Raw genomic sequence first — 56819 nt, 5'->3', positions numbered from 1 at the left:
GTGAGAATCTTTGGACTAGAAAGTATACAGTACTGGATAAAACGCGGGAACAATTAATCAAGGACCTGGAAATTCAGGCAGCTTATTATCCTTTTATAGATGCTGCAAAACAGCGTATACAAGATACAGGGAAATATGGACCGGTGCATGATGCAGCAGACCGATTCCTTCAATATTTAGAGGAAGAATATATGTCTATAGAAAATGCAAGCAACTGAATAATCAAGCTGAAGGCGTTTCTATAAAGAAACGTCTTTTTACAAAAAAGAAACGTCTTTTTACAAAAATAAGCTCAAAACAAAACGCTGTCTATGTATACAGAACATAAACAGCGTCTTATCTTGAATCAAACATATTCACTTTTTTGTTCTTTCCTTTCTTACTAATAACCATTCGCTGCTTTGAATCAATTGATTGCTTTCAATTAATGTCTTGCACGGATTCGATCAGTTTATTCTTTTGCTTTGATTTTCCCGCATGCCCACATGCTGCGAAAATAGGTTTCACGGGCTATTTTCATCTGCATCATGATCTTAGCATGCTTCGCTCACCGTCGTCATTGGAATCATCCCCTTAGTCAGATTCACGTTTCCCCGCATATCCACACACCTCAAAATCAGTTTTCACGGGCTGATTTTTTACTGGATGTGATTCTGATATGCTTCGCTTACCGTCGTCATTGGAATCACGCCTTCCTATGAGTGAGTAAATTCATCTTAACAAAATCTTTACAATAATTAAAGATTCAGAATAATCTGTTTTAAGGCAAATAAAGCGTTTACAACGTGTAAATCTCTCGTATTCTCTGTTTTTCTCAGTTTCTCATTGAATTTCATATATTTATTTTTTCTGCGGTGATTAAATATGCATTGCTAATATGAACAAGGGTTGATAAAATTAATTTAAAATTCAGAAAATATGGAGGTTTTCCATGCCAACAGAAGCTGAGGTACGACCTTTTACGGAAAGTGATATTGGAAAAACAGCTTTATCTGAAAGCTTTAAAATTGATCTTCGCACCTATACAGAGGAAGAAAAAGGCGAGCTTTTTGCAACAAATCTGGTTCGGGACTGGTCGATGCTGACGTGGAAGGATGTTGGAAAACCTTACGAAGTCAAAACATATGCAAAAGATCGAAAGGACTGGGAAAAAGAAAATCAAAAGTCCATGCCTGTTCATACATCATGGCAGTATTTTAATAAATCCTTCCATGAATGGTTTGTTAAAGATGTCCCAGAAGAAATGAATGCATTTAATGAAGAACTGAAGAAAAATTTTGCTGCATTCCGTCCTGCTGTAGTTAAAGAAGTTCTCGGCAAATCAATGAAGCTCAGGCTTTGGAATTATATTCACCGCATTGAAGATGGCATCTGGGATCCGCGGGGGAAAAGAGCGCTGTTTGAGGGACTGCATGTTTCAAAGCCAAGAATTCTATTTTTAGGTGCTGCCGAAGGCTATGAAGCGATGCAGCTTGCTGCCATGTATCCAGGCGGTGAAATTGTCATGGTGGACTATGATGTTTTTTGCCGAGACGGCCGGTTTGCCGAATTTCCTGAGCATTATCCTTTTTTAGGTGAAAACCCTGTGACTGGTGCACCAAAAGTATGGTATAAGAACGATTTTAATATCACGTACCTTGTTGAAGATATTCGAAATCTTCCATTCGGAAAAGAATTTGACATCGTCATAAGCGTTGGCATGATTGAACATTTTCCTGATGAGCAAAAACCTGAGTCCATTGATTGGCACAGAAAGTTCTTAAAAGATGGGGGATATGCGATCTTAACTACACCGAGGGCTCAGTTGAAATCCAAATTATATTATCAGATCATGGCTGATGTTATGAATCATACCTACAGAGAATTAATGACGATTCAGCAAATGGGAATGTACATTTATGAAAACGGTTTCGATATTTTAAGGCATGGTTTTATTAAAGTTCATAACGGAATTATTGCCAGACCTCGTTAAAAAAGGAGAAAAATAAGTGGAATACTTAGAAAAGGCTGTGACATCAGCTTTTTTTTTAGCGACCATTTTAAAGATGCATCTGAGAAATATATTTATTCTGACAATAAGGCATGACCTTTTCTTTTACAGCATGTATCTATAAGATAAGAGATGAGTTGAAATATGCCTTAAGGTGTGATGCTTATTTTCTTTCTTTTTGCCGTAATAGGCCTTATGATTGGCATTTTATCCGGATTTTTCGGTGTCGGCGGCGGATTTATATTAACCCCTGTCTTGCTGCTGATGAATACAGAACCAATTACTGCGATAACAATCAGTTTATTATATACAATCGGAACATCGTTTTCGGGGATGATTGCTCATCTTAAATTGAAAAACCTGAGATGGAAAGAAGCTGTAATTATGGGTCTAAGCGGTGTGGCAGCAACTCAGGCAGCCAATCCTTTTGTCTATTACTTAAATAATAATGGATATGATAAAACCGTTATTCCCGTTACTTTTATTCTCCTTTTGAGTTATTTTGCCTGGAGCTTGCTGTTCAGAAAGAAAAAAAAGAGCATCGTGGTAAAACCAATTAAAAAATGGTCGATTGTCCTTTTAGTACTTACAGGAGCAATTGGTGGATTTATCTCAACTATGCTTGGTGTCGGCGGAGGATTTATCATCGTGCCGCTCTTAATTTCGTTATCCGGTTTTAATCCTAAAGACGCAATCGGGACAAGCCTTCTCAGTGTATTATTTATTGTCAGCAGTGGCTTTATCACTTATTTCATAAAATCTCCCATAGATTTATCGACAGGCGCTTTTTTGATAGCGGGAGGCCTTGCAGGTGCTCAGGCCGGAGCTTATATGACAGTCAATTACGAACATGCAGAGATGAAATTGCTTCTTGCCATGCTGTATTGTTTTACAGCTATGAGCGTAGGCATGAAATTGATTGGCTTTGAAGTTTTGGGCATGATTATTCTGTTTTTATTTTTAGGTTTACTTAATATGAAAATGGCAGTTTCTTTTATAACTCGCCGAAATAAAATCCGTTCCTATTGAGCGGATTTTTTATAAAAGCCAAACCAAGAACGTACGTATTTTCGCCTAAACTCCGAAATACGAACGTTCTTGGTTTTCTAGTCAAACCTTTTCCCCACCACAACCCCATCAACAGCTAGTCTTTTTACATTTTTATAATCATATTTATTGTGTATGCCCCATACATACAGAGTCAATTTTGCCCGTTTGGCCTGCTGATAAAAATAATAATTCAGGCACCGTTTGTGCAGTGTGATAAAATCAATCTTTGCTCCCAGCTCATTTAGCTGATGATAGGTAATATGAGAAGAGATAACAAGTCCTTTTTTGATTTGGGGCAGGAATGTATTCAGAAGCATGATGCTTTTAAGCTCAGTTGATTGGATGGAGAGCATAGAAAATTCATGAGGAGAGTATGTGTCCAATATTTTATCTGTCAGGACTTTTTCGATGCCTGGATATATAGAGGGGCGTTTTAAATCAATGAGCAGATGATAGCGATCTTTAAATTTCATAAAAACTTCATCTAACGTAGGGATTTTTTCGCCTGCAAACGATTCGTCATACCATTCACCAACATCGAGAGTTTTTAGTTCCTTCAATGTTAGATCTGAAATTTTTTTGTCAAGGCCTGCGGTTCTTTTCAGGGTAATGTCGTGAATGACAACCAAATGTTTGTCCTTGCTCATTTGAACATCAAGCTCAATCATATTAAATCCTTCAAGGGCAGCATGATTAAACGAAGACATCGTATTTTCAGGAGCGATGGAGGAAAGTCCGCGGTGTGCAATAAAAAGCTCTTCATTAAAGGATGGCGGATCAGCCGCCAGAAAATAATGGGCAAGAAAGGTAAGCAAAAATACAATGACAACCAGATACTTCAGTTGAATCATCCTTTCTGACTGAATCAGAGTCTTATGTCCTATAATATGCCAATGATGGACAAAGCGTTTATGTGAATGTTTCTTCCTTAGTTTTGAAAAAATAAAAGGGTGACAATTTTTCAGAAGGAGGAACTAGTATGGCACACAAACATCAAAATAGTGCAGAACAGAAAGCGAAAAAACAGCCTGCAAAGCATCAGGAAGAGTTTTCAAGCGAGATTGCTCATAAAGCAAAACCGGCTCCTGGGCACAAAGAGCAAAAAAAACATAAAAAAATATAAAGATGGCAGGGGGGAGGAGATTCAATGAAAAAAATAGCTCTTTTTCTTTTTCTTTTTATCTTTTTAGCTGTACTTTATCAAATGGAAGGCATACAGCAGATGGATAATGCAGTTGTAAAAGGTGCAGAGGATTTTCGGACTGAGCCTTTTAATTTCTTTTTTCTCACTGTCAGTGATATTGGGTCAATCAAAGTGGAATTTCCCATTATGATCTTCGCATCAATTGTTCTTTTGCTTTTTAGAAAGTTTTTGCCTGCCATATTTTTGTGGGGAACTTTCTATTCCATTCGCTTTATCAATGATGAGCTAAAGGATTTATTTCATAGGGAAAGACCGTCCTTTGATGCACTTATCGATGCAGCGCATTACAGTTTTCCAAGCGGACATGCAATGAATTCAACTGCTTTTTATGGATTTCTTTGTTATTTGGTGCTTTCGTTCACATCATCAAAGCAAAGAAGCAGAAAATGGTGGATCGGAATAACAGTTATTTTGATAGGCTTAATCGGCATGAGCAGAATCTATCTGGGCGTGCATTACTTAGTAGATGTTCTGGCCGGATTTTCAGCTGGTATGGTTTGGCTGCTCGTCATTATAAAAGGATACGAAATGATAAAATCGACAAAACTAGACTATCTTAGATGAAGGAAATTTGCCTTTTGCCCTCTAATACATAATGTATCGACTTTGAAGGGGGAATCGTAAAATGGGGTTAAGTCTTTTTGCGGTAAAAAAGAGGTGCCAGAATTACGACATCACCATCTTCCAAACACCTAAATATGGTGAAGAAAAAGGCTATGAACAAGTATACCGTCTGAATATAAAGGCTTCAGGACATAATGAAGCTCTTCATTATGTTTTTTGTATGTTTAACGTTTCTGACCGAGTGCCGGATGATTATGAGGCGAGGTTTATATCAACTGGAGATATTCTTTTAATTGACGAAGTAAAACGTGGACAAACATACTACAAACTGTTATCTGGCGGCTGGGCGAAGATTAACAGGGTTCATGTCAGATAAAGAAAGGCAGCGATCTGACATCGCTGCCTTTTCTTATTTTATAAGTTATGGCCAGGCCCATTTTTTCGTTTGGCTGAAGTTTCTTCTTTGCCGTGAGCATTTTCTTCAGCTTCAATTGCTTCGGGCGGGATGTGGTTATTCTTTTTTTGCCCATTGATGCGATTGCGGTGTTTTTTGCCCAAAATTAACCCCTCCTTGTCCTCTATATTTTCTACATTCAGATCGATTTTCACTACAGTTAATAATTTTCATGTATAAGATACAGGTTAAATCGGAAAATGTAGAAGGAGAAAAGATTTTTGAATGCTGATTATGGTATATTGAAAAAGCACCTTTTTATACATATAACTGGAGGAATGAACGATGAGTGTTCACATTGGAGCAAAACCGAACGAAATTGCAGAATCCATTCTATTGCCTGGAGATCCGCTTAGAGCTAAATATATAGCAGAAACGTTTTTAGAAGATGCAGTATGCTATAACGAAGTACGCGGGATGCTTGGATTTACCGGAACTTATAAAGGCCATCGCATCTCTGTACAGGGTACAGGCATGGGTGTTCCATCAATTGCGATCTATGTAAATGAGCTTATGCAAAGCTATAATGTTCAAAAATTAATCCGTGTTGGAACGTGCGGTGCCATTCAGCAGGACGTTAAAGTAAGAGACGTAATTCTGGCGATGAGTGCGTCAACCGATTCACAAATGAACAGAATGACGTTCGGCGGTGTAGATTACGCGCCAACTGCTGATTTTGAATTGCTGAAGCACGCATATGATGCGGGAACTGAAAAAGGATTAAAACTGAAAGTCGGAAACGTCTTTACTGCAGATATGTTCTACAATGACAACTCTGAGCTTGAGAAATGGGCAAAATACGGTGTCCTTGCAATTGAAATGGAATCAGCAGCACTCTATACGCTTGCAGCTAAATTCGGACGTCAGGCATTATCCGTTCTGACAGTAAGCGATCACATTTTAACTGGCGAAGAAACAACATCTGAAGAACGTCAAACGACGTTTAATGAAATGATGGAAATTGCATTAGAGGCAGCAATTAAATAAAAAAGAGAAAACGCATGAAAATTTTTTCGTGCGTTTTCTCTTTTTTTCGACAAGATCTGGCACAATTGACAGATATAGTTTTTCTCATTTTAGGCAATAGTGATAAAATGAAAGCATGAAAGACATAAAGGCAGGTAGGGTGAACAAATTTTGAACTTAAAAAAAGCAACAGTAATGACTATGATTCCCATGACGTTTTTACTTTCGGCATGCACCGGAATGCAGCTGTCAAAGGATCTTAATCCATTTAAAGAAGGCCAATCTGAAACTCAGCAGGAAAAACAGAGTCCTGCGGAAGAAAAGCCAAAAGAAGATACCGCTCTTTTCCAATTAGAGGAGCAATTTTTCAACAAGATTCAAGAAGTCAATGGAAAGCCGACAATTACAAATCCCGAGAATCGAATGGTGCTCGTGAATAAGGAATATTCACTTCCTTCTGCATATGAGCCAGCTGACCTTGTTGCTCCAAAGGTGGCGTTTTCATTTGGAGATACAGATGTACCGCAGCGTTACATTCGTAAAGAAGCAGCCATTGCCCTTGAAAAAATGTTTGCACAGGCAACAAAAGAAGGGATTGAGCTATTTGCCGTATCCGGATACAGGTCGTATGAACGTCAAACCGGCATTTTAAATGTTGAGAAAGCACGTAAAGGCGATGAAGTGGCACTTGAAACAGTTGCTCTTCCTGGTCAAAGCGAGCATCAGACCGGCCTGGCTATGGATATTACAAGCAGAAGTGCCGATATGGATATAACCGAGAAATTCGGAGATACTCCAGAAGGAAAATGGGTTAAGGAAAATGCTCATAAATTCGGCTTTATTATCCGCTATCAAAAAGGAAAAGAAGATATTACACAGTTTGCATATGAGCCTTGGCATTTGCGCTATGTAGGAGTAAATGAAGCAGCGGAAATCTATGAAAACGATCTGACACTTGAAGAATTTTTTGATAAAGCGAAGAAAATGTAATGCGTCATCCTGATCTTGATCTGTTGAAACATGACCTGGATGTCATCTTCATCGGGTTTAATCCGAGTTTGTATTCAGCTGAAGTCATGCATCATTATGCAAGTAAAAGCAATCGTTTTTGGAGAATTCTTTCTCAAGCAGGAATAACGGACAGGCTTTATTCACCAAATGAAGATTTCAAGCTTCTTGAAAAAGGATTTGGTTTTACGAATATCGTCGACAGGCCAACGAAGTCTGCTGCGGAAATAACAGCTGAAGAATATCGTGAAGGCAAAAAAGTGCTTTTGAATAAGCTGACGTTTTATCAGCCGAAAATAGCCTGCTTCGTCGGGAAAGGTGTTTATTTATCCTATAGCGGAAAACAGAAAGCAGATTGGGGTCTGCAGCCCGATTCAGTAGCTTCAGGAGTTATGGAATTCACTGCCCCTTCTTCAAGCGGACTGGTGAGAATGAAGCAGGATGAAATTGTTGCCATCTATAAAGGTTTAGCTAATTTGATCAAAGAAAAGCAGTCTTTCATTTAATAGTGAAAAGACTGCTTTTTATGTTCATTCATTTACCTACCAGAACAGCAAACCGCCTAAAATCACGCCAGTTACAAACGCTAAGCCGATTCCATAAGGATAACCATAGCCATAGCCGCCGTAGCCGCCGTAAAATCCCATGCCGAAACCGCCGCGCCCGCGTCCTCCTAAAGGCTGTATATAGACCTTTTGCCGAGTTACATTTGTAATTCTGCCAACATGCTGATTTCCAAATCGGTCACTGATGCGGACAACTTTACCATGGTACTGACAGCAAAGGTTATAATAATTTTGCGACAAATTTTTTTCCTCCCTTCAACCTGCTTCTTCATAATCTATGAAAAATAAGGGAGAAGGGTTTGTACGAATACCCCGATACTCTTTATTTCACACATCTGAAAATGCGGAATTGAACAGCGAGATGATAGGCTTCACGGAGTTTTTCGTGCTCAGCAAGCATGTCAAAATAAACGGGCTCAAGATTATCTGACATATCAAACTCTGTTGTCGGTTCATCTTCTTCGATAATAAAGTCTTCTTCTGTGCGGACTTCAATTTTCTGAAAGCCTGCTGATTTTATTGCGGACTTCCACTCCTCTTCGTTAAATAGATGGTGAAACCCGTAAAATGACTGAATTTTTTCCTTTAGTTTGAGGTCAGGCTGATCTGTACCCGTCACTTCAATCGCAAGCAGAACACCGTTATCTTTCATTACCCGGTACAGTTCTCTCAATGACTGAACAGAATCTGTAAAGCTCAAAACAGACTCACAAAAAATGAAATCAAATTGTTTATCTTTGAATGGAAGGTTTTCGACTGATCCTTGTACAAGGCATTTATCCTCTTTTAATCTGTTTTTAGCTTTTATAAGCATAATGGGGTCAATATCTAAACCTGTCACATTGTAATTAAGCGATTTTAGAAATTGTAAGGTTTGGCCGGTTCCGCAGCCAGCGTCAAGAATGGATGCTGATTCAGGAATTATTTCAAGTTCGATGATCTCCTTTGTCAGCATAAAGCCGCCTGGATGGGCGCCGCCAACTCCAAGTTGTGCAAGTAAATCAAGATAGCCAGGCATTTGCATGAACTCCTTTCAAACTAAATTATGCGGATTTCCATCTTCCTGTGAAGTTGAATCTCCAATTTGTCCGAAAATCATTAAATGAAATTGAATTTTAATACACCGAGAATGGTTTCAGTTATATAGTAAATACTGTTTGAAGGACCTGGGATTCGCTGTGTTTTTAGTTGACGTTTTTGTTTTCGTTACTCATAATGATTACATAATGAGGGTGGTGTTAATTTGTTTAAAAATAACAATGTGAAATTTCTGTTTGCAATCCTTTTAACTGCCATCATTAGCGCAGGTATTACGTTTGCGGTCGTTCAGAAAGACAGCGGCCTGAGGCAGGCGCAGGGGAAAAGCGATGACCCCTTTGAAAAGCTTTATTCTACATACGACACGCTTAAAGGCGAATTTTATCAGGATACAAATCAGGAAAAACTTGTAGACGGTGCAATTAAAGGAATGCTTCAATCTTTGGATGATCCGTATTCAACTTATATGGATCAGGAGGAAGCAAAGGGCTTCAATGAGAATATTTCATCATCTTTTGAAGGAATCGGGGCTGAGGTTCAAGAGTCTGACGGGAAAATTATGATTGTTTCTCCTATTAAAGGTTCACCTGCTGAAAAGGCCGGACTTAAGCCAAAAGACAAAATTCTGAAAGTCGATGACAAAAGCGTTGAAGGAATGACAGTCAACGAAGCGGTTATGCTGATCCGCGGGGAAAAAGGTTCAAAGGTTCAGCTCGTTATAGAACGTGACGGTGTCGGAGAGCTCGATTTTAATCTGACAAGGGATACCATACCTTTAGAAACTGTTTATACTGAGGTTGAAAACGGAATTGGCAAGGTTCAGATTACAAAGTTTTCAGAAACGACCGGCAAAGAACTTGCTGATGCTTTAAATAAGCTGAATGATCAGGAAGTGAAGGGGCTTGTACTAGATTTAAGACAAAATCCTGGCGGTCTGCTTGATCAGGCGATTGCAATGAGTGATATTTTCGTCCCTAAAGGAAAAACCATCATGCAAATCGAAAACAAAGATGGCTCAAAAGAAGTTCAAAAATCTCAAAATGATTCTGCCGTGAATGTTCCAGTTGTCGTTGTTGTAGATAATGGAACAGCAAGTGCTGCAGAAATTATGGCCGGTGCTTTGAATCAATCTGCCGGTATTCCGATTGTCGGAGAAAAAACGTTTGGGAAAGGGACGATCCAAACAGCCAAAAGCTTTGAAGACGGATCCTCGATTAAATACACGATCGCGAAATGGCTGACGCCTGACGGATCATGGATTCATAAAAAAGGAATCGAACCGCAGCATAAAGCAACTCTTCCGGCATACGCAAATCTTCCATACTTAAATCCAGATAAAGAATTAAAGCAGGGAGATTCATCTGCTGAAGTGAAAGTAGCTCAGCAAATGCTTAAGGCATTAGGCTATAAAAATGTAAAAACTGATGGATTTTATGAAGAAACAACAAAAAATGCTGTTACACAATTTCAAGCAAAGTACAGCCTGAAATCTACTGGAACGATCAGTGGAGAAACAACGATTAAAATGCTTGAAACGCTGCAGGCACAGCTGAAGGAAAATGATACTCAGATGGAAGAAGCTATCAAAGTATTGAATGAACAAATGCAGTGAAAAAAATGATTTAAAAGCGCAGACTTTATTGTCTGCGCTTTTTTCCATAATAAGGAGTTTCTTCTTTAATCGGAAGGGTATAGTAATAATGATAAAGCAACAGCTTATGAGTTGACTTTCAAATTGGGACAACTTATAATTAATTTGAATTCGAGATATATGGATTGAAGATAGTTGTTCTCGAAAATTATCGTACATTACACGAGGAGAGATCGGAAATGTCAAATGTAAAATTAGCTGTCATTTACTACAGTTCTACAGGTACAAACCACAAGCTTGCGGCTTGGGCTGAAGCTGGAGCAAAAGAAGCTGGCGCTGAGGTAAAAGTGCTTAAAGTTCCTGAGCTTGCACCGCAAACAGCGATTGATTCTAATCCTGCATGGAAAGCGCACCTTGAAGCGACAAAAGATGTTCCTGAAGTTACATTAAATGACCTGGAATGGGCAGATGCCATCATTTTCAGTGTCCCGACTCGATTTGGTAATGTTCCTGCACAAATGAAGCAATTTCTTGATACAACCGGCGGACTCTGGTTTCAAGGAAAGCTTGCCAATAAAGTAGTCAGTGCCATGGCTTCTGCAAGCAATCCCCACGGAGGCCAGGAAGCAACAATCTTGAGCTTATACACAACGATGTATCACTGGGGAGCAATTGTTGCCGCACCTGGATATACCGACCAGTCTTTATTTGAAGCAGGAGGAAATCCGTACGGTACCTCTGTTACAGCAGATCAGGACGGTAATTTAAAAGAAAATGTTGAAGCAGCCGTGAAGCATCAGGCTAAACGAACTGTTACTGTTGCAGAATCCATTAAAAAAGGCATGCAATAACCCGAAAAAAGGTTAATGAAAATAAAAAAAGGGTTTGGCTTACATGCCAAACCTTTTGATTTCAAAATAGGAGCGAATAATCATGAAACACATTTTTGAAAAAGGCAAGAACCGCAATCGAACATTACTGCTGCTGCATGGAACTGGAGGGGATGAAAATGATCTCATTCCGCTCGCTAAACATATTGATGCAGATGCCAATATTTTAAGTGTAAGAGGAAACGTTCTCGAACATGGAATGCCCCGCTTTTTCAAAAGATTGGCAGAGGGCGTATTTGATGAAGAGGACCTGATTTTCCGAACAGGTGAATTAAATGACTTTTTAACAGAAGCTGCTGAAAAGTATTCTTTTGACCGTTCAGAACTTGTTGCAGTCGGCTATTCGAATGGTGCCAATATTGCAGGAAGCTTGCTTTTCCATTATGAAAACTCTTTGAAGGCGGCCATTCTTCATCATCCAATGGTACCGAGAAGAAATATTGAAATCCCATCACTAAGCGGAACACCGATTTTCATTGGTGCAGGCATGAATGACCCCATCTGCCTGCCTCAAGAAACGCGTGATCTCGCAGACATCCTGAAAGCAGCCAATGGGGAAGTAGTCATCCACTGGGAAAACCATGGTCATCAGCTGACTTCATCTGAGGTAGAGGCTGCAGCTGCTTGGTATGATTTAAATTTAAGATAAGTTATGCATCAAAAAGGAGTGCCGGGTCGGCACTCCTTTTTGATGAACTTGTTTATGCAGTTCCGTATCGCGGTGTCTGGCTCCATCGCCAGAACAGATCCGCCATAAGAGTCAAACCCGGACATTAAAGTCTGACGGGCACAACCCTGGAATTGGATACTCAATGATTGCGTATGATTCCTCTAAACAGGCACAATCCTGGATTTGGATACTCAAAGAGAACGAATGATTCCTCTAAACAGGGACAATCCTGGAATTGGATACTCATAGAGAGTGTATGATTCCTCTTAACAGGCACAATCCCGGATTTGGATACTCATAGAGAGTGTATGATTCCTCTAAACAGGCACAATCCTGGAATTGGATACTCATAGAGAGTGTATGATTCCTCTTAACAGACACAATCCCGGATTTGGATACTCAAAGAGAGCGAATGATTCCTTTTTACAGGCACAATCCTGGAATTGGATACTCATAGAGAGTGTATGATTCCTATATAGAGGCACAATCCTGGATTTGGATACTCATAGAGAGCGAATGATTCCTCTTAACAGGGACAATCCTGGAATTGGATACTCATAGAGAGTGTATGATTCCTCTAAACAGGGACAATCCTGAAATTGGATACTCATAGAGAGTGTATAATTCCTCTAAACAGGGACAATCCTGAAATTGAATACTCGTAGAGAGTGTATAATTCCTCTAAACAGGGACAATCCTGAAATTGGATACTCATAGAGAGTGTATGATTCCTCTAAACAGGCACAATCCTGGATTTGGATACTCAAAGAGAGTGTATGATTCCTCTAAACAGGCACAATCCTGGAATTGGATACTCAAAGAGAGCGTATGATTCCTCTAAACAGGCACAATCCCGGATTTGGATACTCAAAGAGAGCGAATGATTCCTTTTTACAGGCACAAACCTGGATTTGGATACTCAAAGAGAACGAATGATTCCTCTTAACTAATAGCAGGCGCTTTTGCGGTACAAAAGGGAAGTTGGTCTCTTCGATCACTTTTCAATTTACCAAACGTTAATTTCCCTCCAAAGGTTTTAATAAAACAAAAACCGGCAAAGATTTTCCTTTGCCGGTCTGCTAATTATAAAAATGTGCTCAATTCTTCGATGCTGATGCGTGAGCTTTGGTGTGCCGGTTTAGCTGCTTTTCCGATAGAGATAAGCATAACTGGTACATAGCGATCATCAATTTTAAATGTTTCAGACAGCTGCTGAGCATTGAAACCGCCTATTGCGCATGTATCAAAACCTTTAGCTTTTGCAGCAAGCATAAGCTGCATAGCTGCAAGTGAGGCATTACTGAAAGCTGCATCGCGGGCGTAAATCGGATTTTGATAAGCGCCATTGATTTGGCCTGCAAGTGTTTCTTTAATTTCTTCTTTCATAAAACCTGCTTCTACAAGAGGATTATAAACTTGATCTGTATTCTTATTTGCTTCAAGATCCCCTAAAATGGCAACTACTGCAGAGGCTTCAGTAATTTGGCTTTGGTTATAAGCAATAGGAAGAAGTCTTTCTTTAGACTCATTACTATGGAAAACCATGAAGTTCCAGTGCTGAAGGTTCCATGCAGATGGGGCCTTTCCAGTAATCTCAAGAATTTCTCTGAGTTCATCTTTGCTGATTTTTGCAGATGGGTCATATTTGCGCACAGAGCTGCGTTCAGACATAATAGACAAGATACTTTCTGATGTAGCTGTTGACATGTGTAAAACCTCCATTGTTGAATATCGTTTACAAATAAGTTATAATATACAAAAAGTTACAGGCTAACTTTTCGTAAGTTAGATTGATTTTTTTATCATAAAATGATTAAGATTATATGTCAAGAAAAAAGACGGTAAAGGAGATTCAGGATGGAATCAAATTTATGTCCCAAAATGGAAAAAGCATTCGGATTTTTAGGGAAAAGATGGACAGGTTTGATCATCAATGTCATGTTAGACGGACCTAAGCGATTTAAGGATTTAACAGATACCATTCCTAGTATTAGCCAAAAAATGCTTGTCGAACGATTGAAAGAATTGGAATCGGCGGGTATTGTACAGCGGGTTGTCATTCCTGAAACACCAGTAAAGGTCACATATCAGCTCACAGAAATGGGCCGTTCTTTAGAAAAAGTAATGAAAGAAGTGAAAGAATGGGCGGATCGTTATTGCTTTGAGGAGGATAAAAAAGAATGAACCGAACTGTCATCATCACAGGCGGTGCCAACGGGATAGGAGAAGAACTGGTCAAGCAGTATGCGGCTATAGGCGATAAGGTTATTTTTGCAGATATCGATGTGAAAAAGGGAAAAAGCATTGAAAGCAATTATGAAAATTCTCATTTCGTTGAAACGGATGTAAGAAATGTTCAAGACATTAAACAGTTCATTCAAGAAGCAGAACGTACAACCGGCAGGATCGATATTTTAATTAATAACGCGGGAGTGTCCAGATTTAAATCCCCATTTGAGCTTACATTGGAGGATTGGGACGATGTTATTAACACGAATTTAAGAAGCACGTTCTTTTGTTCAAAAGAGGCAGCGAAGGTGATGAGAAAGAATTCTGCCGGCGGTTTTATTGTAAATATCGCTTCTACACGGGCATCGATGTCAGAGCCGGGATCAGAGGCTTATGCCGCTACAAAAGGCGGAATTGTTGCACTGACCCATGCGCTTGCCGCTTCCTTTAGTGAAGAGCGGATCAAAGTGAACAGCATTTCACCTGGTTGGATTGAAACAAAGGATTATGAGAACCTGAGACAGGTCGATCATGATCAGCATCTATCAAAACGTGTAGGCACTCCTGCTGATATTGCCAAAGCCTGTTTTTATTTAACAGATCCTGAAAACGATTTTGTAACAGGGTCAAATATTGTCGTAGATGGCGGGATGACAAGAAAAATGATATATGAACATTAAAGACTGCCTGCCAATAGGCAGTCTTTTTTTGTAAAAATTTTATCATTCGTATTTAAAAAGAGGAGGATATGCGATAAGTATAATTAGATATTATAGATAGTCTCTAAGTACTCACTAACTGCTGTCGTTATCCTCCTTGCAGGCCAGGTTTTTACATAACGGAATTGAAGATTTGACAGATGCATCAATCTCGGTGGTCATTATGTGCGCAAAGTTTATCGCTGCCGGAATTAAAAATCGGGAAATCAGGGGGAAAAAGAAAATGAATGTGAATAAAGGGATTCATTTTCGATGGTGAGCGAAATACTCTAACTTTGATTTATGACTATATACTGCATGTTAACAATCATGATTATTTATGTCATGACCTGGAGGGGGATGGCGGCCTGCCGCTTGAATGGGGAAAGCGGTTTAAGGTCTCTAGTAAGAATACGCTTCTAGTTTCTCCTGAATTTTCCCAAAAAAGGAATCATCATTCAAGCGTTTGCATGGTATTTTCTGTTTCTGATATCTTCAAAATTTCGTTTGAATTCATATATCCGGGGTAAAGAACGAATAAATAACCTTGAAAGGAATGAGTTGAAATGCCTTGGACAAAACAAGATTACCCAAATTCAATGAAAAACCTTCCTGATGAAACCCGTGAAAAAGCAATTGAGATCGGAAATGCCTTGCTAGATGATGGATATGAAGAGGGGCGGGCCATTCCGATTGCCGTTTCACAGGCAGAAAAATGGGCAGACAATGACACGGTTAAAGATGAATATCTCTTGTTGTCAGATGAAGACGGATGGATGCTGAGAAAAGAGGGAAATAAACGTGCAAGTTATCGATTTGAGACAAAACAGGAGGCACTTGAAAAGGGAAGAGAGCTTGTGAAGAAAAATAATTGCACGCTTGTTGTCCATTTGAAAGACGGCTCAGTTGAAAGCAAAATAAATGAATAGAGGAATGCTTTTTCACTAAATTCATTTTTCTCAAGATATTCGCCCACTCCAAAACTTTTTAGGTGAATACCCTTATAAGGTAAGTGATTTATGGAGGAGGGGAATGCATGTACCCGCACTATGCAGCACGAGGCTACCGCAGCGCAGGAAATAGAGGACCTTTCTTTTTCGGATTTGGAGCTCCGTTTGTAGGAGGTTTATTGGGAGGATTTCTTGGAAGTGCCCTTTTTAACTATCCAAGACCTTATTATTATCCGCCGCCACCGCCGGCTCCATTTTATGGAGGCTACTCAGGACCTGGAGCAGGCGGTTATCCTGGTTATCCGGGAGGACCATATCAAGTAGGACCATATCAAGGAGGTCCGTATTAAAAAGAACAATATAAAAAGCATAATAGAAATGGACCAGAGCAGGCTCTCTGGTCCATTGTTTTGTAATAAATCTATTATTTGGATAGATAAATTTACAAATAGATGAATGATGGAAACAGGTAGATTAAATACAAATCGGTTTATAAATTACAGATTTCAGCACATAAGATGCCAAAATTCCACACAGTCTGTTAATTTTGAGTGATTTCAATCTCGGATATTTGCAGGTCCTCATTCTTATGAAATTTTATTTCAAGAATTCCATTCCGGTAAGATGCTTTTGTACCTTTACGCTTAACTAGGGAAGGAAGGACGAGTTTTTTCTGTTCACCCATTGAAGGGAAGTTCAAAATGAAAAGCTGATTGCTGCTGTGCTGTATTCGAAGATTTTCAAGCTGTTCTTCTGAAGTCTGCACTTTGACGAAGATGTGGTCGTTCGTTTCAAACAGCTCTGTACTGCCCTGATTTGCAGGAGTATGTTTGGTGTGATCCGCCATATTTCCTGCCATATTGCCCTGAAAAGGAAACTGCTGGGGAAAGCCCTCGCCGAAAACATTTCCCATGACATTTTGAATATAGTCTTCAACATTTTTAGGGTTCATATTTTTAAAATGATCAGACATTTGTCCGGATTGATTAAATGGAAAGTTTTTTTTCCAGGGAAACATGATTTTCACGCCCTTTTTTGCATTTATAATTCACTATATGTATAAGGGTGGGTCTTGGTTAAGTTTTTTTTCTTGTAGAAAACCTTGTATCGGGATTATAATGAGCATGGAGTTTTGAAAAGGATGGTGCTGTAAAATGGAGCAAAGAAATCCAGATATATATCGCACAGGCCTGATGCACACAGCATTAGCCTATTTTTTATGGGGTATCCTTCCGGTTTATTGGAAGCTGATCGATCAAGTCGGGGCTGAAGAAATCCTGGCACACCGAGTGTTTTGGTCATTCCTTTTTATGATGAGCCTGATACAAATTAATAAACAGTGGGACCAGCTGCTGGAAGTTTGCAAAAGAATGCTGAAAAAACCTCTGCTCCTGGTTTCACTAATCCTGTCATCGGTTCTGATCAGCATTAACTGGTTCCTTTACATATGGGCTGTAAATAATGATCATATCCTGGAAACGAGCTTAGGGTATTATATTAATCCTTTAATCAGCGTTCTCCTTGGTATGGTGTTTTTAAAAGAACGGCTCAATAAATGGCAATATGCTTCATTTATCCTTGCTGCGGCGGGTGTTCTTTTCATGACGATGCAATATGGCAGGTTTCCATTTGTAGCGATCATTCTTGCAATGAGCTTTGGTTTTTACGGTTTAACCAAAAAAGTAACCAAATTAAATGCTTCAATTGGGCTTACACTGGAGACAATGATGGTCATGCCTGTTGCCCTGATTTATTTAGCAGTGATTGCAAATAAGGGAGAGTCAGCATTTTTTGAATGGAGTTTAGGAACGAATGCATTCTTAATCGGAGCGGGAATCGTAACGGCGGTTCCATTGCTGCTGTTTGCAAAAGGAGCACAGCATATTCCGTTATTTATGGTTGGAATTCTGCAATATATCGCACCAACCATCACCCTCTTACTTGGAGTTTTAATTTATAATGAATCGTTTACTAGTACAGAAATCATTACGTTTTCCTTAATTTGGAGTGCACTTGTGCTTTTCTCCTTTTCACACGTAAGAGGAATGAAGGAAAATGCATGGAAGCTGAAAAAAAAGAAAACGATGGAAATGTAAAACAGCCTGCCTTGTGTAAGGCTTTTTTCTTTCATTGAAATGATTTTTCAGTATACAATAAGAGAGTCAGGAAAGGGATGATGACAGGAGATGACGGAGAACCGCAAGCTTTTAGAGGTATACCGGAAGCTTTGGTCAAATCGGCAGCTTGAGGTCAGTGGTGATGACATGCAGACACTTCTCGGCGCCATTAAAATTGATCTGCAGGATGAAATGACGCATCCGCGCCTGCGGAAAAATACAGAGCAGAAGTTTTTTTCAGCAGTCAAACGGATTTCAATGTCCACACTCGGCAATCAGGAAAAGATGTCCTTGATTGACCTGCATATAAAAGTGTATGAAGAAATCAAACAATCTACATAAAAGGAGCAGGAAGATGGTCCCCATTACGAAAGATGATATTCAGAAACATTTAGACGTTCTGGTGAATAAGGAAGTTTATGTTCACCTGGAAACGACGACAGGCGCTTATTCTGCCCACATGAATGAAAATAATATGACAGTTGTGGCTTTTATCAGAAATGCAAAAGTTTCCTTTAACCAGGCAAAAATCACCGGACAGGGTCCTTACCGTGTCGGACTCAAAATAGATCACGGGTGGATTTATGCAGAAGGCCTTACAGACTGGGTGTACAATGAAAAGAATCAGCTGCTGATGGCAGGGCATGACCGCGAAGGAAAGCTTGCCATTGCGCTTCAAATCAGCGAGACTCCGTTTGCTGAGTAGAAAGGGAGAATGAAAATGAGAGAGCATGTATTAGTTGTTCTGCCTCACCCGGATGACGAGTCATTTGGAGTTGGGGGTTTAATGTCATTAAAACGTAAAGAAGGAATTCCTGTTACCTATGCTTGCGCAACACTTGGCCAGATGGGAAGAAACATGGGAAATCCTTTGTTTGCCAATCGGGAGATCCTGCCCGAAATCCGTAAAAAAGAACTAAGAGATGCATGTGATGCCCTTGATGTTCAGGATTTAAGAATGCTTGGTCTGCGTGACAAAACACTTGAATTTGAAGACATCGACCGTTTTGCAGATATTATTGAAGAAATCATTCAAGAAGTGAAGCCTACCCTTGTTGTCACGTTTTACCCTGGACATGGCGTTCATCCTGATCATGATGCTACCGGTGCTGCAACCATTCGCGCATTAAGCAGAATGCCGTCTGAAGACCGCCCTGAGACTTACTGTGTTGCCATCACAAGAAACCGGGAAGAGGTGCTTGGCGAGCACGATGTCACAATTGATATCTCAAGCGTAGCCGAAATGAAATTAAATGCATTGCGCGCTCATCGCAGCCAGACAGAAGGAATGCTTAAGCAAATGGAAGAAAAGTTCAAAAACAAAGACCCAGAAGTCATGCATTGGGTGGAGCAGGAGATTTTCTGGACTTATAATTGGAATGACTGATCAACGAGAAGCTGTTGCGATCATAAAAAACGAGTGAGAAGTCACTCGTTTTTTTATGCCTGAAATACGCTATAAAAAAGATGACCTCTGTATATTTGAGATCATCTTTCTTAATATTATAGGTTTATCCTTTTTGTTTTTCACTAAGCGTATAAACCTTATTTTGAATAAACCACAGCCTTGAAGACAGCGCTAATGCGGCAGCGGCAAGGCCCGCTATCAAGCCAATCCAGTATCCGAAAGCCATAAAAGACGTATTGTTTGCAAGCAAATATCCTGTTGGAAGTCCTATAACCCAGTAAGAAACAAGCGCCATCAACAAGGTGACATTTACATCTTTATAGCCACGCAGCGCTCCTTGAATAGGGGCGGCAATTGCATCTGAGAGCTGAAAGAAAATCGCATAAATCAAAAACTGTGCCGAGAGTTTTATTACAATGTCTTCATTCGTATAGATCGCTGCAATTTCATTTCTTAAGAAATAGATAACCGCTGCGGTAATAAGCGACAGGATAACAGCCATGACAATCCCTAAATAACTGTACTGCTTTGCATCCCTGTATCGTTTCGCTCCAACTTCAAATCCGACGACAATCGTTAGCGCCATTGAAATACTCAGCGGAAGCATATACAGAAGAGAGGCAAAGTTAATGGCGATTTGATGGGAGGCAATCGTGACCGTATCGTAATTGCTCATTAATAAGGTAACGGCTGCAAAAATGCTGGTTTCAAAGAATATTGCGATTCCTATAGGGATTCCGATTTTTAATAGACTAAGCCAGGCTTTTGCTGAAGCGCTGTACAATTTCTTAAAAATACCATAGTCCACAAAAGGCTGCTTTTTCACTATGACAAAAGCGGAGATCAGAAAAATACACCAGTATGTAATAGTTGAAGCAACACCAGATCCTACACCGCCAAGAGCAGGAAAACCGAACTTCCCAAAAATAAATAAATAATTAAATACAACATTGATGGGCAGAGATAATAATGTGATGAACATTGATATTCTCGTAAATCCAAGAGCATCAATAAAACAGCGCAAAACATTATATGCAAAGAGAGGCAAAATTCCAAAAGCCAAAGCAGCCAGATAAAATTTAGCCGTCTCTCTGACATGGTCCTCCAGTGACATTGAATTTAATATTGGATCAATGACAAAAATACCGATAACTCCCACTATAATTGACAACAATACAGAAAGGTACAAGCCTTGAATAACTGTATAAGGGATTTTCTCCTTCTGTTTTGCACCAACATACTGTGAAACAATCGGAGTAACTGCAAGCAGGATACCGCTTAGTCCCGTATAGACAGGCACCCAGATACTTGATCCAATTGCTACACCTGCAAGATCTCCGGGGCTTACTTTTCCTGACATGGTCGTATCAAAAAAATTCATTGAATAAAGTGAGAGCTGTGTAATCAAAATCGGCAAAAGGATGAGAGAAAATTGCTTGCCTTTCTCCCAAAGAGTAAAGGTTTGTTTCATGTTAAATATCCTCGTTTTCTTAGAGTAACGAAAGAATTATAACATGAAAAATGGATCCCGTGACTATTTCGACTTCTCCTCAAGCTCTTTTTTCTCGGGCTTAAACATTTGATAATAAAAATAACTTAAAATCATTACACCTAATCCTGAAAAAAGGTATTGAAAAATTTTAACTGTCGTCATGAATCAAACCTCCATATCGCAGCTGGATCAAAGCTGCTATTTTAAGACATAGCTTAAGTATGAAAATATTGCGCTGTGATGTTCAGCTCCAGCGCATAACTCCTTTGTCTGGCACCGTCAAAAAAGTTTTCAAATCGGAACCTTATTTACCTTTCGAAGCTGACCAAGAACTTCCGATTTTCTAGTAGTATGAACCTCAGATGGAAAATTATTGCATGGAATGCAGAGATTTTTCAAACAATAAAATAAGCGATGTTATACAGGGAGAGGAGCAGAAAGTCTTTGAAAAAAGAAATAATGGATCCTATTAAAAAACTCATTTATGACCAGCTGGGAAACATCATTGATGAATCTATGCAGCTTATGAATTCTCTACAAGAGAAAGACCATTGTCTGCTTTGTGAGCTTGAAGATCTGCATAAGATTTTTCAGCAGCTGCAGTCGCAGGCGTCATCCTTTTACTTGCAGTCTTATTTATCAGAGTACACTCCGCATTATGCCATACTCTCAAAAGTCATTCAGCATCTGTCTGCTCAAAAACACGGAGGTTTGATTGTGATAGAGAGAAACGACCAACTTGTCTCTTTTCTTAAAAACGGTGTGCCGATTGATGCTTATTTATCTGCGTCATTGCTTGAAAGTATTTTCTATCCTGGGAATTCTCTGCATGATGGAGCTGTGCTTGTTTCCGGTACTAAAATCATTTCTGCAGCAAATGTCCTTCCGCTTTCTACTAAAACCGCAGATGCCAAGATTGGTACAAGGCACCGCGCTGCTATTGGCATAACAGAATCAACAGATGCAATAGCGCTTGTCGTATCAGAAGAAACGGGGAAGATGTCATTTGCCATAAATGGCGGGCTGTATCCGTTCAGCTCTGAATAAAAGCTTCTCATATTAAAAAAAATCATTTATAATGTAGTTTTTACTATATGAGCTATGCCTTCATTATTTGCTTCAGCCATCAGCATGATAAGACAGCGCTCTTCTATTTATGAGGAGGAAGAACAAATGCAAGACAAGAAAAACCTGCTTTCGTTTTTAAACTCGTTTTTCCGTTTAGATGAACGGCAAACAACAGTGAAAACGGAATTTATTGCGGCCCTGACAACATTTATGACGGTCAGCTACATCATCCTTGTTAACCCGATTATCTTATCTGAAGCTGGGATGCCAAAGGAAGCAGCACTTGCAGGTACAATTTTAGCTATTGTCATAACAACACTATTAATGGGGTTGTGGGCAAACCTGCCGATTGTCATTGGACCGGGAATGGGGTTAAATGCCTTTTTTACATATACCGTCGTCCTTGGCCAGGGATTATCTTGGGAAACCGCTCTTGGGGCTGTATTTATCTCAGGTTTTGTTTTCTTTCTATTATCTGTTACAGGAGTCAGTTCAAAAGTTGTCGCAGCTATTCCTAAAACATTGAAAGCTTCTATTACTGCAGGAATCGGATTATTTGTTGCTTTTATCGGCCTTAAAAACGGCGGCATCATTGTTCCAGATGATGCAACCTACGTTGCACTCGGAAACATTGCAGATCAGGGAACATGGCTTGCGCTGTTAGGATTGATCCTTGCATCTGTGCTTGTATCCAGAAATATTAGAGGCGGTTTGATCTTAAGCATCTTTGTCATTTCGGCATTGTCCATGCTGATCGGCCACTCGCCTGTGCCAAATTCTCCAGACGATATTATTTCCTTTGACTGGCCATCAGTTGAATTAACGTTTATGAAGCTTGATATTATGGCTGCGATCGGATATGGTATTTTCTCAGTCATCTTTTCATTTACTATCGTAGAATTATTTGATACATTGGCTACCTTGATCGGATTAACAAAAAAAGCGAATCTGAATGATGAAAATGACGAAACACCTAATATGAAACGTGCATTGACGACCGGAGCACTCGGCACAATGATCAGTGCGGTGTTTGGAAGTACAGCCATGAATACCTATATTGAAAATGCAACCGGAATTGCGGAAGGAGGAAGAACTGGCTTAAAAGCAGTATTTGCTGCTCTGCTGTTTTTGCTGACTCTTTTATTTACGCCTCTGATTCAATACATCCCAAACGCTGCGACAGCTCCAGTTTTAATAATCATTGGAGCATTTATGATGACAGAACTGAAGGAAATCCATTTTGATGATTTGACCGAATTGATCCCGGCATTTTTAACCTTCATTATGATGCCATTAACATTCAGTATTGCAGAAGGTGTAGCGTTCGGTTTTATCTCATACACATTATTAAAGGTTTTTACCGGGAGAACAAAAGAACTTCACTGGATGATGTATATCATTACTGCAGCCTTTTTAATAAATTTCTATACAATGATTTAGCGGGTCCCTTAAAGGGGCTTTTTTTTGACTGCAAAAAGTTTCGCTAGGCGAAATAATTGCAGCGGTGCTATAGTAGAAATAGTGAATAAAACAGAAAATGGAGACAACGCCATGTGGAAAAATAAAAATGTCTGGATTGTGCTCAGCGGTGAATTTATTGCAGGGCTTGGTTTATGGTTTGGCATAATCGGAAACCTGGAATTTATGCAAAAAAATGTACCATCTGATTTCATGAAATCTCTTATTCTCTTTATTGGTCTGCTTGCAGGGGTGCTTGTCGGTCCTCTTGCCGGCAGAATGATTGACAGCTGCTCAAAAAAGACCGTGCTTATTTATTCGGGTCTTGGAAGAATGCTCAGCGTTGTCTTTATGTTTATGGCGATACAATTTGATTCTCTTTTCTTTATGATTCTGTTTATGATCAGTATTCAATTATCTGCAGCCTTCTATTTTCCTGCACTTCAGGCTGTCATACCTATTATTGTAAAGGACAAGGATTTAATACAAATGAATGGGGTCCATATGAATGTTTCGACCATGGCGAGAGTGCTTGGCACAGCACTTGCCGGTGCGCTGCTTGTCTTTATGAGTCTGACATCGATTTATGCACTGTCCATGGCCGCATATGCCATTCTTTTTGGAGCAACATTTCTGCTTGATTTTAAAGAAGAGAAGAGGGAGCAGTCAAAATCGGGGAACTCCGGCAGCTTTAAAGAAGTTCTTCCTGTATTAAAAGCGACTCCCATTGCCATTACAGCTCTAGTCCTGACAATCATTCCTGTTTTGTTTATCGGCGGATTTAATCTGATGGTAATCAACATAAGCGAGCTTCAGGACAGCACGTCCATTAAAGGGCTCCTTTACACAGTTGAAGGAATCGCATTTATGATCGGCGCTTTTTTTGTAAAAAAAATTACTCATCGTTTTTCATCCGTTCACATGCTCTTTGCTTTTGCTCTATTAATTTCAATTGCACATTTAAGCTTATTCTTTAGTGATATCATGTGGATGTCGCTCATCTCATTTGGAGTATTCGGTCTTGGCGTTGGCTGCTTTTTTCCGATTGTCTCGACCATCTTTCAAACAAAGATTCCAAAAGAATATCACGGCCGTTTTTTTTCGTTTAGAAATATGCTGGATCGTGTTATGTTCCAGGTGGTTCTCCTCGGAACGGGCCTGTTCCTTGATACAATCGGTCTGCAGTTCATGGTGCTTATCTTTGGAACATTATCGCTCACGATGGTCGTTTTATATGGAATGAAGTATTTTCAGAAAACAGAAGTAAGAAATTTAAGTGAAAGCAAGTAAAAGAGAGGGGAGAGCCCTCTCTTTTTTTGTTCGGCGTTTCTCTGTTCTTTAATATCTAATAATAGCGGGGGTCAGCGCCAAACTATCAGCCTTTCCGCTTAATTCAAATGATTATAACTGCTATAACGAGAAAACAGCTGAATCGAAAAAAATGAAAAGCCAGAATAAATCTTAAAACCGCTAATAGAAACGGGAAATTGGCCAGAAAAAATCGAATTTCGGCAATTAAAATAACGATTTCGGCTAAATGAATAGGATATGGTCCACCGTAATCGTGTCTTTAATGGGGATTCCATCCCGGATAGCCCTTTGACTTGGAGCAGAACGGACGATTCTGCTTTTCTGTATTGTCCAGAGCCACCTCCTATCCCTTTGACCAGAACAATTTCCCTCAGGAAAGTCGGACCCGGACTTTTCGGGATGCCCGAGTCTGAACAGTCGGTCCCGCTTTTCTTATTCTCTGCATTTCTTGCATACAGTAAGCTTCTGTCCATCTGTCTGAAGTTTTGGGTAGAGCAGTTTAATTCGTGTTGTCCCGCATATTGGACAAGTGCCGCGGCCTCTTGAAGCCATTTTTAATAATGTTTTACCCCGATATCTCTTCGCCATCTTTAAACACCCAGTTTCTTTTTTAATACTATATGATTTCCTTGTTGGATATGCTATCTCAGGAATCGGCCAAAAAAGACTAATAATGTCATAATTTGCAAGAAATACGGGATAAAAATAGGGGATTTTAGCTATTTTAGTAAGAATATAGTGCTATTTTTAGAAATTTGTAGTAATTAATGCCCTAATCTATTAAAATAATCATGTAAGAAAAAAGGAGGTACTTAGCGAACAATGAAACAGAAAATTATTGGGTTAACTGCTTCAGCAGTCATCGGTTCCACTTTAATTGGCTCCGCAGCTTCTGCAGACAGTATAACCGTTAAAAAAGGCGATTCGTTATGGAAGTTGTCACGCGAGTATAAAACAACAGTTGAAACAATTAAACTGACAAACAAGCTTTCTAAAGATATGATTTTTCCAGGACAAGTCCTGCAGATATCCAGAACTGCAAAAAAACCTGCATCAAGTGTTCAAAAACCTGCTGCACCCGCTACAACCTCTTCCTCTACATACAAAGTGAAATCAGGCGATTCCCTCTGGGTCATTGCACGAAAACATAATGTATCTGTAATTGAGCTGAAAAGTTTAAATGGGCTGAAATCCGATTTAATTCGTCCCGGACAAACCTTAAAAGTAAGCAAGACGACTGGAAAAGCTCCGGATGCTGAAGCGTCTAGACCAACTGCTAATCAGCCTGCGGCATCAACCTATAAAGTACAGCTTGGTGATTACCTTGGAAAGATTGCTAATCAATTCGAACTAACCGTCGCAGAGTTAAAAGCGATGAACAATCTCAAATCGGATGTGATTTACGCTGGCCAGACCCTTAAAGTGAAAGGCTCAAGCGCTGCACCGCCTAGTAAGGTGGAAGATACAAAGCCATCTGCAAACAGTAAAATTGACACGATGATTGCTGAAGCCAAGAAACATATTGGAGTGCCTTACAGATGGGCTGGAAATACTCCTTCTGGATTTGACTGCAGCGGATTCATGTATTATGTACTGAACAAAGTGACGTCTGTTTCCCGTCTCAGCACTGCTGGATATTGGGACATCATGACGCCGGTCAGCTCTCCGCAAAAAGGTGACTTCGTTTATTTCACTACATACAAGGCAGGCCCGTCTCATATGGGAATTTATCTTGGTAATGGAGAATTTATTCATGCAAGTTCATCAGGTGTGACCATCTCTAAATTGGATAATTCCTACTGGAAAGCAAGATACCTTGGAGCAAAACGATATTTAAAGTAAGAAGCCATCAGGGCTTCTTTTTTTTGGCGAGGAACAAACTGCCTTCCAAAAGGATGAATGAACAAATCCATTCATATGATGGAAATAAAAAAAAACAGGAGGCGAAGTGGATGACGGCATTGCCTGCAGGTGTCATGACTCATAAGATAGCAGGGAAAAAGCTTACGATATTATATCCATCAATAACAGGTCCGCATGTATTGAGTCTGCAAAAAATCAATACGGACATCCTAAATAACGTTCAGAATCAGATTCGTTTTGGAGGGTATGACGGGGGAGTGCAAACCGACATGCAGGGCACCTATGAACTTAAGACGAATGAGCGGGACTTGTTAAGCTTAACGCTGCTGAATTATGTGTACAGCGGAGGCGCTCATGGCATGTCTTTTCTAAAAGGGCTGACATACGATACCCAGACAGGCAGGAAGTATAAGCTTCAGGATCTTTTTAAAATAGACAGCAACTATAAAGAACGATTATCTTCCATTATTAGTGAGCAGCTTAAAGAACGAGAGATTACATTACTCGATCCTCCCTTTAAATCAATTCGCCCGGATCAGGATTTTTATTTAGCTGATAAATCGCTTGTTATCTATTTTCAGCTCTATGAAATTGCAGCTTATGCTTATGGGTTTCTGTACTTTCCCATCTCCATTTATGACCTGCAGGATATCATCGATCCAGATGGTCCTCTTCCCAGATTATATGGATAGATAAAAATATCTTGCATTCCTCAAAGATTCGCATATAATAACCCTTAATAGAAAAAAATCCCATGAGGAAGAGAGTAATCATATCCAGTTCTTGAATCAGCGATTTAGGGAAGGTGAAAGCCTAAAATGAACGGAATGATGAAACGCACTTCCTAGGAGCCTGCCTGAACTTGGATAGTAGGGCATGCCGGTCGGCTGGCCGTTAAAACGCTTCGAGTGGTTCAGAAATGAACAATCAGAGTGGTACCGCGGGAAAATGCCCGTCTCTTTTATAGAAAAGAGACGGGCATTTTTATTTTATTTATAGGAGGACGAATTATGAAAAAGAGACTTGGGGCGATTATTTATAGAACTTTAAAAAACGATCTTACCTTTGATGAGATAATGGATGTCATTGAGATTCCAAAAGCAAAACAATTTGGAGATTACAGCTTTCCTTGTTTCGTTCTTGCTGCCGTCTATAAAAAAAATCCTCATCAAATTGCATTGGAGCTTGAAGGGAAGTTTCATGATGAGTTTATTACACAGGCAGCTGCTGCTGGACCCTACATTAACTTCCGCCTTAACCGGGAGATTGTAAGCAGGGAATGTCTGCAGACAATAGGACCATTTCAGAGCGCAGAAAAAACAAAAGTAATGACCATTGACTTTTCATCTCCTAATATTGCGAAGCCTTTCTCGATGGGACACCTTCGCTCAACGGTCATCGGCCAGGCAATTGCCAATCTTGGAGAGAGATGCGGCTATAACGTAATCAGAATCAATCATATTGGAGACTGGGGCACACAATTCGGCAAGCTGATTGCAGCTTATAAAAGATGGGGAAATGAAGAATCCGTCAAAGAGAATCCGATACAGGAGCTTTTTAGACTTTATGTAAAGTTTCATGAAGAAGCTGCCGTTTTTTCTGACTTAATTGAAGAGGGAAGAAGCTGGTTTAAACGTCTGGAGGATGGAGACACAGACGCATTAAAACTGTGGAAATGGTTCAGAGAAGTATCACTGGAGGACTTTCAGAGGGTTTATAAACTATTGGGCGTTCAATTTGATGCGTATAATGGCGAAGCATTCTACAATGATCAGTTATCGCATATCTCTGATTTGCTTGAGGAAAGAGGGCTGCTTAAACATTCTGAAGGTGCAATGGTAGTTCCTTTGGATAATGTGAATCTGCCGCCATGCCTGATCCGAAAAAGTGATGGAGCGACCCTTTATGCAACAAGAGATTTGGCTGCCGCCTTCTACAGAAAGGAAACATACAAGTTTAATAAGTCACTATATGTAGTGGGGATGGAACAATCGATGCATTTTAAACAGGTTTTTGCTGTTGTAGAGAAAATGGGCTTCAGCTGGCATAAAGATATTCATCATATTCCATTTGGATTCATTTTGAAGGATGGAAAGAAAATGTCTACAAGGAAAGGCAAAATCGTTCTTTTAGAAAAAGTAATAAAAGAAACGATATCTGCTGCAAAAGCAAATATTGAAATGAAAAATCCTGAGCTTGAAAACAAAGATGAAGTTGCAAGTGCGGTAGGAGTTGGAGCGATTATTTTTCATGATCTCAAAAATGACCGTACGACTAATATTGAATTTTCATTGGATGAAATGCTTAAGTTTGAAGGGGAGACAGGTCCATATGTGCAGTATACACATGCAAGAGCCTGCTCTTTATTAAGAAAAGGCAGCGGGATCAAGTCAGAGAAAACAAGAGCATTAACAGATGAGCATAGCTGGGAAGTGCAAAAATTGCTTGTTCAGTACGGGCAAGTCATTCAATCTTCATTTGAGAAGTATGACCCATCCATTCTTGCAAAATATTTACTGCATGTATCCAGGGTGTTTAATTCTTATTATGCTAAAGTGAAAATCCTGGAAGGAAATCAATCCCTCACGTCCAGACTTCTGCTTGTTCAATCAGTAAGAGATGTTCTGAAAGACGGGCTGAGCATCCTTGGAATCAAGGCTCCTGAAAAAATGTAGCGTTTGTATCCTCCGTTTTAAAATTCTCCTATTATGGCTATCATGCTAAAGAATTTTAAGATGGAGGGATTGGTAATGATCAGAAAAATGATTTTCACAGCATTAATCGCAGCTTCTTTAGGCATGAGCGCCTGTCAGGCTTCAACAGAATTTGAGACGAAAGAAGAATCACTGCCGGTCAGTGAAAAAGCAGTTGCGCCGGTAAACGTCGATATAATCAACAGCGAGGGTGTTGAAATTGGAACAGCAACTCTGACTGAAGCGCCTAAAGGAGTGACTATCCGCTTAAAAGCGGAGGGTTTAGAGTCTGGAAAGAAAGCCATTCATCTTCATGAGACAGGGAAATGTGAAAAGCCTGATTTCACATCTGCCGGAGCGCATGTTAATCCTGCCACAAAGCAGCATGGATTTGATAATCCTAAAGGCTTTCATGCCGGAGACCTGCCAAACATAGAAATTGACGAAAATGGAACTGTGGATGTCGAGCTTCATGCACCTGATGTGACATTGAAGCATGGTAAGAAAAATTCGCTGCTTGATGAAGACGGCAGTGCGATTATTATCCATGAAAGAGAAGATGACTACTTGACTGATCCTGCAGGAAATTCAGGAAACCGGATAGTTTGCGGGGCACTTGTGAACTAGATAAACAAAGACGTTTTGACAAATTGGATCTGAAATAAAAAAGCTGATGAGACTTGTTGTCTCATCAGCTTTTTGCATTATTATTCTTCTGTTTCTTCAGGACCCATATAACGGTATTTAGTTGGATCTACAGGTTCAAATCCCTTAGGCGTATAGAAACGCAATAGATCTCCGTATACAATCTGGTCTGAAATGGTCAATTTTTTATCGACCATTTCTTCTGTTTGTGTAATTTCTTCGTTTTCCTCCACTGTTTCTCCAGTAGCAGTATCATAGAACTTTCCGTCAACTGAAGTAAACTTAGGCGTTACAAAGTCGCCGTTTCTGAAAGGAACCACTTGCTGATGGTCTTTTGATAATAAATCCGTACCCATTTGAACGTAATCTTTTGTATCTATGCCAAGCAGGTGAAGGAGAGTAGGGCGAATATCAACTTGTCCGCCGAACTGGTGCTGTTTTCCGCCTTCAAGGCCTGGAGCGTGAATGAAAAGAGGAACCCGCTGCAGCTGAGCATGTTCAAACCCATTTATCTCTTTGCCCATTACCTGAGACATAGCTTTGTTGTGATTTTCAGAGATTCCATAGTGATCACCATACATCACGATCATTGTGTTGTCATATAACCCTGACTTTTTCAGGTCTTCAAAAAACTGTTTTAAGGATTCATCCATGTAACGTGCAGTCTGGAAATAACGGTCTACAGATCCATCACCTGTTGTATGAGGATCGATAGTAGCTTCGTCCTCATCAATTGGGTAAGGGAAATGATTTGTTAATGAGATGAATTTTGAATAAAATGGCTGCTCCATTGATTTAAGCAGCGGAATGGATTCGGTAAAGAACGGTTTATCCTTTAATCCATAATTCACAACATCTTCATCTTTCATTGAATAATATGCTGCATCAAAGAATTGCTCGTAGCCAAGTGATTTGTACATCACATCGCGGTTCCAGAATGATTTATAGTTGCCGTGGAAAACCGCTGTTGAGTACCCTTTTTGATCAAGGATAGCTGGTGCTGCCTGATATGTGTTCTCTGCTTTTGTTGTAAAAACCGCTCCCTGCGGAAGAGGGAATAGTGAGTTTTCAGCCATGAACTCAGCATCAGACGTTTTTCCCTGGCCTGTCTGATGGAAGAGATTATCAAAATACAGTGTATTTTTGTTTTTTGTTAAAGAATTTAAGAACGGTGTTACTTCTTCACCGTTAATTTTGTAATCAATGGCGAATGTCTGCAATGATTCAAGTGAAATATAAATAACGTTCATGCCTTTTGCTTTTCCAAAGTATTCAGGATTAGGTTCAGCATGTGTTGCTTTTGTGTAGTTTACAACTTCCGTTACATCATTGCTGTCAGCCAGTGCACGCTGGGCAGATGATTTAGAGCTTTGAATAGCGTCATAAATTGTGTAATTATACATGCCTAAATATTTAACAAGATAGTTGCGGTCAAACGTGCGCGTTAATAATTGCGGACGGTCCATTTCAGCTAAAGCAAGGTTTGTTCCGAACAGAATCACAGCTGAAATCAGGACTGCAGAAACTCTTTTGCTTTTCATTTTTACATTTTCAGGCTTAACGAACTTGCCAAATACAAGAACCATTAAAATAATGACATCCAGGAAGTAAAGGACATCGTAAGGTTTAACCAAAGCACCAAGACTTTGTCCCAGGTCTCCGGCATTCTTAGTCTGTGTCAATGTTGGCACTGTAATAAAATCGTTGAAGAATCGGTAGTACACAAGGTTGGCATATAATAGGAAAGAAAGCAGGAAATCGATGACGATCATCCAAATAAATGCCTTTTTTCCTTTAGCGAATAAAGCTAAACCTAAAAACAGCACAGCAGAGCTGATCGGGTTGATGAACAGCAGGAACTGCTGAATGGTATTATCAATTCCTAAATTAAGTTCTACGCGATAAGCAGTATAGGTTTTTATCCACAGCATTACGACTGCTAACAGAAAAAAGCCAAGATGCTTATTCAAAAAACCCTTAGCAAATACATTTTTCATTTTTTAACACCTCTAGTAATCAATTAATTTCGTATTTTAGCGGTTATGTTCAGTAACTTGCTCATAGATTATTTGTTCAGCAAAAGATAAGAAAAATCATAACGCAAAGAGGGACTAAAAGTCAACTTTTTAACTATTCAATTAATCTTGCATCTATTAAATTATCATTAAAAGATTAGACTTATTTTCCACAACAATTCATCAGACGGGTTACATAAAAAGTCTCTTCCTTATACATAGTAATATTGGGGGTGATTATGAATGAAATTCTTTTTAATTGGAGCAATTCTCCTGCTTGCTCAGCAAATACAAACAGATGACAGCTTAACGATTACCCATAATAATCATGTTATAGAAAAAATGGACCGGAATAATGCGGCAATGCTGATGCCAGAGACATTACTAATTGACCAGACAAAATTGGATAATCTCATGAATCATTTGGATCATCAAATGTATAAGGCTCCAGTAAATGCTGAAATCGACAAGAGCGGAAAAATAGTGCCGGAAAAAACCGGCTACAGATTGAATCGTGAAATATTCAGCGAAAAATTCCACGGTTACTTTTTTGGGAGCGGTGCAGCAAGGATGGAAGCACCCAGAATAAAATTGTATCCCAGAGTAGATAAAGAACTGCTTGCCAATATTCGCTCTGCTAGGATTGGAACCTATGTAACTTTTTTTAACAAGAATAATAAAGAGCGTACAAAGAACATATATCTTTCTGCAGAAGCGATCAATAACACAGTTATTTTTCCTGGCGAGACTTTTTCTTTCAACGGGGTGGTAGGCAACCGTACAGCAGCAAAGGGCTATTTACGGGCTCCGATCATTATTAGAGGAGAACTGTCTGAAGGAATTGGAGGAGGCATTTGTCAAGTTTCCTCAACCTTATTTAATGCCATCGACAATGCCGGATTAAAAGTGATCGAAAGGTATTCCCACAGCAGACGGGTCCCTTATGTTCCAGCAGGAAGAGATGCTACCGTCAGCTGGTATGGACCTGACTTTCGGTTCACGAACAAATACAGCGAGCCAGTATTGATCAGGGCGGCTGTTTATGGGGCAAGTGTGATGGTCACCATTTATTCAACGAATGAAGTTGCTTATGAAAAGAGGACAGAGCTTCGAAAATAAGCCTTTGAATATTGTGAAAGAGTCTTTGTTTTGATTCTCTTGATACATAAAAAAAGTGTTTTGGCTGAATCGCCTGAGGAAAAAGATACTTCTGAATCTTCATGCTTGGACATATATTTAGAAGTATCTTTACTTAGGCAAGGTGATCATTATCACTCAAAAATTAGCAGCAATTTTAATAGGAAGCTTATTGATCAGTATTGGCATCAATGGCTTTTTAGTTCCGCATCATTTGATTGATGGCGGAGTCGACGGAATAGCCTTGATATTACATTACTATTTTGACTATAAAACGGGTTTATGCATTCTATTTTTAAGCTTGCCCCTTTGTTTTTTTTCGTGGTTTTTCAAGCCGGTCTATTTTTACAGCAGTATCCACGGTTTATTGATATCTGCATTTTTTATTGATTTGCTGGATCCATTGAGAACTCAATTTTCTTTGCCGATTTTTTTAAGTTCCCTGATAGGAGGAAGCTTAATAGGAATTGGCATCGGAGTCATGCTCCGAAATGATACAAGCACAGGGGGAACGGATTTATTGGCACGGCTTATTTCCGACAGCACAAAATTAAATATAGGAATTTCGATTTTAATTATTGACGGTCTTGTAGCAGCCGCAGGGTATAAAACCCTGGGACCCAGAAGCTTTTTCTTTTCATGTGTCACAATTGGTATCATTGGATTGATCACACACATAATTATGAAACCTTCAGATCATTGAAAAAGCAGACCCCAAAAAAGGATCTGCTTGTCTGTTTTTATGGATTTGTTGACCATAATCCTGCTGTCTTCACAAATACGCGTGAATTAAGTTTTAGCTGAGCAACCATGAATTCGGCTAAATCTTCAGGCTGCATGACTGATTCAGGATTTCCATCAGTCAGATTCGTCTCAATCGCTAAATCAGTTGCAACTGTGCTAGGTGTTAAGGCACTGACACGAATATTATGCTTCCTTACTTCAAGCATAAGGGATTCTGTTAATCCCAGCACTGCAAATTTAGAAGCGCTGTAGGCACTTGTAACTGGAGCACCCTTTTGGCCGGCAGATGATGAGATGTTAATAATATCGCCAGCTTTTCCTTCAATCATGTCAGGAAGCACGGCTCTTGTAGCATTGTAAACTCCCATTAAGTTTACGCGGATAATGCTTTCCCATTCTTCAGGAGTCAGCTCTAAAAAGCCTCCGAATTTAGCAATTCCAGCATTATTAATAAGGATATCAACGTTTCCTAATGCTGATTTAATGTCATTTACCGCAAGCTCAACAGAATTAAGATGTGTAACATCAGCTGCAGCAACAGCTGTTTTTACACCAAATTCCTTTAATTCCTCAGCAGTTTTTTCGAGATTGGACAAAGTCAAGCCAATAAGCCCAAGATTGACACCTTCCTTGGCAAGAGCAATGGCAGCTGCCCGTCCAATGCCTCTTCCAGCACCTGTAATAATGGCTGTTTTTCCATATAATGAACCCAAACATATCACTCCTATTAGAAAGTGAAGACAGAAAGACCGCAAGCGAACCGCAGTCTTTCGTCTTCTCATTTATTCTAGATTGGCATGCTTGCCGTACATCGTTTCGGAATCTAATCCCTTTTTCTCCATAAACCTTAAGATAATCGCATCATAAAACAGCAGAAGAGTTTGCTCGAACAAGGAACCCATCGGCTGGATGGTTTTCTTTTCACTGTTTGATTGATCTTTAGGAGATCCAGGCAATTGAATGGTGATGTCTGCGAGTTTTCCCAAAGTCGACTCTGGTTTAATCGTGACTGTCACAATCGTTCCGCCGATGCTTTTGGCTTTTTCTGCAAGCTGGATCAAGCTTTTTGTTTCGCCTGAACCTGAACCGATAATTAAGATATCATCTTTTTCAAAGTTTCCAGTAACGGTTTCTCCGATGACATATGCATCAATCCCCATATGCATCATTCTCATTGCAAAGGATTTTCCCATAAATCCAGATCTTCCGGCCCCAGCCGTAAAGACTTTTTCAGATTTAAGAATGGCATCGACTAACTTCTCTGAATCACTGTCAGAGATTAAATCAGCGGCAGGTCCAAGCTCATTTAAAATTTTTGCAAAATAGTGAGTTGTCTGCGTCATGGATTTATCCTTGTTTGATTAATTTTTGCATTTGGGATGCAGCCGCTTTGATATCAGCTTGGCCAGTAATGCCGCCGCCGACGATTACCAGGTCAGGCTGTGCTTTAATCACTTCAGGCAATGTTTCTAATTTGATGCCGCCTGCTACAGCTGTTTTTGCATTTTTAACAACGCTTTTAATTGCTTTTAGATCTTCAAAAGAGTTTTGTCCTACTGCCTGAAGGTCGTAGCCTGTGTGAACACAGATATAATCAACGCCAAACTCATCAAGCTCTTTCGCACGGGCAGCGATGTCTTTTACAGCGATCATATCAACAAGAATTTTCTTGCCTTGTTTTTTAGCCTCTTCGACAGCCCCTTTAATGGACATATCTTCTGCTGCTCCAAGGATTGTCACGATATCAGCACCAGCTTCAGAAGCTTTCATGACTTCATAGCCTGCTGCATCCATGATTTTAAGATCAGCTAATACCTTTAAGTTAGGAAATGCTTCTTTCATTTCCTTTACAGCGCGAAGGCCTTCGTTAATAACGACAGGTGTTCCGATCTCAACGACATCTATAAATGATTCAACTTCTTTAACCAGTTTAATTCCTTCTGGTATATCGACTAAATCTAAAGCTAATTGTAATTCCATGAATAAGTTCCTCCTATAAAAATCTAGTTTTTGCTGCACTCTAATACTATCTTCCTGCAGCATGGAAAGTTGTTCGGTAAATTACTAAATGCTGTTGCTCACCAGCACAATTGCAAGTGTAATACGTATATCATTAAAATAAAAGTACGCACTTTTAATTTACATAGTGATAAAAAGTATACTATGGGTTATACTAAGGGCGGAGGTGATTGATATGTCTCGGATGGATGGAAAACTATTTAATTGCGAAAAAGAATTGACTCTTTCTGTCATTGGCGGTAAATGGAAAATGCTGATTTTATGGCACCTAGGTAAAGAAGGAACAAAGCGCTTTGGCGAATTAAAGTCTCTTATGCCTGGAATTACCCAGCGTATGCTTGTTAATCAGCTGCGCGAGCTTGAAGAAGACTTAATCGTTGAACGCAAAGTATATCCTGTCGTTCCTCCCAAAGTGGAATACTCTTTAACTGACCAGGGCAGAACTCTGATGCCGATTCTTGACGCCATGTACGAATGGGGCAAGAATTATATGGAGAATGTTGCTGAAGAAAAACCGGAGATAAGTGAGTCGATTAAGTAATTGAACATTTATATATGAAGGCTCATTATGTAAAGTTGCTTTTAGAAAAAACGTTGTAAACCCTAGTGGATTGCAGCGGAAGGAACTTGACTGCTGCGGGAAATGGTAATGAGAGACTCGGCAGGCTTAGCCGAAGAGGCTCCCGTCCTCCCCGCGGAAAGGAACGGTAACATTGATACCAAATAACAACAAGCAATGGGAACACAGCCTATATGAAAGAGCAAGATTCCGAATGGCGGAGATCTTGCTCTTTTTTTACGGCGGAAAGATAGAAGTTAGTGAATGATGGAACGTCTCTTTATGATGATGTTTTAATAGGTTTAGTCATTTTGAAGTAAGATCAGGATTCATTTCTTCTCCCTATATTATATATTCACGAAAAATACAACGAGTAAAATCAAAGCGAGAGCAATGCTGACAATATAAATAGCGGATAAATTCTTCATTCTGGCCTTCGTTGATTCACGGTAAGTCTCAACTGCTTGATTCTGTCCGATTAATATGGTTACTATTAACCCGACTAAACTAATAATAGAGATAATAATGACACTGATCCAAATAGACAATTTATTGACTCCTTTTGTATAATATCCCCGCTCTTAACAATCATTTTACATGTGTTCCAGGAGATGGGGCCATCCAATTTTCATATTTTGATGCCATCCACTTTTATAATTGCACTATTATGTATATAAGGAGCTGATTATTATGACGATAGAATGGAAGCCCGACCGTTTAAGTGAGCAGCCAATTTATAAACAGATCGTTCAGTATTTTGAAGAGCAGATTCGCAACGGGGAACTGCCTCCATTAAGCAAACTGCCTTCTGAACGAATGTTAGCAGAGGACTTAGGGGTAAACCGAAGCACAGTTGCAACTGCTTATGCTGAACTCAGTGCATCAGGTTTAATTATCAGCAAAAGGGGAAGCGGTACCTTGGTCGGTGAGGTAAATCAAGACTATTCTAGCGGACGTTTGCCGAACTGGAACAGCATGCTCATAGCCGGTACACTTTTGCAAAATGTGCCGATCATTCAGCGAATTGCTGAAGAAACCCATCATAAAAATCTGATTGATTTGGCTACCGGGCAGTTATCACCGGAATTGTTCCCAAACGAACAATTTCAGCACTTATTAAAGAATCAGCATTTCGATCATCCCTTAAGCTATGATCATCCGCATGGGAATATGAAATTGCGGGAAACAATAGCCGGTCATCTGAAAACCTATAAAAAAATAGATTGCACGCCATCATCCATCCTTATTACTTCAGGAGCTCAGCAGGCTCTGCACCTTATAATTCAATGTTTATTGAAACCTGGCGATGCAATTGCAATAGAAAATCCTTCATATACATATTCTTTGCCTATTTTCAAATCTCTTGGCATTAAGACAATATTGCTTTATGCGGATGAAAATGGCGTCAATCCTCAAGCTATTCATGATGCCTATATGAAGCACCGGATTCGGATGATTTTTCTAGGTTCCGCATATCAAAATCCAACTGGTGCCGTTCTTCATTCTGAACGAAGAAAAAAAATCCTCAGTACTGCATATGAGTTTGGAATTCCAATCGTTGAAGATGATCCTTACTCTTTATTGTCTTATGAGAATGAAAGCGGAGCAACCTTAAAATCGGAAGATTCACATGGCATTGTGATCTATATCAGCTCACTGTCAAAAATGGTATCCTCAGGCATGAGAATCGGCTGGATTTTGGCTCCAAAACAAATTATTGAACGATTAGCAGATGCCAGACAGCAAATCGATTTTGGATCAAGCATTTTTTCGGATTGGCTGGCAAGAGAGTTTTTAAAATCAGATTTTTTTGATCCGCATCTTCATCAGTTGAAAATTGAATTAAAAGAAAGGAGAGATATACTGGTTTCAGCTATTGAAAAGCATCTCCCCGGACTGGTGGATTATACAGTGCCAAAAGGCGGTATTCACTTATGGTGCCGAATTATTCCTGCACATCATGATGAAAAACTTTTTAATCAATCATTAGATAAAGGGATGATATATACCCCGGGAAGTGCTCTTGGTTCGAATAAGGGCTTTGTCAGATTCACATTTGGACGAGCGGCCAAACAATCAATTGACACAGCCATTGCTGCATTTTCAGAGGCTCTGTTTCATCAAAAATAAGAATTCAGCTTAAGAGGAGAAAAAGCAATGAAGCTAAGTATTCTAGATCAGTCACCTATTTCAGAAGGTTCCAGTGCAAGAAATGCCCTGAAGCAGACCCTGCAATTAGCAAAAGCAGCCGAGGAGCTGGGCTACACTCGTTTTTGGGTTGCAGAGCATCATAACACAAATGGATTAGCAAGTACGGCTCCAGAAATATTAATATCTCACATTGCCTCAAATACAAGCCGGATCAAAGTCGGATCTGGCGGCGTGCTGCTTCCGCAATACAGTCCTTTTAAAGTTGCTGAAACGTTCAATACGCTTGAAGTTCTATTTCCAAACCGAATTGACTTAGGCATTGGACGTTCACCCGGTGGTGGTGCTGAAACCCGTCTTGCACTGACTGATGGAATACGAAAGAGCTTAAATGAATTTCCAAGGCAGCTCCAGGATCTGCAAGGGTTTTTAAGCCAGTCGCTGCCAGTGGATCATGCATATTCAAAAGTACTAGCAATGCCTGATTCGGAAACATCTCCAGAAATGTGGCTGTTAGGTGTTTCACATCGGGGAGCAAGGACTGCAGCGGAACATGGTTTGGCATTTACTTATGGACATTTTATCAATCCTGCAAGCGGGAGAAAAGCTATGAAAGATTACTTGGAACAATTTCAGCCCACACAACAATTAACATCTCCTAAATCCAATTTTTGTATTTTTGTTGTATGTGCAGAAACAGAAGAAAAGGCTGAATATCTGGCATTAAGCCAGGATGCATGGCTTTTAAATGTGGAAAAGGGAGGAAATACAAAAATCCCCTCACCTGAAGAAGTGAAAAAGATTGATTTTTCTCCTGATGAACAAGAGAAAATAAACAGAAACCGAGATCGCATGATTATTGGCACACCTCAAAAAGTAAAAGATGAATTGCTTCGTATCGGAGCAGATTATAAAACAGATGAATGCATGGTGATCTCCAATCTTTTCAGATTTGAAGACAAACTTAAATCTTATGAGCTTCTTGCAGAATCCTTTGAGCTTAAGCAAAGATAATCCATTTTTCATTCAAGTCGTTTTGTTTTCATTCATCAATAATACTTGATACAATGTCGTTGATTATAGATAAGGTAATTGTTGAAGGAGGACAAAGAGATGTCCAATGAAAGGATAAATTTAAAAAAAGAAGTGAAATTGTCTGTTCTGGATCTTGCTCCAGTTGTTGAAGGCAGTACACCAAGTGAAGCTTTTAAAAACACACTAGACCTTGCTCAGCATACGGAAAAATGGGGCTATAACCGTTTTTGGCTTGCAGAACATCATAACATGGAGGGCATCGCAAGTTCGGCTACAGCTGTGTTAATTGGACATGTTGCCGGAGGAACGTCGAAGATCCGCGTTGGTTCAGGCGGAATCATGCTTCCAAACCATGCTCCCTTAGTAATTGCAGAACAGTTTGGAACGCTTGAATCCATTTATCCGGGCAGGATTGACCTTGGACTGGGACGAGCTCCTGGTACGGATCAGCTGACAGCCCGTGCTCTTCGCAGAGAAAACATGAGCAATGGAGAAGATTTTCCAGAACAGCTGGAAGAATTGAGAGACTATTTTAATCCGACAGAAGCTAAGCATGTTCGTGCTGTTCCAGGACAAGGGCTAAACATTCCAATTTGGCTCCTCGGTTCAAGCGGTTTCAGTGCACAGCTGGCAGGAAGACTTGGATTGCCTTTCGCATTTGCAAGCCATTTTTCACCGGAGCATACCATTCCAGCGATGCGTCTTTACAGAAGCAGCTTTAAACCATCTGAAGTGCTTCAAGAACCCTATGCTATGGTAGGTGCGAATGTGGTAGCTGCAGACAGCGATGAGAGAGCAGCTTATCTGGCAACGACAATGCAGCAGCAATTTTTAAACCTTGTCCGCAATCGTCCAGGCAAAATGCAGCCTCCTGTTGAAAATATGGAAGAGCTTTGGACAGCATATGAAAAAGCTGCCATTCATCAGCAGCTCGGTTCATCAATTGTCGGAAGTGCAAGCACTGTTAAAGGCAAATTAGAGAAGTTCTTAGATGAGACAGGTGCAGATGAAATTATGGTCAATGCTTCAATCTATGATCATCAGGAACGCTTGCGCTCATTTGAAATTGTTTCACAGCTTTTCAAGTAAACATCGGAGGAAGAGATCATGAACTGCAAAATAAATCGTAATGCTGCAAAAGAATTAAAAAAGCTGCTGAGTACGGAAGAAGCTGATGGTAAAATGATACGTGTCGTTGTGACTGAAATGCACGGCGATCACGCTCATTATGACCTAGCGCTTGATACACCGACTGAGCATGATGAAATTGTAAAGACAGATAAAGAGATTGATGTGCTGCTTGATCAGCGCGAAGACTTTTTAGACGGCGTATGGATTCAGTATTTTTATGTGCCCGATCCAGGATTTGTCATCACAAACTCACAAAAAGGCACTCATAGACATTAAATGATGAAAAGAGTGAAACCGTAAAAGGTTTCATTCTTTTTCATTTTTCATATTTGTTAGAGGCTCGATATCAAGCTGATAGCTCACTTCCACTTTCAATTTTCCCCATTTTTGCAGCCACTCTTTTTCAGTAGGCGGCTTAGTAAAAGGTGTTTTAATGCGTTTTCCTATTTCAATAGGATCTGCTTCTAAATCTTGCAGCTTTTTGATTAATTCTTTTGTCTGTTTTTCAAAATATGTTTCCAGTTCATTATTAAGCGTCGTTAATTCTTTTTCATTGAAAAGGTTTTTATCTCCTCTGTACTCCTCAAGTCTTGCATGTAAATTAACATTTAATGAAAGGATATCTCTGCTGGGGTTCAGATCGATCTTCACATCTGAGCGGACTTGCCCAAGTACAGCAGAGAAAGATGACAGCGGAAGGAATTTTAAATAGTAATTGTTATCAATCAGCTGATAAATTTGATCCTCTAAATAGGAGAGGGTATAAAGAAGCTTGTCATTTCTGAAAATACCTGTTCCAGCGTATACGAAATTGTCCTCCTCAATTTTAAATACAGGCAGAATAGGATCAGAGTAAGGTGTATATAATTTATTTTTATATTCATGCAAATTTGCAATTGTGAGTTCCCCTTGGTCATTTTCCTCATAATGCTTAAGCATACGGTAGAGATAATAGTCAATGTTTTCTTCCTGTTCCAGCTGATTTTGAAGATATTCATCAAAGTTCCCATTTACGACTACCAAATAGATGCGCTGTGAAATATCAGGATCAGCAAGCAAAGTATTAATTAAAAAGGTAATACCTTTTTTAGCGAAATCTTCAGAAATGATGAGCATTCGAACTTGTCCTGATTTTATTTCGCGGTAATAATTCAAATTAAAATTTTTGCTGCCCTGTTTTAAAAGGTCCACCTGCATCGTAATGATCCGTTTCTTTTCTTTGAGCAGGGGCGGGGTTAATGTGCTTAATATTACTTGATCATTTTCACCAGACCTGGCAGACCAAAAAGTAACGGGTGCTATCTCTTCGATCGTATTGTTCTCGACAAAGGGACTGCATCCGGTTAATAGAATCATAAAGATAAGCGATAAGCCGGCAGTCCTTTTTTTTAGTTTACTCATGTCTTTTCACGTCCTTTTCGTTTCATGGCTGAAAATAAGAAAGACGGAACAAGTAAATAAGTTAAAGCTCCTGACCAAATTTGAATGTTCAATAATACGCTCTGTTCCATTCCAAATTGACTAAGCCATTCATTAGAAAGATAGAGACAGATAAATATAATAATAAAACAGGCGTAAAAACCGACCCTCCTCGATTGTTTATTCAATTTTGAAGCAGCAATTTTTAAGCCGCCATAAAAATACAATAATAACAATGCTCCCGCAAAGATGGCGTTAAATAAAAGGATCGAAATTAAAATGATATCGATTCTCTCAATGAAAGGAAATTGAAGATATCGTGCCAAATGAACAATAGGAAATTTACTGAAGCTTAAATAATCTGCTCCGAAGAACAGTAAAGAAGCAATAAATAAAAGTAAGTATTCCAGAATCGTCATGGCATTTGCAAAAGAGAGATATTTAAGGAAGTTCTGATTTGGCTTCAGCCAAGTTGCTAAACAGATTAAATATTCTGGTCCTGACAATGATGACCAAATCAACAATAAACTTTTCCATGAACCGTCCGGCCAATCAAACGGTATGAGAGGGTAAAGGTCGTAAACAGAAGCATTTGGAGGCAGGAAAAAAATATAAAATAAGAGAATGAGCCAAGCTGTACAAAAAAAGGCAATCACTGCAAAGCCAATGGTTTTTTCCATTCCCTGCGAGGCAACGTAGAAGCAAACGAGCAAAATCGTAAGGATCAGCCACTTGCTGTTCATGGAAGGGAAAATAAACTGTTCTACAATCTCTGCGTAACCTAGCACGATTACTAATATTTTTAAAAGAATGAAAAACAATCCTAGGAAAGAAAAAAATCGAACCATGCGCTTGCCGAATAATTCGATAAATCCTTGATATCCTTTTTTAGAATACTCAGATTGAAACCATTTAGACAGCAAAATCAAATTTAACTGTGAAAGAATGCCAACCCCGATAATTCCCCAAATCATATAGGGGTGAATCAAGTACATTGGCAAGACAATAAAGAAATAGAGCATCTGAAGCCTATTTGTCATAAGCATGATATACATACCGTTAAAGGCATACGTTCGATCATATAGAGAAATAGGTTTCATTATCTCATCTCCTTTGACTGTATCTCCATTTCTGAACAGGATGCAAATGTTCAGGACGCTCTTTCATTTTTGTCAGCGGACCTCGTATGAATAGATCATTCCAATCCTTTCCATAGAAGGGGGCAACCGGTGAAAAATAAGGTTCCTTTAAAGAATTTAGTCCATTAAGGTGGGCAAAAAGCAGGATCAAACCAATCGCAATGCCAAAGATTCCAAAAATAGAAGATAAAATCAGAAAGCCAAATTGGATCAGGGAATTTGCTTTTGTCATTAAATAATTTGGGATTAAAAAAGATGCAATCGTTGATATTCCAACCATGACAATTAAAACTTTACTGGCAAAGGCTGCTTCTACGGCAGCTTGACCAATGACTATACCCCCAATTACACCAAGGGTTTGACTGGATTTTGTCGGCATTCTTAAGCTTGCCTCTTTAATAATCTCCAAGATGATCAGCATTAGAAAGGCTTCCCAGAAAGGGGAGAAGGGCAGTTTTGTTCTGGATTCCATCAGGACAAATAAAATTTGAAGAGGAATCATCTGATAATGATGTGTAGTTAATGCAACATAAAAAGGGATTAAAGTAATTGAAATAAAAAAGCTCAAGTAACGAATGCATCTTAAAAAACTGGCAACTGGCCATCGGTTTATATAATCCTCTGGTGATTGGAACAAGTGAAAAAAAGTGATCGGTGCTACAAGCACAAAAGGAGTATTGTCTAAAAGAATCGTAATTTTACCCAGACCCAGCGAATAAGCGCAAACATCCGGCCGATCCGTTTGCTGAAATTGGGGGAAGATACTGTTACTGTTCTCCTCCATAAAAGCGGCCAGCTGAGAAGAGTCAAAAAAAAGGTCAAAATTAATTTCTTCAATCTTCTTTTTTGCAGTCTCTATAAATTCAGGATTGGTCAGGCCTTCTATGTACATGATGACTGCGGTGGACTGACTTAAAGATCCAACAGTGAATTTTTCCGTTTTTAATCTCGGAATTGGAAGCCTATGTCGAATCAATGAAATATTATCTTCAATATTTTCACTGAAACTATCTTTAGCACCATATAAAATTGTCTCTGTTTCTGAAGTTTCTATTGATCTGCCTAGAGGGTTTTTAAGCGGAATAGCAGCCCAAACATTATTAGCAGGATCATATATCAAAACAGCCCCTGAAAAAAGCTGTTTATTTGCTTCAGCGATAGAGGTAACTTCCTTAATTTTTGATGCAGCCATCTTTTTTAATACTTGCTCTTGTGCTGATCTTTTAAGTGGTTCAATAATACTTTCATTCAAACGCTCTAGGTCAATTAATGTCCTTATATAGATCAGCGTCAGCTTATGAAAGTCATTCTTTTCAGGCTCAATAATTTCAGCGTCATCCATTTTTTCGAGTATTTTTTTAAACTCTTCTATAGATAAGGGCTGATTTTCCAGAGCCAGTGTTTGCTTCGTGCTTTCTTGCTGCACTAAACCCCTTTTTTTCTTATTCCAAAACATAAACATCCCTCACCTGTAAATCAATGAACTAGCCGTGTTTAATGGGCAGTAATGCATTTATTGTTCACTGTAATTCTTCTATTTATTCGCAATATAGTTCTGGTCAATTTTCTTTTTGTAACGGAATAAGAGCTTAATTAAGGGTCTTTTTTCTTTTCCTTTATATGTTAACTGTAAAAAGGCGTTTAAAAAATCAGCACTGTTTGCAGTTGAAAGATCTATTACATTATTCATTATCGGCATGAACGCGTTTACAGCAATCAATACCTTTGAGTAAGCATCGGATTTCTAGTATACTTGGTCAGAGAAATTGTACTAGGAAAGGGAAAACCATACTATGACATCACAATTAGAAGCTTTAAATCTCCCGAATAATATACTGTCAGACATAAAAAAAAGATCGGAAACATTTAAAAACAGCGAAGATGCGATGCTGATCGGCAAAGGCGGGTACATGCCTTCAGAAGATGCGATTTTATTTGATGCCATGATCGCTTTATCATTAGGCAAAAATGTTTTATTAAAAGGACCTACAGGATCGGGTAAAACAAAGCTTGCCGAGACACTGTCAAATCTTTTCGGCCAGCCGATGCACAACATAAATTGCAGCGTGGATCTTGATGCGGAGGCCCTGCTTGGCTACAAAACCATCTCGCAGGAAGGTTCGAAAACGAGCATTGAATTTATTGAAGGTCCTGTCATTCATGCGATGAAAAAAGGTCATATCTTATATATAGATGAAATTAATATGGCGAAGCCCGAAACATTGCCGATTTTAAATGGAGTGCTGGACTACCGTAAAATGATTACGAATCCATTTACAGGAGAGGTAATCAAAGCAAGCAGCGACTTTGGCGTGATTGCAGCTATTAATGAAGGTTACGTAGGTACTGTTCCTTTAAATGAAGCCCTAAAAAATCGTTTCGTTGTGATTGAAGTGCCATATATTCAAGGTGAACAGCTAAAGGCCGTACTGCGCTCACAATCTATGCTTACAAATGAAAAGCTGATCAGTCAGTTTGTTACTCTTTCATCTGATCTGATCACCCAGGTGCAGAATGGTCAAATTTCGGAAGAAGCTGCGTCTGTAAGAGCACTTATCGACACATGTGACTTAGCTGTCTATATGCCGCCGCTTCGGGCTATCTCACGCGGAATCACTGAAAAACTTGAAGACGACAGGGAAAAGGCAGCGATTCAAAATATTGCAGAAACTCTTTTTGTGTAAAGGGGCCGTGTCATGAAATATATAAAATTTAATGACAAGCGGGTCGATTCGTTTTTATTTATGGAGCTCTCCGACTTGGCAAAGACTCTTACCAAAAAAGATGAGACTGAGGTTGAATTTGCCGTGCAGTCTTACTATGATCCGTTCATTCAGAAAGTGTACATCAGCCACTTCTGGGATAACCGGCCGCGCCGGGATATGGTGAATGGCTTGAAAAGCGATGTATTTTTAAGAAGCATCGGCAGCTATAAATACACGGATTTCCTTGCAGTTGATGCCTTTTTATCACATGTGCAGAAACTAGCCGTTTCAAGCTTTGCGAAGCAGCTGTTTGTAATGCTTGAGGATTTGCGGCTTGAGGAGCACTGCAAGCATGAACGTCCCGGCACAACAAAGGTGTTTGCTGCCAGACGCTCGATGTACAGACGTTTTTTTAAAAGCCAATTAACAATCAACCAGGAGAGAAGCATTTATACGGATGCACTCTTTAATGCTTTTTATTTAAAAGCAACATCGGATTCTCCGCTTGAAGAGTTTCCGGCTCTGACAAATTCAATTGATCTGGCTGTGCCGTTTATCCAGAGTGAACTGCTGAAGCTCTATGAAGCCCGAAATACGGATGACATAGGCAAGATTGTCCTGAACATTTCAGAAGTCCTTGAAGACATTGTTCCGAATGACATGCTGAATATGTATTTTCATCTGCCATTATTAAACTACTCAGAAGCAGAATCGGGTTTAACCTTTGATGATCTGAAACGAAAATCAAAGCTGAAAAACGATGATATTCTTGAGCGGAAAAAAGAAGATGATGAAGACATACACGAGGACAAACTGCCGACCTGGCACAGGGAAACAAGTGAAGCGACAAAGAGCTTTCTTCAATTTGACCTTGAGCAGGGAAGCAAAACAGACCTTCTCGGAGAAGGTGTCAGAGAAGGCGATGACGGCGATCAGGCGCTCGGAATGGTACAGGGATCCTCCAAGAAAACAGCAAGAAATGATTATTCTAAGCTTGAAGCGATGGAAAACACTGAAAACAAACAAGAGCGCGGGGACAGTGAGGCATTCGGCAAAGAAAATAAATTTGCCTATCCTGTCTTTGTATCACCCGAAAAGCCAAGTGCATCGGATCAAGCAGCATACTTTGTAAAAAAAGAAACCATCGTTCCATTTCAAAAAAAGCTAAAGCAAATGATTGAAAAAACGCTTGAGCATAAAAAAATTTCACCAAGAAGCGATCTCCATACCGGACGCTTAAGCAAAAAACTGCTGAAGCTCCTTACAGATGAGAATCCGCGTTTATTTTATAAAAAAAATCAGCCGTCTGCTAAAATAGATGCTGCGTTTTGCCTGCTTGTCGATTGCTCGGCTTCAATGTACGATAAGATGGAGCAGACAAAGCTTGGCATCACGTTGTTTCATGAAACGTTGAAATCTGTTTCCGTTGTCCACCAGGTCGTCGGATTTTGGGAAGATACGAATGAAGCCACTGAAACGAAACAGCCAAACCATTTTAAAACGGTCATTGATTTTGGGTCCTCTCTGCAGAAAAAACGAGGGCCTGAAATACTGCAGCTTGAACCGGAAGAAGATAATCGCGACGGCTATGCTATTCGTCATATGACAAAGCAGCTTTTAAACCGCAGTGAAAATCAGAAGTTTATGCTGGTCTTCTCAGATGGAGAGCCAGCAGCAACAGGATACGAGCAAAATGGCATAATTGACACACACGAGGCCGTACTTGAAGCAAGAAAACGGGGAATTGAAGTGATCAATATTTTTCTCGCAAATGGAGAAATTGACGAAGGACAGCAAAAAACGATTCAAAACATTTACGGCAAATTCAGCATTGTTGTTCCTGACATTGAGAAGCTCCCTGAAGTGCTGTTTCCAATCCTGAAAAAACTGCTGCAGAAAAGCATCCATTCGTAAGAGTGCCTTTATTAAAGGCACTCTTTTTGTAACGCATTCTCTCATTTGCTACTATATAAATAGAGGGAGATAAAAATGAAATCCGTTATTCCAATTCTGAGTATATTTGATGAACGGAAAGCAAAGGAGTTTTACCTGGACTACTTAGGATTTAGACTTGAATGGGAGCACCGGTTTGAACCGGAATATCCACTGTATTTTCAAATTTCAAACCAAGCCGTGCAGATTCATCTTTCCAGCATCACGGAGATTGCTCGCCGGGGGCAGCCGTCAGAATTCAGTGCAAAGATCTTCAAAATTATCATAGTATACTCAAATCTAAAGAATATTCTTTCTCAAATCCAGGAATTGAAAAGAATCCATGGAACACATATGAATTAACCGTTCAGGATCCTTTTATGAATCGGATCATTTTTTATCAAAATACATAGAATTTAGAAGAAAAACAAGAAAATATGTCGGACTCAGCAGAAAAAGAGGCTGATTTTCCTCTTGAAAAATGAATATAATGCATCTTTTGTTTTTTAGATTCACTTTTAATTTTTGTTTTTCAGTATTATTTAAAATTTTCTTGTGATACTCCTTTGATTAAACGGGCAATGAATGTTAAAATAACAATGGAAGCGTTTTAATCCAAACCTATCTTTCTAAGAAAGATAGGATAGTATATTACAATAATATCCATTTGAATCTGTTTTTAAAAAATTCAATCAGATTCACTACCATTGCTGGGGGTTATGTAAGATGTCAGGAACAACAACAAAGCGCAAGATTCGACTTGAGGATTTTCATGGACCGAACCTTGGCTATGTACTGGAGCTGTTTGATCAATATCAGCAGGATCCAGAATCGGTTGATGAAGAATTAAGAGAAATGTTTGATGGATGGGACACAGTACCGCAGACACAAGTTAGCAATGAAACATCAGCGGGCACAGCATCGTCTGTTCAAAACGCAACAAGCGCGGACAAAATGAAGAAGATTGCTTATGCAGTCAAGCTTGCAGAAGATATCCGCACTTATGGACATTTAAACGCTTCAATATATCCATTTGAAAGTGTTAAACAAAAAGAGTTTCTTCAGCTTAAGGATTACGGGCTGACAGAATCTGACCTAGAAGAAATCCCGGCATCCATTTTATGTGCGGATGCACCTAAAGAAGTAACGAATGGATTACAGGCCATTCAATATTTAAAAGAAGCTTATACAAAAACGATTGCTTTTGAATTCTCTCACGTACACCGTTTTGAAGAAAAGTACTGGCTTAAGAAAATGGTTGAATCCGGAGAAATCTTCAAAAGTCATTCAAATGAAAAACGCACGGCTATTCTTCGCCGCCTTTCAGAAGTGGAAGGTTTTGAGAAATTTTTGCACCGCACGTTTGTAGGGCAAAAACGTTTCTCGATTGAAGGATTGGACATGCTTGTTCCAATGCTTGATGAACTGATTTCAAACGCTGTTCACGCAGGAACAAACAATGTAAATATTGGTATGGCTCACAGAGGACGTTTAAATGTGCTGGCACATGTTCTCGGAAAGCCTTATGAAATCATTTTCTCAGAATTCCAGCATTCTCCAAACAAGGAGCTTGTTCCCTCTGAAGGATCTGTAGGCATTAACTATGGCTGGAGCGGAGATGTAAAATATCATCTTGGAGCAGACCGTCAGATTACAGACGAAAGCACAAAACGTGCACGGCTGACTCTTGCAAACAACCCAAGTCACCTTGAATACGTAGACCCGATTGTCATGGGCTACACACGTGCTGCACAGGATAATCGCCAGACAATCGGCTATCCGAAACAAGATGAAAAAGAATCAATGGCGATCATCATTCACGGTGATGCTGCGTTCCCAGGTGAGGGAATCGTTGCAGAAACTCTGAACTTAAATTCACTTACAGGCTATCAGACCGGCGGTTCCATTCATATTATCGCCAACAATATGATCGGGTTTACAACTGAAAGCAGAGACTCCCGTTCTACAAAATATGCAAGTGACCTTGCAAAAGGATATGAAATCCCGATCGTTCATGTAAATGCAGACGACCCAGAAGCGTGTCTTGCAGCAGTGATGATTGCGATTGAGTACCGCAAGCTCTTTAACCGTGACTTCTTGATTGATTTAATCGGCTACCGACGCTTTGGCCACAATGAAATGGATGAGCCATCAACGACTCAGCCGCAACTATATGAAAAAGTCCGCAAGCATCCGACAGTCCGTGCACTCTATGCTGCACAGCTTGAAGAGGCAGGATATTTAAGCAAAGAAAAAATTGCGGAAATTGATCAGCAGACATTAGACAAATTTGACGCTGCATATCAAAAAGTGCCTTCGAAAAAAGTTACTCAGGTTCATGACATAGAGCTTCCTGAAATCGTTATCAACGGACTGCCGAAAATCAAAACGGCCATAAATAAAGAGTCTCTCTTAAGAATTAATGATGAGCTTGTGAAATGGCCTGAGGGCTTCAATGTTTTTGATAAATTGAAAAGAATTCTAGAAAGACGCGCAAATATCTTTGTTGGAGAAGAAAAAGCTGACTGGGCATTAGCAGAAACGCTTGCTTTCGCAACTATCCTTGAAGACGGCACGCCAATTCGCCTGTCGGGCCAGGATTCGGAACGCGGCACATTCTCTCAAAGACACTTAATGCTTCACGATAGTGAAACAGGAAATGTTTACTCACCGCTGCATACACTATCTAAATCAAATGTGTCTTTCGCCGTTCATAACAGTCCATTATCAGAAGGGTCAGTACTTGGCTTTGAATATGGCTACAACGTATTTGCTCCTGAAACACTCGTGCTGTGGGAAGCTCAATACGGTGACTTTGCAAACGCTGCACAAGTATTCTTTGATCAATTCATCGCAGCAGGCCGTGCGAAGTGGGGTCAAAAATCAGGGCTTGTGATGCTTCTTCCTCATGGTTATGAAGGACAAGGACCTGAGCATTCAAGTGCAAGACTTGAGAGATATCTGCAGCTTGCAGCAGAAAACAACTGGACAGTCGCAAACTTAACAAGTGCTGCACAGTATTTTCATATTTTAAGAAGACAGGCAGCGCTTCTGAAACGTGAGGAAGTACGTCCGCTTGTTATTATGACACCTAAGAGTCTGCTTCGAAACGCGCAAACTATTTCTTCAATAGAAGAACTGAGCGAAGGGGAATTCCGTCCGGTTGTGGAACAGCCTGGACTTGGCCTGAACCATGGAGATGTAAAGCGCATTGTCTTATGCAGCGGCAAAATCGCAACTGATTTAACAGATAAATTAAAATCAATAGAAGAAGATGTAAATCAAATCCACGTTGTACGAGTGGAAGAATTATATCCGTTCCCTAAAAAGGAAATTAAAGCAATTCTTGGACGCTACGAGACGCTGGAAGAAATCGTCTGGGTACAGGAAGAGCCAATGAATATGGGTGCATGGACATACATGGATCCAGAACTCCGAGAAGTAGCACCGGAACATGTGAAAGTGAATTACATTGGAAGAAAAAGAAGATCTTCGACAGCAGAGGGAGATCCAAACGTTCATAAAAAAGATCAAGAGCGTATCGTAACAGAAGCATTGACGTGGAAAAACGAAGGGAGAATTTGATCATGGCACAAGTAATCGTACCAGAATTAGCTGAATCCATCTCAGAAGGAACTATCGCACAATGGCTGAAACAACCAGGGGACTACGTTGAAAAAGGGGAATATCTGGTTGAGCTCGAAACAGATAAAGTAAACGTTGAACTGACAGCTGATTATTCTGGTGTGCTGAAGGATGTTGTCAAAGATTCCGGTGACACGGTTCAAGTTGGCGAAGTGATTGCTGTGATTGATGAAAACGGCGAAACTGTTGGCACTCAAGCAGAGGAAGTTAAAGTAGAACCGGTTAAAGAAGAACAGCCAAAAGCTTCTGCGCCTATAGAAGAAAAGCATGAAAAGACTGAAAGCAAATCACAGCGTCCAATTGCTTCTCCGGCAGCGCGAAAGCTTGCAAGAGAAAAAGGAATTGATTTGACTCAAGTTCCTTCAGGAGATCCGCTTGGAAGATTGCGCAAGCATGACGTTGAAGCTTATTCTCCAAACGCGCCCGCTTCAAAGCCAGCTGCTCCTCAAAAAGCGCCTGAAGCAAAACCTGCAAAACCGGCTTCTGACTCTTTCGACAAACCAGTTGAGCGCGAGCGCATGTCGCGCCGCAGACAAACGATTGCTAAACGCCTTGTCGAGGTACAGCAAACAGCTGCGATGCTTACGACATTTAATGAAGTTGACATGACGGCGGTTATGGATGTCCGTAAACGCAGAAAAGATAAATTCTTTGAGCAGCATGACGTACGCCTTGGCTTTATGTCATTCTTCACAAAAGCAGTTATTGCAGCACTTAAGAAATACCCATTATTGAATGCTGAAATTCAGGGTGATGAGCTTGTTATTAAGAAGTTTTATGATATCGGCATCGCCGTTTCAGCTCCAGAAGGATTAGTTGTACCAGTTGTACGTGATGCAGACCGCAAATCATTTGCCCAAATCGAAGGAGCAATTGGCGAGCTTGCAGGAAAAGCGAAAAACAACAAATTAACGATTGGTGATCTTTCTGGCGGTACATTTACGATCACAAATGGCGGTGTGTTCGGTTCTCTTATGTCAACACCAATCTTAAACGGACCGCAAGTCGGAATTCTCGGTATGCATAAAATTCAGCTTCGTCCGATTGCGATTGACAAAGACACAATGGAAAACCGTCCAATGATGTACATCGCGCTTTCATACGATCATCGTATCGTAGACGGCAAAGAAGCAGTAAGCTTCCTCGCAACTGTCAAAGATTTGCTTGAAGATCCAGAATCATTGCTGATTGAAGGATAAAGAACTTGAAAACCTCATGACCTTAATCTAACTGTTATGTATTGAGGGAGAAAAAACAAAAATATTGAAGAAAACGGGTACTAAATTGCACAACAATTTGTATCCGTTTTTTTGTCTTATTATCGATTGAGTAAGCCTGCTTTGTGAGGGGCAAAGTCTCGCTATGAGTACCAGAGTATCCAAAAATTCCAATTTTGCAAAGCAGGGTTCAAGGGGCAGGAAAATTTTTATTATCATTTTAGGTTTTTTTTCTTATATAAATAATCACCCGTTTAGCTTAGGATGAAAGAGTGCATTTTTGTAGCAACGTTCCTGCACAATAGCACTTGAATGATCTGCATCCATTCAGGGAGATAGATAATAAAATATGAAGAACTGAGGAAGGGTTGTCATTGATTAATAAATTTTGTCCAATATGTGGAGAAGAGAACGAGTGTATGACAGGTTCTGGAAAAAATGATAACTGCTGGTGCAGCGCAGAAAAGTTTCCTAATGAAATCTTTGAATTAGTTCCTGCAGAAAGTAAAAGAAGACATTGTATATGTAAAAAATGTCTAAGTACATTTAAGAAAGAACAGAAGATAATAGAAAGATTGTAGTGATGTATACAAGAATTAGCTGCTATACTTTACTTGAAATGATCATTTAAATGAAATTTTTCATGCTTTAGCTGATTCTGCAAGAAGAAAAATGGTTCATATGATGGCCCTAAAAGAAAGAACAGTTTCAGAATTAGCAGCGCCTTTTGATATGTCTTTGGCTGCCGTTTCAAGGGTGTGTTTGTTCTTCCAGAACAAGAGATTTTAATAGAGCAACTGTGGGAACTCCATGTAGAGTTCCCTTCTTTTTATCCAGCACAAAATGAATAGCAGGGCTTTGCTGAGCAACAAAGTCCTGCTATTCACCTATTCTAATTAATATGTTATTTGGTTCGTTATTTAACGGTTTGCACCTTTATCAGAACCAATTAATCAGCAATGTATTTTCTTTTTATCTTCAGTCTTTAACAGGGAACCAGCCAGGCGTATGAATGATCGCCTGCCATAAAGGATCAGGCACGACCAGGCGGGACTGGGCATTTTTATCGAGTTTCGTCTCAATTTCATTTTCCCGGCCTTCGGCAATTTTCTGCACCCAATCAGGATCGATGATCAATTCGCGGCCAAGTGCTATCAGCGGCACTCCGGTACTCATTGCTTTGATGGCATCATCTGGTGTATAAATCGATCCAACGCCAATCAGCGGTACCTTGCCGTCAACACGTTCTTGAATAATTTCCAGGCGGGAGCGTGTATCATCAATACCCCGTCTTGGAGTTGACCAATATTGCATCAGGGAGATATGAAGATAATCCAAGTCTTTTTCAGTAAGCGCATCAACAAGCGCTAACGTATCTTCCATCGTAATCCCTGGTGTTTCCGGCTCCTCAGGTGAGAAACGGTAACCCACAAGAAATTCATTTGTTCCATATTGATCAACTGTCTTTTTTACCTCATCAACAATTGCAAGAGGAAAAGCAAGTCTTTTTTCAATGCTTCCTCCAAATTCATCTTCTCGCCGGTTTGAATGAGGCGATACGAATTGCTGAATTAAATAGGTATTCGCACCATGTATTTCAACACCGTCAAAGCCTGCTTCAATGGCACGGCGGGCTGATTCACCGAAGTCTTTGATAATCCTGTTTATTTCTTCAATTGTCAGCGCGCGCGGCACTGGTGCATCCCCAGACGGATGCCCCTGTTCCGCTGCCACTGCACTGGCACTGACTACATCACCATTTGGAACTAGTTCTGCAGGAACCATGCGTCCGCCATGAAAAATCTGGAGTATCGCTTTTGCCCCTTTATCCTTTATTGCTGAAGAAAGCTTTCGCAAGGAAGGAATCATCTCATCGGTATCACTTCCAAATTCGCCGGGGAATCCTTTGCCGCTCGGCGCCACATAGGCACATGCGGTAATGACCATGCCAGCTCCGCTTGCACGGCGGCTATAATAAGCAGTTTCTGCTTCTGTTACTGTTCCATCATCATTTGATGAAAAGTTAGTCATTGGCGCCATAACGACACGGTTTTTTAATTGAATTCCGTTTTTAAATTCGAATGGCTGAAATAACGGCTTATAGTTTGAATTCATAATTCTCGACCTCCGTATTCATATGTACCATTACATGATACTGTCTTGATTTAAAACTTGCATTAAATATGCTCATTAGAATTTGTTTAATCTTATTAAATCATTCATGATAGAAGGTATGGAGCGTGAAAACGATGGTGAAGATTGAATCAGATGTGATACAGGGGCGCGGAAGCTATTATGACCTTGGTGTCAAACAGGGAAAAATACATAAAGATTCTAAACTCTTTCAAAATCATCAGAAAAGGAGAATAAAATCAATCAAATTTTATCAATCTGAACTGAAAACGGCTCAGAACCTGTATGAACAATTTGCTCCAGGCCTATGGCAGGAACTAGAGGGTTTGTCTGCAGGACTCGAGTGGCCCATAGAGGATGTTATCCATGAATACAGCGGGTATCAGGCAGATTGGAAAAAATCTGGGTGCAGTGCTCTAATGCAAAACGGCTATTATGCCAGAAACTATGATTACCATCCAAAAACGTACGAAGGAAGATTTTTGATTTGGCAGCCGGAAAGTGGATACGCAAGCATCGGTTTCGCCACAAGGATGATCGGACGGATTGACGGCATGAATGAAAAAGGGCTTGTGATCGGCTATCACTTTGTGAATCGGCTTAAACCTGGAGACGGGTTTATTTGCTGCAGCATTGCAAGATTTATCCTTGATACATGCAAAACGACTGCTGAAGCCATTGAGAAGATAAAAGAAATTCCTCACCGGCATGCGTTTAATTATTCTCTTTACGATGCAGCCGGAAATGCAGCCATAGCAGAAGCATCCAGCAAGGGAGTATCTATCTCATCAAATTCTCAAATGGCGTGCACAAATCATTTTGAGAGTCCTTCTAAACTTAGGGAAAACCGTCATCATTTAGTGGAAACACACACCAGGAAAACACAGCTTTCAGAAGCCTTTCGCCCAGATTTTTCAGCATCTGAAGCTTTTGCTTTCTTTAACAGCACCAGCAGCCAGATTTTCAAAAAAGAATATCATAATTGGGCCGGAACCCTGCATACTGCTGTCTATATTCCAAAATCCCTTCAGGTTCTGATCGGAGTTGGGGGAGACAGTCAGCCGCTTATCTTTTCATTTAAAGAATGGTTAAAAGGAAAAGACAGCTATTTGAAAAAAATAAGAGGAACTCTTGAAACAAATATTGAACTTCCTTTTTAAAGAAAACGTTTAACTCCGGGTTTTCTTAGGGTAGAGGGTAGAGAGGAAAGTAAAGTTGGGGGAGTGTATATGCAGCAAGTAATAGACATGATGAACCAGAATGAACGCCTGCTTTATGAGAAATGGGAGAACAGCGTTGAAAGTCCGCAATCTATAGATTCAGATGAAAAGCAAAAATTATTTAATATGATTTTCAGCATTATCAGCAGACCGGATGAAAAGTCTGCTGATTATTTGAGAGAATGGTACGAGAGATATATTAAACAGGATGATTCATTAACATATCTAGTAAAGTCTATTCAGCAGTTCAGAAGGTCTATCATCGAACTTGCCCTTTCAGATAAAAAATCAGCGATCATGGTGAACGACTTATATGAGAGCGTGGATAAATGGTTTGATCCCATTATTGCAGATTTAGTGACTAGTTGTTCAAATTCTTGGAATACAGAATTCCGCAAACAGCAGCATATTGTAAAAGAACTGACGGCTCCAATGATTCCTATCTCGAAAAGCATTTGTATCCTGCCTCTGATTGGCAACATTAACGATGACAGGGCAGAGGTGATAAAGGAAAATCTCCTGATCGGCGCCCGACATTACAAATGTTATCATATATTTATAGATATTACCGGCGTACCGGTTGTCGATACATTCGTTGCAAACCATCTGGTCCAGGCAGCAGAAGCTGTCCAATTGCTAGGCGCCAGCTGCATCATTGTCGGCATTCGCCCGGAAATTGCCCAAACCCTTATAAACAC

Annotated in this window: 59 protein-coding genes, 1 pseudogene and 1 other annotated feature (2 of these 61 running past the window's edge); of the genes and pseudogenes, 43 read left to right on the top strand and 17 right to left on the bottom strand. The window is 39.8% G+C overall.

Features of this window, described 5'->3' with window-relative positions; translation table 11 throughout:
* From K8L98_RS14160 to K8L98_RS14150, 3 genes are all read left to right on the top strand, one after another.
* Positions 1–218, top strand: partial view of a hypothetical protein gene (locus tag K8L98_RS14160; RefSeq protein WP_223435590.1) — the 3' portion only. It extends 4 nt beyond the left edge of the window; only the last 218 of its 222 coding nucleotides appear in the window; its start codon lies off the left edge, out of view; the stop codon is at positions 216–218.
* A gap of 713 nt (positions 219–931) precedes the next feature.
* Complete coding sequence (locus K8L98_RS14155; protein ID WP_223435589.1) at positions 932–1972, top strand: class I SAM-dependent methyltransferase; 1041 nt, start codon at positions 932–934, stop codon at positions 1970–1972.
* A 177-nt stretch (positions 1973–2149) separates the two neighbouring features.
* Positions 2150–3019, top strand: coding sequence for a sulfite exporter TauE/SafE family protein (locus tag K8L98_RS14150; protein WP_223435587.1), 870 nt, complete (start codon positions 2150–2152; stop codon positions 3017–3019).
* A 77-nt stretch (positions 3020–3096) separates the two neighbouring features.
* Here the strand turns inward: K8L98_RS14150 and K8L98_RS14145 are convergent, their stop codons facing one another.
* Positions 3097–3891, bottom strand: coding sequence for a glycerophosphodiester phosphodiesterase (locus K8L98_RS14145; protein WP_223435586.1), 795 nt, complete (start codon positions 3889–3891; stop codon positions 3097–3099).
* 128 nt (positions 3892–4019) lie between these two features.
* On the opposite strand from K8L98_RS14145, the gene K8L98_RS14140 reads away from it, so the two are divergent.
* The 3 genes from K8L98_RS14140 (at position 4020) to K8L98_RS14130 (ending at position 5184) form a co-directional block, all read left to right on the top strand.
* On the top strand, positions 4020–4163 hold the full coding sequence (locus K8L98_RS14140) for a hypothetical protein (RefSeq protein ID WP_223435585.1): 144 nt from the start codon (positions 4020–4022) through the stop codon (positions 4161–4163).
* Between the two features lie 24 nt (positions 4164–4187).
* Positions 4188–4808 carry a phosphatase PAP2 family protein gene (locus K8L98_RS14135; protein ID WP_223435583.1) on the top strand — a complete coding sequence of 207 codons (621 nt, stop codon included), beginning with the start codon at positions 4188–4190 and terminating at the stop codon, positions 4806–4808.
* 61 nt (positions 4809–4869) lie between these two features.
* Positions 4870–5184, top strand: coding sequence for a hypothetical protein (locus K8L98_RS14130; protein ID WP_223435582.1), 315 nt, complete (start codon positions 4870–4872; stop codon positions 5182–5184).
* Between the two features lie 38 nt (positions 5185–5222).
* Here the strand turns inward: K8L98_RS14130 and K8L98_RS14125 are convergent, their stop codons facing one another.
* The gene (locus K8L98_RS14125; RefSeq protein WP_165970898.1) at positions 5223–5366 is read right to left on the bottom strand and encodes a hypothetical protein; all 144 of its coding nucleotides are present in this window, start codon (positions 5364–5366) and stop codon (positions 5223–5225) included.
* A 181-nt stretch (positions 5367–5547) separates the two neighbouring features.
* On the opposite strand from K8L98_RS14125, the gene deoD reads away from it, so the two are divergent.
* The 3 genes from deoD to K8L98_RS14110 all read left to right on the top strand — a co-directional run bounded on the left by deoD (position 5548) and on the right by K8L98_RS14110 (position 7742).
* Positions 5548–6249, top strand: coding sequence for a purine-nucleoside phosphorylase (gene deoD / locus K8L98_RS14120; protein WP_133310723.1), 702 nt, complete (start codon positions 5548–5550; stop codon positions 6247–6249).
* A gap of 180 nt (positions 6250–6429) precedes the next feature.
* Entirely contained in the window at positions 6430–7218 is a 789-nt protein-coding gene (locus K8L98_RS14115) for a M15 family metallopeptidase (protein ID WP_420828868.1), read from the top strand.
* Positions 7218–7742, top strand: a complete 525-nt coding sequence (locus K8L98_RS14110) for a mismatch-specific DNA-glycosylase (protein WP_223435580.1) — start codon at positions 7218–7220, stop codon at positions 7740–7742. Before K8L98_RS14115 ends, K8L98_RS14110 begins: the two co-directional genes overlap by 1 nt.
* 36 nt (positions 7743–7778) lie before the next feature.
* Here the strand turns inward: K8L98_RS14110 and K8L98_RS14105 are convergent, their stop codons facing one another.
* On the bottom strand, positions 7779–8042 hold the full coding sequence (locus tag K8L98_RS14105; RefSeq protein ID WP_223435578.1) for a hypothetical protein: 264 nt from the start codon (positions 8040–8042) through the stop codon (positions 7779–7781).
* A gap of 82 nt (positions 8043–8124) precedes the next feature.
* Entirely contained in the window at positions 8125–8820 is a 696-nt protein-coding gene (locus K8L98_RS14100) for a class I SAM-dependent methyltransferase (RefSeq protein ID WP_223435576.1), read from the bottom strand.
* A gap of 225 nt (positions 8821–9045) precedes the next feature.
* On the opposite strand from K8L98_RS14100, the gene K8L98_RS14095 reads away from it, so the two are divergent.
* From K8L98_RS14095 to K8L98_RS14085, 3 genes are all read left to right on the top strand, one after another.
* Positions 9046–10452 carry a S41 family peptidase gene (locus tag K8L98_RS14095; RefSeq protein ID WP_223435574.1) on the top strand — a complete coding sequence of 469 codons (1407 nt, stop codon included), beginning with the start codon at positions 9046–9048 and terminating at the stop codon, positions 10450–10452.
* Positions 10453–10670: 218 nt separating this feature from the next.
* Positions 10671–11282 carry an NAD(P)H:quinone oxidoreductase gene (wrbA, locus tag K8L98_RS14090; protein ID WP_223435572.1) on the top strand — a complete coding sequence of 204 codons (612 nt, stop codon included), beginning with the start codon at positions 10671–10673 and terminating at the stop codon, positions 11280–11282.
* An 82-nt stretch (positions 11283–11364) separates the two neighbouring features.
* Positions 11365–11970, top strand: a complete 606-nt coding sequence (locus tag K8L98_RS14085; protein ID WP_223435571.1) for an alpha/beta hydrolase — start codon at positions 11365–11367, stop codon at positions 11968–11970.
* A 1104-nt stretch (positions 11971–13074) separates the two neighbouring features.
* On the opposite strand, the gene K8L98_RS14080 is transcribed toward K8L98_RS14085, so the two are convergent.
* On the bottom strand, positions 13075–13698 hold the full coding sequence (locus tag K8L98_RS14080) for a nitroreductase family protein (protein ID WP_223435569.1): 624 nt from the start codon (positions 13696–13698) through the stop codon (positions 13075–13077).
* Between the two features lie 150 nt (positions 13699–13848).
* Between K8L98_RS14080 and K8L98_RS14075 the strand changes: the two genes are divergently transcribed.
* From K8L98_RS14075 to K8L98_RS14060, 4 genes are all read left to right on the top strand, one after another.
* Complete coding sequence (locus K8L98_RS14075) at positions 13849–14175, top strand: winged helix-turn-helix transcriptional regulator (RefSeq protein WP_223435568.1); 327 nt, start codon at positions 13849–13851, stop codon at positions 14173–14175.
* Entirely contained in the window at positions 14172–14900 is a 729-nt protein-coding gene (locus tag K8L98_RS14070; protein ID WP_223435567.1) for an SDR family NAD(P)-dependent oxidoreductase, read from the top strand. The genes K8L98_RS14075 and K8L98_RS14070 overlap by 4 nt, the downstream gene beginning before the upstream one ends.
* A gap of 584 nt (positions 14901–15484) precedes the next feature.
* Entirely contained in the window at positions 15485–15847 is a 363-nt protein-coding gene (locus tag K8L98_RS14065) for a DUF2188 domain-containing protein (RefSeq protein WP_223435566.1), read from the top strand.
* A gap of 107 nt (positions 15848–15954) precedes the next feature.
* On the top strand, positions 15955–16218 hold the full coding sequence (locus K8L98_RS14060) for a hypothetical protein (RefSeq protein WP_223435565.1): 264 nt from the start codon (positions 15955–15957) through the stop codon (positions 16216–16218).
* 191 nt (positions 16219–16409) lie between these two features.
* Here K8L98_RS14060 and K8L98_RS14055 read toward each other — a convergent pair whose 3' ends face one another.
* Positions 16410–16886 (bottom strand): Hsp20/alpha crystallin family protein, encoded by a 477-nt coding sequence (locus K8L98_RS14055; protein WP_223435563.1) that lies wholly within the window; start codon positions 16884–16886, stop codon positions 16410–16412.
* A gap of 136 nt (positions 16887–17022) precedes the next feature.
* On the opposite strand from K8L98_RS14055, the gene rarD reads away from it, so the two are divergent.
* The 4 genes from rarD to bshB2 all read left to right on the top strand — a co-directional run bounded on the left by rarD (position 17023) and on the right by bshB2 (position 19372).
* Positions 17023–17964, top strand: coding sequence for an EamA family transporter RarD (rarD, locus tag K8L98_RS14050; protein ID WP_223435562.1), 942 nt, complete (start codon positions 17023–17025; stop codon positions 17962–17964).
* Between the two features lie 90 nt (positions 17965–18054).
* Complete coding sequence (locus tag K8L98_RS14045; RefSeq protein ID WP_223435561.1) at positions 18055–18327, top strand: hypothetical protein; 273 nt, start codon at positions 18055–18057, stop codon at positions 18325–18327.
* Between the two features lie 13 nt (positions 18328–18340).
* Complete coding sequence (locus tag K8L98_RS14040) at positions 18341–18691, top strand: YojF family protein (protein WP_223435560.1); 351 nt, start codon at positions 18341–18343, stop codon at positions 18689–18691.
* A 15-nt stretch (positions 18692–18706) separates the two neighbouring features.
* Entirely contained in the window at positions 18707–19372 is a 666-nt protein-coding gene (bshB2, locus tag K8L98_RS14035; RefSeq protein WP_223435558.1) for a bacillithiol biosynthesis deacetylase BshB2, read from the top strand.
* A gap of 124 nt (positions 19373–19496) precedes the next feature.
* Here bshB2 and K8L98_RS14030 read toward each other — a convergent pair whose 3' ends face one another.
* Positions 19497–20864 carry an MATE family efflux transporter gene (locus K8L98_RS14030; RefSeq protein ID WP_223435557.1) on the bottom strand — a complete coding sequence of 456 codons (1368 nt, stop codon included), beginning with the start codon at positions 20862–20864 and terminating at the stop codon, positions 19497–19499.
* Positions 20865–21299: 435 nt separating this feature from the next.
* Between K8L98_RS14030 and cdaS the strand changes: the two genes are divergently transcribed.
* From cdaS to K8L98_RS14015, 3 genes are all read left to right on the top strand, one after another.
* Positions 21300–21932: a sporulation-specific diadenylate cyclase CdaS gene (gene cdaS, locus K8L98_RS14025; RefSeq protein ID WP_420828789.1), complete on the top strand. Its 633-nt coding sequence runs from the start codon at positions 21300–21302 to the stop codon at positions 21930–21932.
* Positions 21933–22058: 126 nt separating this feature from the next.
* Entirely contained in the window at positions 22059–23393 is a 1335-nt protein-coding gene (locus tag K8L98_RS14020) for an NCS2 family permease (RefSeq protein ID WP_223435554.1), read from the top strand.
* A gap of 111 nt (positions 23394–23504) precedes the next feature.
* The gene (locus tag K8L98_RS14015; RefSeq protein ID WP_223443439.1) at positions 23505–24701 is read left to right on the top strand and encodes an MFS transporter; all 1197 of its coding nucleotides are present in this window, start codon (positions 23505–23507) and stop codon (positions 24699–24701) included.
* A gap of 453 nt (positions 24702–25154) precedes the next feature.
* Here the strand turns inward: K8L98_RS14015 and K8L98_RS14010 are convergent, their stop codons facing one another.
* Positions 25155–25310: a hypothetical protein gene (locus K8L98_RS14010; RefSeq protein ID WP_223435553.1), complete on the bottom strand. Its 156-nt coding sequence runs from the start codon at positions 25308–25310 to the stop codon at positions 25155–25157.
* A gap of 234 nt (positions 25311–25544) precedes the next feature.
* Here K8L98_RS14010 and K8L98_RS14005 point away from each other — a divergent pair, with 234 nt between their 5' ends.
* The 4 genes from K8L98_RS14005 (at position 25545) to K8L98_RS13990 (ending at position 29905) form a co-directional block, all read left to right on the top strand.
* Entirely contained in the window at positions 25545–26564 is a 1020-nt protein-coding gene (locus tag K8L98_RS14005) for a C40 family peptidase (RefSeq protein ID WP_223435552.1), read from the top strand.
* A gap of 110 nt (positions 26565–26674) precedes the next feature.
* A complete protein-coding gene (locus K8L98_RS14000) occupies positions 26675–27277 on the top strand; it encodes a DUF3298 and DUF4163 domain-containing protein (RefSeq protein WP_223435551.1) in 603 nt (200 codons plus the stop codon).
* Positions 27278–27330: 53 nt separating this feature from the next.
* Positions 27331–27548: a binding site (T-box leader), on the top strand.
* Positions 27549–27595: 47 nt separating this feature from the next.
* Positions 27596–29260, top strand: coding sequence for an arginine--tRNA ligase (argS, locus tag K8L98_RS13995; protein WP_223435550.1), 1665 nt, complete (start codon positions 27596–27598; stop codon positions 29258–29260).
* Between the two features lie 75 nt (positions 29261–29335).
* A complete protein-coding gene (locus K8L98_RS13990) occupies positions 29336–29905 on the top strand; it encodes a superoxide dismutase family protein (protein ID WP_223435549.1) in 570 nt (189 codons plus the stop codon).
* An 80-nt stretch (positions 29906–29985) separates the two neighbouring features.
* On the opposite strand, the gene ltaS is transcribed toward K8L98_RS13990, so the two are convergent.
* Positions 29986–31920, bottom strand: coding sequence for a lipoteichoic acid synthase (ltaS, locus tag K8L98_RS13985; RefSeq protein WP_223435546.1), 1935 nt, complete (start codon positions 31918–31920; stop codon positions 29986–29988).
* A gap of 261 nt (positions 31921–32181) precedes the next feature.
* Here ltaS and K8L98_RS13980 point away from each other — a divergent pair, with 261 nt between their 5' ends.
* Positions 32182–33057 (top strand): VanW family protein, encoded by an 876-nt coding sequence (locus K8L98_RS13980; RefSeq protein ID WP_223435545.1) that lies wholly within the window; start codon positions 32182–32184, stop codon positions 33055–33057.
* A gap of 151 nt (positions 33058–33208) precedes the next feature.
* Positions 33209–33778, top strand: coding sequence for a YitT family protein (locus K8L98_RS13975; RefSeq protein ID WP_223443437.1), 570 nt, complete (start codon positions 33209–33211; stop codon positions 33776–33778).
* A gap of 37 nt (positions 33779–33815) precedes the next feature.
* Here K8L98_RS13975 and K8L98_RS13970 read toward each other — a convergent pair whose 3' ends face one another.
* The 3 genes from K8L98_RS13970 to hxlA all read right to left on the bottom strand — a co-directional run bounded on the left by K8L98_RS13970 (position 33816) and on the right by hxlA (position 35799).
* Positions 33816–34532 carry a 3-ketoacyl-ACP reductase gene (locus tag K8L98_RS13970; RefSeq protein ID WP_223435543.1) on the bottom strand — a complete coding sequence of 239 codons (717 nt, stop codon included), beginning with the start codon at positions 34530–34532 and terminating at the stop codon, positions 33816–33818.
* Between the two features lie 69 nt (positions 34533–34601).
* A complete protein-coding gene (gene hxlB / locus K8L98_RS13965; protein WP_133310749.1) occupies positions 34602–35162 on the bottom strand; it encodes a 6-phospho-3-hexuloisomerase in 561 nt (186 codons plus the stop codon).
* Positions 35163–35166: 4 nt separating this feature from the next.
* Positions 35167–35799, bottom strand: coding sequence for a 3-hexulose-6-phosphate synthase (gene hxlA / locus K8L98_RS13960; protein WP_133310750.1), 633 nt, complete (start codon positions 35797–35799; stop codon positions 35167–35169).
* Positions 35800–36013: 214 nt separating this feature from the next.
* Between hxlA and hxlR the strand changes: the two genes are divergently transcribed.
* On the top strand, positions 36014–36379 hold the full coding sequence (gene hxlR / locus K8L98_RS13955) for a transcriptional activator HxlR (RefSeq protein WP_070875923.1): 366 nt from the start codon (positions 36014–36016) through the stop codon (positions 36377–36379).
* Positions 36380–36744: 365 nt separating this feature from the next.
* On the opposite strand, the gene K8L98_RS13950 is transcribed toward hxlR, so the two are convergent.
* On the bottom strand, positions 36745–36945 hold the full coding sequence (locus K8L98_RS13950; protein WP_070875922.1) for a hypothetical protein: 201 nt from the start codon (positions 36943–36945) through the stop codon (positions 36745–36747).
* Between the two features lie 148 nt (positions 36946–37093).
* On the opposite strand from K8L98_RS13950, the gene pdxR reads away from it, so the two are divergent.
* The 4 genes from pdxR to K8L98_RS13930 all read left to right on the top strand — a co-directional run bounded on the left by pdxR (position 37094) and on the right by K8L98_RS13930 (position 40987).
* Positions 37094–38527, top strand: a complete 1434-nt coding sequence (pdxR, locus tag K8L98_RS13945) for a MocR-like pyridoxine biosynthesis transcription factor PdxR (RefSeq protein ID WP_420828867.1) — start codon at positions 37094–37096, stop codon at positions 38525–38527.
* Between the two features lie 27 nt (positions 38528–38554).
* Positions 38555–39559, top strand: coding sequence for an LLM class flavin-dependent oxidoreductase (locus K8L98_RS13940; RefSeq protein WP_223435541.1), 1005 nt, complete (start codon positions 38555–38557; stop codon positions 39557–39559).
* A gap of 99 nt (positions 39560–39658) precedes the next feature.
* Complete coding sequence (locus K8L98_RS13935) at positions 39659–40669, top strand: LLM class flavin-dependent oxidoreductase (RefSeq protein WP_223435539.1); 1011 nt, start codon at positions 39659–39661, stop codon at positions 40667–40669.
* 18 nt (positions 40670–40687) lie between these two features.
* Positions 40688–40987, top strand: coding sequence for an iron-sulfur cluster assembly accessory protein (locus K8L98_RS13930; RefSeq protein WP_223435538.1), 300 nt, complete (start codon positions 40688–40690; stop codon positions 40985–40987).
* A gap of 30 nt (positions 40988–41017) precedes the next feature.
* Here the strand turns inward: K8L98_RS13930 and K8L98_RS13925 are convergent, their stop codons facing one another.
* The 3 genes from K8L98_RS13925 to K8L98_RS13915 are packed head-to-tail and all read right to left on the bottom strand — an operon-like array spanning position 41018 to position 44725.
* A complete protein-coding gene (locus K8L98_RS13925; protein ID WP_223435537.1) occupies positions 41018–42112 on the bottom strand; it encodes a Ger(x)C family spore germination protein in 1095 nt (364 codons plus the stop codon).
* Entirely contained in the window at positions 42109–43230 is a 1122-nt protein-coding gene (locus K8L98_RS13920) for a GerAB/ArcD/ProY family transporter (RefSeq protein WP_223435536.1), read from the bottom strand. Before K8L98_RS13920 ends, K8L98_RS13925 begins: the two co-directional genes overlap by 4 nt.
* A gap of 4 nt (positions 43231–43234) precedes the next feature.
* Entirely contained in the window at positions 43235–44725 is a 1491-nt protein-coding gene (locus tag K8L98_RS13915) for a spore germination protein (protein ID WP_223435534.1), read from the bottom strand.
* Positions 44726–45062: 337 nt separating this feature from the next.
* On the opposite strand from K8L98_RS13915, the gene K8L98_RS13910 reads away from it, so the two are divergent.
* The 7 genes and pseudogenes from K8L98_RS13910 (at position 45063) to K8L98_RS13880 (ending at position 53557) form a co-directional block, all read left to right on the top strand.
* Complete coding sequence (locus tag K8L98_RS13910; protein ID WP_223435533.1) at positions 45063–45953, top strand: ATP-binding protein; 891 nt, start codon at positions 45063–45065, stop codon at positions 45951–45953.
* A 12-nt stretch (positions 45954–45965) separates the two neighbouring features.
* On the top strand, positions 45966–47888 hold the full coding sequence (locus K8L98_RS13905) for a vWA domain-containing protein (RefSeq protein ID WP_223435532.1): 1923 nt from the start codon (positions 45966–45968) through the stop codon (positions 47886–47888).
* 75 nt (positions 47889–47963) lie between these two features.
* Positions 47964–48319: pseudogene (locus K8L98_RS13900) on the top strand (glyoxalase superfamily protein).
* A gap of 313 nt (positions 48320–48632) precedes the next feature.
* Complete coding sequence (gene sucA / locus K8L98_RS13895; protein WP_223435530.1) at positions 48633–51491, top strand: 2-oxoglutarate dehydrogenase E1 component; 2859 nt, start codon at positions 48633–48635, stop codon at positions 51489–51491.
* A 2-nt stretch (positions 51492–51493) separates the two neighbouring features.
* A complete protein-coding gene (gene odhB / locus K8L98_RS13890) occupies positions 51494–52750 on the top strand; it encodes a 2-oxoglutarate dehydrogenase complex dihydrolipoyllysine-residue succinyltransferase (RefSeq protein ID WP_223435529.1) in 1257 nt (418 codons plus the stop codon).
* 386 nt (positions 52751–53136) lie between these two features.
* Entirely contained in the window at positions 53137–53349 is a 213-nt protein-coding gene (locus K8L98_RS13885; protein ID WP_338036973.1) for a cysteine-rich CWC family protein, read from the top strand.
* A gap of 55 nt (positions 53350–53404) precedes the next feature.
* Positions 53405–53557: an ArsR family transcriptional regulator gene (locus K8L98_RS13880; protein ID WP_223443435.1), complete on the top strand. Its 153-nt coding sequence runs from the start codon at positions 53405–53407 to the stop codon at positions 53555–53557.
* 189 nt (positions 53558–53746) lie between these two features.
* Here K8L98_RS13880 and K8L98_RS13875 read toward each other — a convergent pair whose 3' ends face one another.
* A complete protein-coding gene (locus K8L98_RS13875; protein WP_223435527.1) occupies positions 53747–54883 on the bottom strand; it encodes an NADH-dependent flavin oxidoreductase in 1137 nt (378 codons plus the stop codon).
* A gap of 134 nt (positions 54884–55017) precedes the next feature.
* Here K8L98_RS13875 and K8L98_RS13870 point away from each other — a divergent pair, with 134 nt between their 5' ends.
* Together K8L98_RS13870 and K8L98_RS13865 are read left to right on the top strand one after the other, a co-directional pair.
* Positions 55018–56061, top strand: a complete 1044-nt coding sequence (locus tag K8L98_RS13870) for a C45 family autoproteolytic acyltransferase/hydrolase (RefSeq protein ID WP_223443433.1) — start codon at positions 55018–55020, stop codon at positions 56059–56061.
* Positions 56062–56130: 69 nt separating this feature from the next.
* On the top strand, positions 56131–56819 hold the 5' portion of the coding sequence (locus tag K8L98_RS13865; protein WP_223435525.1) for an STAS domain-containing protein. It continues 94 nt past the right edge of the window; the window shows 689 of its 783 coding nt (coding positions 1–689); it begins with the start codon at positions 56131–56133; its stop codon lies beyond the right edge, outside the window.

The sequence above is a fragment of the Metabacillus dongyingensis genome (assembly GCF_019933155.2).
GTDB lineage: Bacteria > Bacillota > Bacilli > Bacillales > Bacillaceae > Bacillus_P > Bacillus_P dongyingensis.
This window is presented reverse-complemented; position numbering and strand designations above follow the sequence as displayed.

Excerpts from the sequence above, each read along its gene's own strand:
- K8L98_RS14155 (WP_223435589.1), top strand. The coding sequence starts at position 932 with ATGCCAACAGAAGCTGAGGTACGACCTTTTACGGAAAGTGATATTGGA.
- K8L98_RS14150 (WP_223435587.1), top strand. The coding sequence starts at position 2,150 with ATGCTTATTTTCTTTCTTTTTGCCGTAATAGGCCTTATGATTGGCATT.
- K8L98_RS14145 (WP_223435586.1), bottom strand. The coding sequence starts at position 3,891 with ATGATTCAACTGAAGTATCTGGTTGTCATTGTATTTTTGCTTACCTTT.
- K8L98_RS14140 (WP_223435585.1), top strand. The coding sequence starts at position 4,020 with ATGGCACACAAACATCAAAATAGTGCAGAACAGAAAGCGAAAAAACAG.
- K8L98_RS14135 (WP_223435583.1), top strand. The coding sequence starts at position 4,188 with ATGAAAAAAATAGCTCTTTTTCTTTTTCTTTTTATCTTTTTAGCTGTA.
- K8L98_RS14130 (WP_223435582.1), top strand. The coding sequence starts at position 4,870 with ATGGGGTTAAGTCTTTTTGCGGTAAAAAAGAGGTGCCAGAATTACGAC.
- deoD (WP_133310723.1), top strand. The coding sequence starts at position 5,548 with ATGAGTGTTCACATTGGAGCAAAACCGAACGAAATTGCAGAATCCATT.
- K8L98_RS14115 (WP_420828868.1), top strand. The coding sequence starts at position 6,430 with ATGATTCCCATGACGTTTTTACTTTCGGCATGCACCGGAATGCAGCTG.
- K8L98_RS14110 (WP_223435580.1), top strand. The coding sequence starts at position 7,218 with ATGCGTCATCCTGATCTTGATCTGTTGAAACATGACCTGGATGTCATC.
- K8L98_RS14100 (WP_223435576.1), bottom strand. The coding sequence starts at position 8,820 with ATGCCTGGCTATCTTGATTTACTTGCACAACTTGGAGTTGGCGGCGCC.
- wrbA (WP_223435572.1), top strand. The coding sequence starts at position 10,671 with ATGTCAAATGTAAAATTAGCTGTCATTTACTACAGTTCTACAGGTACA.
- K8L98_RS14085 (WP_223435571.1), top strand. The coding sequence starts at position 11,365 with ATGAAACACATTTTTGAAAAAGGCAAGAACCGCAATCGAACATTACTG.
- K8L98_RS14080 (WP_223435569.1), bottom strand. The coding sequence starts at position 13,698 with ATGTCAACAGCTACATCAGAAAGTATCTTGTCTATTATGTCTGAACGC.
- K8L98_RS14075 (WP_223435568.1), top strand. The coding sequence starts at position 13,849 with ATGGAATCAAATTTATGTCCCAAAATGGAAAAAGCATTCGGATTTTTA.
- K8L98_RS14070 (WP_223435567.1), top strand. The coding sequence starts at position 14,172 with ATGAACCGAACTGTCATCATCACAGGCGGTGCCAACGGGATAGGAGAA.
- K8L98_RS14065 (WP_223435566.1), top strand. The coding sequence starts at position 15,485 with ATGCCTTGGACAAAACAAGATTACCCAAATTCAATGAAAAACCTTCCT.
- K8L98_RS14060 (WP_223435565.1), top strand. The coding sequence starts at position 15,955 with ATGTACCCGCACTATGCAGCACGAGGCTACCGCAGCGCAGGAAATAGA.
- K8L98_RS14055 (WP_223435563.1), bottom strand. The coding sequence starts at position 16,886 with ATGTTTCCCTGGAAAAAAAACTTTCCATTTAATCAATCCGGACAAATG.
- rarD (WP_223435562.1), top strand. The coding sequence starts at position 17,023 with ATGGAGCAAAGAAATCCAGATATATATCGCACAGGCCTGATGCACACA.
- K8L98_RS14045 (WP_223435561.1), top strand. The coding sequence starts at position 18,055 with ATGACGGAGAACCGCAAGCTTTTAGAGGTATACCGGAAGCTTTGGTCA.
- K8L98_RS14040 (WP_223435560.1), top strand. The coding sequence starts at position 18,341 with ATGGTCCCCATTACGAAAGATGATATTCAGAAACATTTAGACGTTCTG.
- bshB2 (WP_223435558.1), top strand. The coding sequence starts at position 18,707 with ATGAGAGAGCATGTATTAGTTGTTCTGCCTCACCCGGATGACGAGTCA.
- K8L98_RS14030 (WP_223435557.1), bottom strand. The coding sequence starts at position 20,864 with ATGAAACAAACCTTTACTCTTTGGGAGAAAGGCAAGCAATTTTCTCTC.
- cdaS (WP_420828789.1), top strand. The coding sequence starts at position 21,300 with ATGTTATACAGGGAGAGGAGCAGAAAGTCTTTGAAAAAAGAAATAATG.
- K8L98_RS14020 (WP_223435554.1), top strand. The coding sequence starts at position 22,059 with ATGCAAGACAAGAAAAACCTGCTTTCGTTTTTAAACTCGTTTTTCCGT.
- K8L98_RS14015 (WP_223443439.1), top strand. The coding sequence starts at position 23,505 with ATGTGGAAAAATAAAAATGTCTGGATTGTGCTCAGCGGTGAATTTATT.
- K8L98_RS14010 (WP_223435553.1), bottom strand. The coding sequence starts at position 25,310 with ATGGCGAAGAGATATCGGGGTAAAACATTATTAAAAATGGCTTCAAGA.
- K8L98_RS14005 (WP_223435552.1), top strand. The coding sequence starts at position 25,545 with ATGAAACAGAAAATTATTGGGTTAACTGCTTCAGCAGTCATCGGTTCC.
- K8L98_RS14000 (WP_223435551.1), top strand. The coding sequence starts at position 26,675 with ATGACGGCATTGCCTGCAGGTGTCATGACTCATAAGATAGCAGGGAAA.
- argS (WP_223435550.1), top strand. The coding sequence starts at position 27,596 with ATGAAAAAGAGACTTGGGGCGATTATTTATAGAACTTTAAAAAACGAT.
- K8L98_RS13990 (WP_223435549.1), top strand. The coding sequence starts at position 29,336 with ATGATCAGAAAAATGATTTTCACAGCATTAATCGCAGCTTCTTTAGGC.
- ltaS (WP_223435546.1), bottom strand. The coding sequence starts at position 31,920 with ATGAAAAATGTATTTGCTAAGGGTTTTTTGAATAAGCATCTTGGCTTT.
- K8L98_RS13980 (WP_223435545.1), top strand. The coding sequence starts at position 32,182 with ATGAAATTCTTTTTAATTGGAGCAATTCTCCTGCTTGCTCAGCAAATA.
- hxlB (WP_133310749.1), bottom strand. The coding sequence starts at position 35,162 with ATGACGCAGACAACTCACTATTTTGCAAAAATTTTAAATGAGCTTGGA.
- hxlA (WP_133310750.1), bottom strand. The coding sequence starts at position 35,799 with ATGGAATTACAATTAGCTTTAGATTTAGTCGATATACCAGAAGGAATT.
- hxlR (WP_070875923.1), top strand. The coding sequence starts at position 36,014 with ATGTCTCGGATGGATGGAAAACTATTTAATTGCGAAAAAGAATTGACT.
- K8L98_RS13940 (WP_223435541.1), top strand. The coding sequence starts at position 38,555 with ATGAAGCTAAGTATTCTAGATCAGTCACCTATTTCAGAAGGTTCCAGT.
- K8L98_RS13935 (WP_223435539.1), top strand. The coding sequence starts at position 39,659 with ATGTCCAATGAAAGGATAAATTTAAAAAAAGAAGTGAAATTGTCTGTT.
- K8L98_RS13930 (WP_223435538.1), top strand. The coding sequence starts at position 40,688 with ATGAACTGCAAAATAAATCGTAATGCTGCAAAAGAATTAAAAAAGCTG.
- K8L98_RS13925 (WP_223435537.1), bottom strand. The coding sequence starts at position 42,112 with ATGAGTAAACTAAAAAAAAGGACTGCCGGCTTATCGCTTATCTTTATG.
- K8L98_RS13920 (WP_223435536.1), bottom strand. The coding sequence starts at position 43,230 with ATGAAACCTATTTCTCTATATGATCGAACGTATGCCTTTAACGGTATG.
- K8L98_RS13915 (WP_223435534.1), bottom strand. The coding sequence starts at position 44,725 with ATGTTTTGGAATAAGAAAAAAAGGGGTTTAGTGCAGCAAGAAAGCACG.
- K8L98_RS13910 (WP_223435533.1), top strand. The coding sequence starts at position 45,063 with ATGACATCACAATTAGAAGCTTTAAATCTCCCGAATAATATACTGTCA.
- K8L98_RS13905 (WP_223435532.1), top strand. The coding sequence starts at position 45,966 with ATGAAATATATAAAATTTAATGACAAGCGGGTCGATTCGTTTTTATTT.
- sucA (WP_223435530.1), top strand. The coding sequence starts at position 48,633 with ATGTCAGGAACAACAACAAAGCGCAAGATTCGACTTGAGGATTTTCAT.
- odhB (WP_223435529.1), top strand. The coding sequence starts at position 51,494 with ATGGCACAAGTAATCGTACCAGAATTAGCTGAATCCATCTCAGAAGGA.
- K8L98_RS13875 (WP_223435527.1), bottom strand. The coding sequence starts at position 54,883 with ATGAATTCAAACTATAAGCCGTTATTTCAGCCATTCGAATTTAAAAAC.
- K8L98_RS13870 (WP_223443433.1), top strand. The coding sequence starts at position 55,018 with ATGGTGAAGATTGAATCAGATGTGATACAGGGGCGCGGAAGCTATTAT.